The sequence below is a fragment of the Saccharopolyspora sp. NPDC045839 genome (assembly GCF_056431645.1).
Genome location: NZ_JBWKKH010000013.1, coordinates 11,107 through 67,665, shown reverse-complemented (window position 1 = coordinate 67,665; position 56,559 = coordinate 11,107). Strand labels below are relative to the sequence as shown.

The 56,559-nt window shown below is 71.1% G+C and carries 51 protein-coding genes; 25 read left to right on the top strand and 26 right to left on the bottom strand.

Going from position 1 to position 56,559, the window contains the following annotated elements:
• The first annotated feature begins 92 nt into the window (after positions 1-92).
• The 5 genes from AC07EQ_RS19955 (at position 93) to AC07EQ_RS19935 (ending at position 4,286) form a co-directional block, all read left to right on the top strand.
• The gene (locus AC07EQ_RS19955; protein WP_478389419.1) at positions 93-797 is read left to right on the top strand and encodes an HAD family hydrolase; all 705 of its coding nucleotides are present in this window, start codon (positions 93-95) and stop codon (positions 795-797) included.
• On the top strand, positions 797-1,765 hold the full coding sequence (locus AC07EQ_RS19950; protein ID WP_478389418.1) for a homoserine dehydrogenase: 969 nt from the start codon (positions 797-799) through the stop codon (positions 1,763-1,765). Before AC07EQ_RS19955 ends, AC07EQ_RS19950 begins: the two co-directional genes overlap by 1 nt.
• A 91-nt stretch (positions 1,766-1,856) precedes the next feature.
• Positions 1,857-2,120 carry a phosphoribosyl-ATP diphosphatase gene (locus AC07EQ_RS19945; protein WP_478389417.1) on the top strand — a complete coding sequence of 88 codons (264 nt, stop codon included), beginning with the start codon at positions 1,857-1,859 and terminating at the stop codon, positions 2,118-2,120.
• 260 nt (positions 2,121-2,380) lie between these two features.
• Complete coding sequence (hisG, locus tag AC07EQ_RS19940; protein WP_478389416.1) at positions 2,381-3,229, top strand: ATP phosphoribosyltransferase; 849 nt, start codon at positions 2,381-2,383, stop codon at positions 3,227-3,229.
• A 211-nt stretch (positions 3,230-3,440) separates the two neighbouring features.
• Positions 3,441-4,286 carry a VOC family protein gene (locus tag AC07EQ_RS19935; protein ID WP_478389415.1) on the top strand — a complete coding sequence of 282 codons (846 nt, stop codon included), beginning with the start codon at positions 3,441-3,443 and terminating at the stop codon, positions 4,284-4,286.
• Between the two features lie 167 nt (positions 4,287-4,453).
• On the opposite strand, the gene AC07EQ_RS19930 is transcribed toward AC07EQ_RS19935, so the two are convergent.
• On the bottom strand, positions 4,454-5,341 hold the full coding sequence (locus AC07EQ_RS19930) for a RecB family exonuclease (protein ID WP_478389414.1): 888 nt from the start codon (positions 5,339-5,341) through the stop codon (positions 4,454-4,456).
• 89 nt (positions 5,342-5,430) lie between these two features.
• On the opposite strand from AC07EQ_RS19930, the gene AC07EQ_RS19925 reads away from it, so the two are divergent.
• Together AC07EQ_RS19925 and AC07EQ_RS19920 are read left to right on the top strand one after the other, a co-directional pair.
• The gene (locus AC07EQ_RS19925) at positions 5,431-6,570 is read left to right on the top strand and encodes a site-2 protease family protein (RefSeq protein WP_478389413.1); all 1,140 of its coding nucleotides are present in this window, start codon (positions 5,431-5,433) and stop codon (positions 6,568-6,570) included.
• Positions 6,571-6,834: 264 nt separating this feature from the next.
• Positions 6,835-7,668, top strand: a complete 834-nt coding sequence (locus tag AC07EQ_RS19920; protein ID WP_358571057.1) for a tRNA (adenine-N1)-methyltransferase — start codon at positions 6,835-6,837, stop codon at positions 7,666-7,668.
• A 55-nt stretch (positions 7,669-7,723) separates the two neighbouring features.
• Here the strand turns inward: AC07EQ_RS19920 and AC07EQ_RS19915 are convergent, their stop codons facing one another.
• Both AC07EQ_RS19915 and AC07EQ_RS19910 read right to left on the bottom strand, forming a co-directional pair.
• On the bottom strand, positions 7,724-8,476 hold the full coding sequence (locus tag AC07EQ_RS19915; RefSeq protein WP_478389412.1) for a hypothetical protein: 753 nt from the start codon (positions 8,474-8,476) through the stop codon (positions 7,724-7,726).
• A 37-nt stretch (positions 8,477-8,513) separates the two neighbouring features.
• The gene (locus tag AC07EQ_RS19910) at positions 8,514-9,164 is read right to left on the bottom strand and encodes an Rv0361 family membrane protein (RefSeq protein WP_478389411.1); all 651 of its coding nucleotides are present in this window, start codon (positions 9,162-9,164) and stop codon (positions 8,514-8,516) included.
• Between the two features lie 505 nt (positions 9,165-9,669).
• Between AC07EQ_RS19910 and arc the strand changes: the two genes are divergently transcribed.
• Positions 9,670-11,460: a proteasome ATPase gene (gene arc, locus AC07EQ_RS19905; RefSeq protein ID WP_478389410.1), complete on the top strand. Its 1,791-nt coding sequence runs from the start codon at positions 9,670-9,672 to the stop codon at positions 11,458-11,460.
• An 81-nt stretch (positions 11,461-11,541) separates the two neighbouring features.
• On the top strand, positions 11,542-12,492 hold the full coding sequence (locus AC07EQ_RS19900; protein WP_478389409.1) for an aldo/keto reductase: 951 nt from the start codon (positions 11,542-11,544) through the stop codon (positions 12,490-12,492).
• A gap of 178 nt (positions 12,493-12,670) precedes the next feature.
• Here AC07EQ_RS19900 and AC07EQ_RS19895 read toward each other — a convergent pair whose 3' ends face one another.
• A complete protein-coding gene (locus tag AC07EQ_RS19895; protein ID WP_478389408.1) occupies positions 12,671-13,180 on the bottom strand; it encodes an NUDIX hydrolase in 510 nt (169 codons plus the stop codon).
• A 117-nt stretch (positions 13,181-13,297) separates the two neighbouring features.
• On the opposite strand from AC07EQ_RS19895, the gene dop reads away from it, so the two are divergent.
• From dop to pafA, 5 genes are all read left to right on the top strand, one after another.
• The gene (gene dop, locus AC07EQ_RS19890) at positions 13,298-14,797 is read left to right on the top strand and encodes a depupylase/deamidase Dop (RefSeq protein WP_478389407.1); all 1,500 of its coding nucleotides are present in this window, start codon (positions 13,298-13,300) and stop codon (positions 14,795-14,797) included.
• Between the two features lie 161 nt (positions 14,798-14,958).
• Entirely contained in the window at positions 14,959-15,150 is a 192-nt protein-coding gene (locus AC07EQ_RS19885) for a ubiquitin-like protein Pup (protein WP_010310552.1), read from the top strand.
• A 129-nt stretch (positions 15,151-15,279) separates the two neighbouring features.
• On the top strand, positions 15,280-16,113 hold the full coding sequence (gene prcB / locus AC07EQ_RS19880; protein WP_478389406.1) for a proteasome subunit beta: 834 nt from the start codon (positions 15,280-15,282) through the stop codon (positions 16,111-16,113).
• 74 nt (positions 16,114-16,187) lie between these two features.
• Complete coding sequence (gene prcA / locus AC07EQ_RS19875; protein WP_132480541.1) at positions 16,188-16,943, top strand: proteasome subunit alpha; 756 nt, start codon at positions 16,188-16,190, stop codon at positions 16,941-16,943.
• Between the two features lie 313 nt (positions 16,944-17,256).
• Entirely contained in the window at positions 17,257-18,615 is a 1,359-nt protein-coding gene (gene pafA / locus AC07EQ_RS19870; protein WP_478389405.1) for a Pup--protein ligase, read from the top strand.
• Positions 18,616-18,684: 69 nt separating this feature from the next.
• Here the strand turns inward: pafA and AC07EQ_RS19865 are convergent, their stop codons facing one another.
• A complete protein-coding gene (locus tag AC07EQ_RS19865; protein WP_478389404.1) occupies positions 18,685-19,383 on the bottom strand; it encodes an SDR family oxidoreductase in 699 nt (232 codons plus the stop codon).
• Positions 19,384-19,556: 173 nt separating this feature from the next.
• Between AC07EQ_RS19865 and AC07EQ_RS19860 the strand changes: the two genes are divergently transcribed.
• From AC07EQ_RS19860 to AC07EQ_RS19845, 4 genes are all read left to right on the top strand, one after another.
• Positions 19,557-19,988, top strand: coding sequence for an ester cyclase (locus tag AC07EQ_RS19860; protein WP_478389403.1), 432 nt, complete (start codon positions 19,557-19,559; stop codon positions 19,986-19,988).
• Entirely contained in the window at positions 19,985-21,115 is a 1,131-nt protein-coding gene (locus AC07EQ_RS19855; RefSeq protein ID WP_478389402.1) for an FAD-dependent monooxygenase, read from the top strand. Before AC07EQ_RS19860 ends, AC07EQ_RS19855 begins: the two co-directional genes overlap by 4 nt.
• A 13-nt stretch (positions 21,116-21,128) precedes the next feature.
• Positions 21,129-22,457, top strand: coding sequence for a cytochrome P450 (locus AC07EQ_RS19850; protein WP_478389401.1), 1,329 nt, complete (start codon positions 21,129-21,131; stop codon positions 22,455-22,457).
• A gap of 79 nt (positions 22,458-22,536) precedes the next feature.
• Entirely contained in the window at positions 22,537-23,118 is a 582-nt protein-coding gene (locus tag AC07EQ_RS19845) for a DUF5655 domain-containing protein (protein WP_478389400.1), read from the top strand.
• 8 nt (positions 23,119-23,126) lie between these two features.
• On the opposite strand, the gene AC07EQ_RS19840 is transcribed toward AC07EQ_RS19845, so the two are convergent.
• Positions 23,127-23,927 carry a helix-turn-helix domain-containing protein gene (locus tag AC07EQ_RS19840; RefSeq protein ID WP_478389399.1) on the bottom strand — a complete coding sequence of 267 codons (801 nt, stop codon included), beginning with the start codon at positions 23,925-23,927 and terminating at the stop codon, positions 23,127-23,129.
• 452 nt (positions 23,928-24,379) lie between these two features.
• Between AC07EQ_RS19840 and AC07EQ_RS19835 the strand changes: the two genes are divergently transcribed.
• Positions 24,380-24,763 carry a VOC family protein gene (locus AC07EQ_RS19835; RefSeq protein WP_478389398.1) on the top strand — a complete coding sequence of 128 codons (384 nt, stop codon included), beginning with the start codon at positions 24,380-24,382 and terminating at the stop codon, positions 24,761-24,763.
• Positions 24,764-24,851: 88 nt separating this feature from the next.
• Here the strand turns inward: AC07EQ_RS19835 and AC07EQ_RS19830 are convergent, their stop codons facing one another.
• The 9 genes from AC07EQ_RS19830 to AC07EQ_RS19790 all read right to left on the bottom strand — a co-directional run bounded on the left by AC07EQ_RS19830 (position 24,852) and on the right by AC07EQ_RS19790 (position 31,600).
• Complete coding sequence (locus AC07EQ_RS19830; RefSeq protein WP_478389397.1) at positions 24,852-26,129, bottom strand: cytochrome P450; 1,278 nt, start codon at positions 26,127-26,129, stop codon at positions 24,852-24,854.
• A gap of 131 nt (positions 26,130-26,260) precedes the next feature.
• The gene (locus AC07EQ_RS19825) at positions 26,261-27,061 is read right to left on the bottom strand and encodes an ABC transporter permease (RefSeq protein WP_478389396.1); all 801 of its coding nucleotides are present in this window, start codon (positions 27,059-27,061) and stop codon (positions 26,261-26,263) included.
• Complete coding sequence (locus AC07EQ_RS19820) at positions 27,058-28,032, bottom strand: ATP-binding cassette domain-containing protein (RefSeq protein ID WP_478389395.1); 975 nt, start codon at positions 28,030-28,032, stop codon at positions 27,058-27,060. Before AC07EQ_RS19820 ends, AC07EQ_RS19825 begins: the two co-directional genes overlap by 4 nt.
• Positions 28,025-28,624 (bottom strand): flavoprotein, encoded by a 600-nt coding sequence (locus AC07EQ_RS19815; RefSeq protein WP_478389394.1) that lies wholly within the window; start codon positions 28,622-28,624, stop codon positions 28,025-28,027. The genes AC07EQ_RS19820 and AC07EQ_RS19815 overlap by 8 nt, the downstream gene beginning before the upstream one ends.
• Before the next feature lie 103 nt (positions 28,625-28,727).
• Positions 28,728-29,195: an ester cyclase gene (locus AC07EQ_RS19810; RefSeq protein WP_478389393.1), complete on the bottom strand. Its 468-nt coding sequence runs from the start codon at positions 29,193-29,195 to the stop codon at positions 28,728-28,730.
• Between the two features lie 35 nt (positions 29,196-29,230).
• A complete protein-coding gene (locus AC07EQ_RS19805; protein WP_478389392.1) occupies positions 29,231-29,662 on the bottom strand; it encodes an ester cyclase in 432 nt (143 codons plus the stop codon).
• 93 nt (positions 29,663-29,755) lie between these two features.
• The gene (locus tag AC07EQ_RS19800) at positions 29,756-30,598 is read right to left on the bottom strand and encodes an SAM-dependent methyltransferase (RefSeq protein ID WP_478389391.1); all 843 of its coding nucleotides are present in this window, start codon (positions 30,596-30,598) and stop codon (positions 29,756-29,758) included.
• Positions 30,599-30,617: 19 nt separating this feature from the next.
• Positions 30,618-31,064, bottom strand: a complete 447-nt coding sequence (locus tag AC07EQ_RS19795) for an ester cyclase (protein ID WP_358571118.1) — start codon at positions 31,062-31,064, stop codon at positions 30,618-30,620.
• A 158-nt stretch (positions 31,065-31,222) separates the two neighbouring features.
• Positions 31,223-31,600, bottom strand: coding sequence for a VOC family protein (locus AC07EQ_RS19790; RefSeq protein WP_358596742.1), 378 nt, complete (start codon positions 31,598-31,600; stop codon positions 31,223-31,225).
• A 266-nt stretch (positions 31,601-31,866) separates the two neighbouring features.
• On the opposite strand from AC07EQ_RS19790, the gene AC07EQ_RS19785 reads away from it, so the two are divergent.
• On the top strand, positions 31,867-32,718 hold the full coding sequence (locus tag AC07EQ_RS19785) for an NAD(P)H-binding protein (RefSeq protein ID WP_132480592.1): 852 nt from the start codon (positions 31,867-31,869) through the stop codon (positions 32,716-32,718).
• A 64-nt stretch (positions 32,719-32,782) separates the two neighbouring features.
• Here the strand turns inward: AC07EQ_RS19785 and AC07EQ_RS19780 are convergent, their stop codons facing one another.
• Complete coding sequence (locus AC07EQ_RS19780; protein WP_478389390.1) at positions 32,783-34,093, bottom strand: ABC1 kinase family protein; 1,311 nt, start codon at positions 34,091-34,093, stop codon at positions 32,783-32,785.
• A 169-nt stretch (positions 34,094-34,262) separates the two neighbouring features.
• Here AC07EQ_RS19780 and AC07EQ_RS19775 point away from each other — a divergent pair, with 169 nt between their 5' ends.
• Positions 34,263-35,069 (top strand): helix-turn-helix domain-containing protein, encoded by an 807-nt coding sequence (locus AC07EQ_RS19775; RefSeq protein WP_478389389.1) that lies wholly within the window; start codon positions 34,263-34,265, stop codon positions 35,067-35,069.
• Between the two features lie 281 nt (positions 35,070-35,350).
• Here AC07EQ_RS19775 and AC07EQ_RS19770 read toward each other — a convergent pair whose 3' ends face one another.
• Positions 35,351-35,809 (bottom strand): YdeI/OmpD-associated family protein, encoded by a 459-nt coding sequence (locus AC07EQ_RS19770; protein WP_478389388.1) that lies wholly within the window; start codon positions 35,807-35,809, stop codon positions 35,351-35,353.
• A gap of 196 nt (positions 35,810-36,005) precedes the next feature.
• Here AC07EQ_RS19770 and AC07EQ_RS19765 point away from each other — a divergent pair, with 196 nt between their 5' ends.
• Positions 36,006-37,562, top strand: a complete 1,557-nt coding sequence (locus AC07EQ_RS19765; RefSeq protein ID WP_478389387.1) for a nuclear transport factor 2 family protein — start codon at positions 36,006-36,008, stop codon at positions 37,560-37,562.
• Entirely contained in the window at positions 37,556-39,448 is a 1,893-nt protein-coding gene (locus AC07EQ_RS19760) for a Dyp-type peroxidase (RefSeq protein WP_478389386.1), read from the top strand. The genes AC07EQ_RS19765 and AC07EQ_RS19760 overlap by 7 nt, the downstream gene beginning before the upstream one ends.
• 7 nt (positions 39,449-39,455) lie before the next feature.
• On the opposite strand, the gene AC07EQ_RS19755 is transcribed toward AC07EQ_RS19760, so the two are convergent.
• From AC07EQ_RS19755 to AC07EQ_RS19715, 9 genes are all read right to left on the bottom strand, one after another.
• Entirely contained in the window at positions 39,456-40,124 is a 669-nt protein-coding gene (locus tag AC07EQ_RS19755) for a winged helix-turn-helix transcriptional regulator (RefSeq protein ID WP_478389385.1), read from the bottom strand.
• A gap of 104 nt (positions 40,125-40,228) precedes the next feature.
• Complete coding sequence (locus tag AC07EQ_RS19750; RefSeq protein ID WP_478389384.1) at positions 40,229-41,701, bottom strand: MFS transporter; 1,473 nt, start codon at positions 41,699-41,701, stop codon at positions 40,229-40,231.
• A gap of 133 nt (positions 41,702-41,834) precedes the next feature.
• Positions 41,835-42,245 (bottom strand): acyl-CoA thioesterase, encoded by a 411-nt coding sequence (locus AC07EQ_RS19745; protein WP_478389383.1) that lies wholly within the window; start codon positions 42,243-42,245, stop codon positions 41,835-41,837.
• A 3-nt stretch (positions 42,246-42,248) separates the two neighbouring features.
• Positions 42,249-47,828: an SDR family NAD(P)-dependent oxidoreductase gene (locus AC07EQ_RS19740; protein WP_478389382.1), complete on the bottom strand. Its 5,580-nt coding sequence runs from the start codon at positions 47,826-47,828 to the stop codon at positions 42,249-42,251.
• 24 nt (positions 47,829-47,852) lie between these two features.
• The gene (locus tag AC07EQ_RS19735) at positions 47,853-49,037 is read right to left on the bottom strand and encodes a nuclease/transposase family protein (RefSeq protein WP_478389381.1); all 1,185 of its coding nucleotides are present in this window, start codon (positions 49,035-49,037) and stop codon (positions 47,853-47,855) included.
• Positions 49,038-49,125: 88 nt separating this feature from the next.
• Positions 49,126-49,386, bottom strand: coding sequence for a hypothetical protein (locus AC07EQ_RS19730; protein WP_478389380.1), 261 nt, complete (start codon positions 49,384-49,386; stop codon positions 49,126-49,128).
• Between the two features lie 73 nt (positions 49,387-49,459).
• A complete protein-coding gene (locus AC07EQ_RS19725; protein ID WP_478389379.1) occupies positions 49,460-50,419 on the bottom strand; it encodes an enediyne biosynthesis protein UnbU in 960 nt (319 codons plus the stop codon).
• The gene (locus AC07EQ_RS19720) at positions 50,416-52,302 is read right to left on the bottom strand and encodes a CRTAC1 family protein (protein ID WP_478389378.1); all 1,887 of its coding nucleotides are present in this window, start codon (positions 52,300-52,302) and stop codon (positions 50,416-50,418) included. Before AC07EQ_RS19720 ends, AC07EQ_RS19725 begins: the two co-directional genes overlap by 4 nt.
• Before the next feature lie 32 nt (positions 52,303-52,334).
• Positions 52,335-53,318, bottom strand: coding sequence for a DUF1702 family protein (locus AC07EQ_RS19715; protein ID WP_478389377.1), 984 nt, complete (start codon positions 53,316-53,318; stop codon positions 52,335-52,337).
• Positions 53,319-53,968: 650 nt separating this feature from the next.
• Between AC07EQ_RS19715 and AC07EQ_RS19710 the strand changes: the two genes are divergently transcribed.
• Positions 53,969-55,252 carry an ABC1 kinase family protein gene (locus AC07EQ_RS19710; protein ID WP_478389376.1) on the top strand — a complete coding sequence of 428 codons (1,284 nt, stop codon included), beginning with the start codon at positions 53,969-53,971 and terminating at the stop codon, positions 55,250-55,252.
• Between the two features lie 29 nt (positions 55,253-55,281).
• A complete protein-coding gene (locus tag AC07EQ_RS19705; protein ID WP_478389375.1) occupies positions 55,282-56,556 on the top strand; it encodes a KR domain-containing protein in 1,275 nt (424 codons plus the stop codon).
• Positions 56,557-56,559 lie beyond the last annotated feature (3 nt).

Genomic DNA, 56,559 nt, shown 5'->3' with positions numbered 1-56,559 from the left:
GATTGAACACTTTCGCTGGGGCAGGCCGGACCTCGGGTGCTGTACTGGTATTGGTCATGGTTCACACCTCTTCCCGGAACGGAGATCCCCGAGTGACCCGCGACGCCGGTCAGAACTCGCCCGCCGCAGTGCTGTTCGACATGGACGGCACGCTCGTCGACTCCGAGAAGCTGTGGACCATCGCGCTGGACGACTACGCAAGGCATCGCGGGGGAGCGCTCACCGACGCGACCCGGGAGGCGATGGTCGGCTCCAACATGACCCGCAGCATGCGAATGCTGCTGGCGGATGTCGGGATCGCGAGTGTCCCGGAAGAAGTCGGCACTGCGGAGGTCGACGCGGCGGCGAAGTGGGTCGCGGCCCGCATGGAGGAGCTGTTCGAGCTGGGCCTGCCGTGGCGGCCGGGCGCGCCGGAGGCGTTGCGGGAGGCCCGCGAGCTGGGCATCCCCACCGCGCTGGTGACCTCCACGATCCGCTCCCTGACGGAGCTGGCGCTGGAAACCCTCGGCCGGGACTCGTTCGACGTGACGGTCTGCGGCGACGAGGTGGACGGCAAGAACAAGCCCGAGCCGGAGCCGTACCTGAAGGCCGCGCGGCTGCTCGGCGTCGATCCGGCGCGGTGCGTCGCGATCGAGGATTCCCCGACCGGGGTGGCCGCGGCCGAGGCCGCCGGCTGCCTGGTGATCGCCATTCCCTGCGAGGTGCCGCTGCAGCCCGGCCCGCACCGGGTCCTGCGCGACTCGCTGGCGGACGTGGACTTCGCCGCCCTCGGTGAGCTGTTCGCCCGGGCGGCGTGATGATCGACGTGCCGATCGTCCTGGCCGGGTACGGGCCGGTGGGGCGGGAGTACGTCGAGCTGGTCCGGCGGCACCGCGCGCGCTGGCGCGACACCTACGGCGCCGACCTGCACGTCGTCGCCGTCCGCGGCCGGCAGTCGCAGGTCCGGGTCGATGGCGCCGTGCCGTCCCGCGGGCAGTGGGATCCCGCCGGTGAGATCGCCGAACTGCTCGCCGGCGCCCGGGTGCTGGCGCAGGCCGTGCCCTCGGACGGCAGCGACCAGCCCGCGCTGGACGCCCTGCAGGCGTTGCAGCAGGGCGCGCACGTCGTGACCGCGACGAAGTCGCACCTGCTCACGCATTGGCGGAAGCTCGACGAGGCCGCGCGCCGGGCCGGGCGGTCGGTGCGGATCTCCGGGGCGACCGGCGCCGCGATGCCGGCCGGTGACCTGGCCCGCTCGGTGCTGCGCGGCTTCGACGTCCGCGCCGTGCAGGGCTGCCCGAACGGCACCGCGACCTTCGTCCTCGACCGGATCGCCGCAGGTCACGGCCTGGCCGGCGCGGTCGTCGAGGCCCAGCGGCGCGGCATCGCCGAGGCCGACCCCACCGCCGATCTCTCCGGCAAGGACGCCGCGACCAAGCTCCGGCTGATCACCGGCCTGCTGTGGGGCTGGGATCCGGCGGACGTCGCGGTCGAGGCGGAGCCGATCCGCGAACCGCTGCCGCCAGTGCCGGAGGGCCACCGGCTCCGGCAGGTCGCCGGCGCGCAGCGCGAGGAGCCGGGGCTGGTGCGCGTCGAGCTGCGCGCCGAACCGGCGGAGAGCACCTTCGGCGCGCTGCTGGGGCCGGAGAAGGCGATCAGCTACGACTGCGGCGAAGCCGGGACGGTCGCCGTCTCCGGCGGCCGGTCGAGCCCGCGGGGCGCCGCGCTGGCCATGGTCAAGGACACGCTCGGGGCGGTGCTGGAGGCGACCACCGGGTTCCACTGAGGTGTCCGGCGGGTGACGCGCCGTGATGAAACGCGCAAACGAGCGGGTCCGCCTTCTGGTTCGGCGGCCCGGGATGCAAGGATCGTGGACTGTGAAGACCTTCGACGAGTTGTTCGCCGAACTGCAGGAACGAGCCCGGACCCGTCCGGAGGGCTCGGCGACGGTGGCCGCGCTCGACGCCGGGGCGCATGCCCAGGGCAAGAAGGTCCTCGAAGAGGCCGGCGAGGTGTGGATCGCCGCCGAGCACGAATCGGACGAACAGCTCGCCGAGGAGATCTCGCAGCTGCTGTACCGGCTGCAGGTCATCATGCTGGGGCGCGGACTGTCCCTTGAGGACGTCTACCGCTACCTGTGAACTGGTCATGCTGATCGGGGTGGAGGTGCGCGTGGGTGCACGTGCCGTCAGGCAAGCGGCGTCAGCCGCTTTCTCTTTCGCCACGCGCGCAACTCGCACCGCCGCGGGTTCTCAGAGGGCCTCTCGGGAGGACAGCCCCAGCGTGGCGTATTGGTCATACATGAGTCGGGGATCCCGGACCGAGAGGTCCTCCGAGGTTCCGCTACCGGCACCGCTGCTTAAATCGGCTGCTGCAATTTAGAAGAAGGAGATCGAGTTCCATGCTGCGTGTGGCTGTGCCCAACAAGGGCACCCTCGCCGGTCCCGCATCCGAGATGCTCGCGGAAGCCGGGTACCGGCAGCGCCATGAGCAGCGGGACCTCACCGTCCTGGACACCACCAACGACGTCGAGTTCTTCTTCCTGCGCCCCAAGGACATCGCGATCTACGTCGGCTCCGGCGAGCTCGACCTCGGGCTCACCGGCCGCGACCTGGCCCGCGATTCCGGCGCCCCGGTCGAGGAGCGGCTCGCGCTCGGCTTCGGCGGCTCCACGTTCCGCTACGCCGCCCCGGCGGGCCAGCACGCCTGGACCGTCGCGGACCTGCAGGACAAGCGGATCGCCACGTCCTACCCGAGGCTGGTCACCGACGACCTCGCGCAGCACGGCGTGACGGCCGACGTCATCCGGCTCGACGGCGCGGTGGAGATCTCCATCCAGCTCGGCGTCGCCGACGCCATCGCCGACGTGGTCGGCTCCGGCCGCACGCTGCGCCAGCACGGCCTGGTCGCCTTCGGCGAGCCGATCTGCAACTCCGAGGCGGTGGTGATCGAGCGCCGCGGTTCGGACGACGAGCAGGCCAAGAACCAGCTCATCGCCCGCCTGCAGGGCGTGGTGTTCGCCCAGCAGTACGTGATGCTGGACTACAACTGCCCGCGCGACCTGCTCGACGACGCCACCAAGGTGACGCCGGGCCTGGAGTCGCCGACCATGTCGCCGCTGGCCGACGACCGCTGGGTGGCGGTGCGCGCGATGGTCTCCCGCAAGGACGCCCCGGCGATCATGGACCGCCTCGCCGCGGTCGGCGCCAAGGCCATCCTGTCCTCCGACATCAGGGCCTGCCGCCTGTAGAAGCCTGGTCCGAACGCCACGCCCACCCGGTCCGCGCCGGGTGGGCGTGGCGTTTTCGGCTGGTGCCCCGGCGAACGCCGCGTTCTTCGCGAGTTCGTCCTGTATGCCCGGTTGCTCCACCGGATTGTGATCCGAGTGCCCCGAGCCGGCCGTGCCGATTGCGGATAATGGCATCCGGGACGATCTTGGACGAGCCGGTGGGGGTGAGGAAATGGCCGTCGTGGTACCGGGAACTACCCCGCCGCGGTGGGAGCTCTACGAGGGGATGCCCTGCTGGATAGAGCTGATCACCACGGATCTCGAGCGGGCCCAGGAGTTCTACTCCGGGCTGTTCGACTGGACGTACGAAACCCATCGCGATCCGGTCTCCGGCGAACACGTGATCGCCATGCGCGAGGGTTTCCCGGTGGCCAGCCTGCGGGCCGCCTCCGGTGACCAGTCGAGCTGGCGGCTCTACCTGGCCACCGCGGACTGCGAGGCCTTCGCGGAGCGGGCCGTGGCGCTGGGCGCGACGGTGACCGTGCCGCGCAACGAGGTGCCCGGGCTGGGCGCCAAGACGGTGCTGGTCGGGCCGGCCGGCGCCGAGTTCGGGCTGCTGGAACCCGAGGAGTCCTGGCAGTTCGACGTCGGCCTGCCGGGCACCCTGATGTGGGCCGAGCTGGTCACCATCAAGGCGCAGACCGCGGACACCTTCTTCCAGGAGCTCTTCGGCTACAGCGCCGAGCAGTTCGGCACCGAGCACCGCTCGGACTACTCCGTCTGGTACCTCGGGGACGAGTCGGTGTGCGCCCGGGTCAGCATGATCCGCGACTTCATCACCGAGTCCACCAAGCCGCACTGGCTGCTCTACCTCGGTGTCGATGCGGAGGTCGGCACCGAGGAGCTGGTCCGCCGCGCGATCGGCCTCGGCGGCCGCGTGCGGGTGGATCCGTACGACTCCAGCATCGGCCGGGTCGCGGTCCTCCGGGACCCCAGCGGCGCCCGCTTCGCGGTCATCGACCCGACCCAGGCCGGCGACTTCGGCACCGCCGCCAACTACGACCCCTACGAGGACTGACCGCCGGAGGGCCCGGCTGCCGTCAGGGGTGCCGCAATTTCAATGGAAATCGAAGGTCCGATTTCCATTGAAATTGCGTGAGTTATCCACAACCCACGGCGTGTCGGACTCCGACACGCCGTGGGTCCGCAGTTTCAATTGAAACTGCGGACCCTTGCGGGCGGGGGTCAGCCGGTGCGGTCGAGGACCGATTCCGGGCCCGGGTCGGGTTCCGGCCAGCCCGGGTAGGGCGGCGGGGTGCCGCCGAAGGCCGGGCACAGCGGCTTGTGGTCGCAGTAGTCGCACAGTCGGCTGGGGTTCGGCCGGAAGTCGCCCGTCTTGCCCGCCCGCAGGATCGCCTGCCAGATGGCCTCCAGGGTGCGCTCGAAGCGGCGCAGCTCCGTCTCGTCCGGCGTGTAGGCCAGCCGCTGCTTGCTGGCCAGGTACATCAGCAGCAGCTGGCGGGGGATCTCGCCGCGGGTGCGCCACAGCACCAGGGCGTAGAACTTCATCTGGAACATCGCCTTGGCCTCGCCGATCTCCCGCGGCGCGGCACCGGTCTTGTAGTCGACCAGCCGGATCTCGCCGGTCGGGGCCACGTCGACGCGGTCGACGAACCCGCGCAGCAGCACTCCGGAGTCGAGCTCGGTCTCCACCCGCAGCTCGCAGGCCTCCGGCTCCAGCCGGCGCGGGTCCTCCAGCTCGAAGTAGGCGTCCAGCAGCGCGTTCGCCGACTCCAGCCAGCCCGCCAGCTCGGGATCGTCGGGCCCGTCGAACAGCTCGCCGAGCTCCGGCTGCTGCGCGAGCAGCTCCTCCCAGGCCGGTTGCAGCAGCGCCCGCGCCTGCGCCTGGTCGCGCTCGGCCATCGGCAGTCCGAACAGCCGCTCCAGCACCGAATGCACCACGGTGCCGCGCACCTGCGCCTTGCTGGGCGTTTCCGGCAGCCGGTCCACGGCGCGGAACCGGTAGAGCAGCGGGCACTGCTTGAAATCGCTCGCGCGGGACGGGGACAGCGCCGGCCGCCTCGGCCTGCCGTCCTGGAGTGTCCCGCCTGTCGCCTGCGCAGGTTCCGCCATGGCCCGTGACCCTAATCGAGCCGACCGACACGCGATCACCCCCTGCACGGATCACGACTGCCTCACGGGTGGGGCACTACCCTGCGTGCATGCCGTCGACCGCGTCCCCGCCCGCCCGGCCCAAGTTGAACGACGGCGGCCTGCTGCTGTGCCGCATCGCCGGGGTGCCAGTGCTGCTGTCGCCGTCGTGGTGGCTCGGGGCGGCGCTGATCGTGCTGCTCTACACGCCGCTGGTGGGCCGGATACTGCCGGGAGCGGGGATCTGGGAGAGCGCGCTGCTGGCGGCGGTGTTCACCGTGCTGCTGGCGGTTTCGGTGCTGCTGCACGAGCTCGGGCACTGCATCGTCGCGCTGCGCCTGGGGCTGCCGGTGCGGCGCGTTCGCCTGTTCCTGCTCGGCGGCCTGTCGGAGATCTCCCGGACGCCGCCGAAACCCACCCAGGAGGGCCTGATCGCGGCGGCCGGGCCCGCGGTGTCGCTGGCGCTGGCGCTGGCGACCGGAATCGGCTGGTTCGCGCTGGTGCCCGGCGGCGCGATCTGGCTGCTGGTCGCGCAGACCTGCGTGGCGAACCTCGCGGTGGCGGTGTTCAACTTGCTGCCGGGCCTGCCGCTGGACGGCGGCCGGATGCTGCGGGCGCTGACCTGGCGGCTCACCGGCAAGCGCGCCACGGGCACCACGGCGGGCGTGATCGGCGCGGGAGCGGTGGCGGCGGTCCTGATCGGCTGGGCGCTGGTCGGCCTGCTCAACAACGCCCAGGACCAGTGGCTGCGGCTGGGGGTGTGCGTGCTGATGGCGTGGTTCGTGGTGGCCGGTGCGAGCGCGGAGCACGCGGCCGAGCAGCGCAAGCGCTGGCCCACGGGCCTGGCGCTGGGGGACCTGGTGCGCCCGGTCCTGCAGCTCCCGGCGGAGAGCCCGGTGGGCGATGCGCTGCTGGCGGCGGCGGGCCGGGGCGTGGTGCTGGTGCGGGCCGACGGCATCGCGGTCGGCCTGCTCGACCAGACCGCGGCGGAGCGCCTGGCCACCCACGCGCCGAACGAACCGGCCGAGCGCGCGGCCGAACCGGTCGACCCGGACACGATCCTGCTCGACAGCGAGACCCCGGACGCGATCCTGGAGCGGGTGCAGTCGGTGCTGGCCTGGCAGTTCCTCGTGGTCGACGGCGAGGGCAGGCCCAGCGGCGTGCTGCGCCGCGAGGACCTCCGCAACGCGCTGCGCTCCCGCCGCGGGTGATCTCTATGCATCGCGGAAGCCGCAGCTGAGCGTCGGACGAGCGGCGAAGCCGCTTTCTCCTTCGCCACGCACGCAGCTGGCACCGCCGCGGGTTCTCAGACGGCGTCTGGCGAGGACAGCTGGTCATACGCAAGTCGGGGCTCCCACAGTCCAGACGGCGTCTGAGGCTCCGCTACCTGCACCGCTGCGGAAGCCAGCCCGAACCCCTTGTTGGCCTTCTGCGACGATGGTGCGCTGTACCAGCGTGGAGAAGGTAGGCAGCAGTTGAGCAGCACCGTCAGCGGTGAGTTCCAGCCCGGCGACCGGGTTCAGTTGACCGACCCGAAGGGCCGGAAGTACACGGTCGTCCTGGAGCAGGGAGGGGAGTACCACACGCACCGCGGTGCCCTCGCGCACGACGACCTGATCGGCAAGCCGGAGGGCTCGGTGGTGACCTCGGCGGGCGGCACGTCGTTCCTGGCGCTGCGGCCGCTGCTGGCCGACTACGTGCTGTCGATGCCGCGCGGCGCCCAGGTCATCTACCCGAAGGACGCGGCGCAGATCCTCATGTGGGGCGACATCCGCCCGGGCGCGCGGGTGCTGGAGGCCGGCGCCGGATCGGGCGCGCTGAGCTGCTCGCTGCTGCGCGCGGTCGGCCCCGAGGGCAGCGTGACGTCGTTCGAGGTGCGCGAGGACCACGCGGAGCACGCGGAGCGCAACGTGCGGCGCTTCTTCGGCGACAAGCCGGACAACTGGACGCTGCAGCTGGGCGACGTCCAGGAGTACGACGGCGACCCGGTCGACCGGGTGGTGCTCGACATGCTCGCGCCCTGGGACGTCCTGGACAAGGTCCACGAGAAGCTGCTGCCCGGCGGCGTCCTGGTCGTCTACGTGGCCACGACGACCCAGCTGTCCCGGATCACGGAGGCGATCCGCGAGCAGCAGAACTGGACGGAACCCCAGTCCTGGGAAACGCTGCTGCGCCCGTGGCACGTGGTGGGCATGGCGGTCCGCCCGGACCACCGGATGGTGGCGCACACGGCGTTCCTCCTGACCACCCGCCGCCTGGCGGACGGCGTGACCCCGCCCCGGGTCCAGCGCCGCCCCAGCAAGGGCTGAACGCGAAAGGCCCGCCCCGGACCGGGGCGGGCCTTCTCACGTGATCGGGGTTCGATCAGCAGAACTTCCAGGAACCGTCCTCGACGATCATCTTCATGTCCTCGTCGATCTGCTGGTCGGGCATCAGGTCGGCCACGTTCTGACCCATGATCTCGACGTCGGCGGTGATGCTGATGTTGCCGGAGACCTGGGCCGTGGCGGTGTTGTCGCCGTTGTCCTTGACCTCGCCCAGCTTCATCTCGATCTTCATGCCGTCGATCAGCTTCTGGATGTCGGCGTCGGTGAGGCCGAACTCCTTGAGGTCCTGGAAATCGGCGCTCTTGCCCTCGAAGGTGTCCATCATCTCCTGGAACTTCTCCTGCTCCTTCTTGCAGGAGAGCGGCTGCAGGCTGGCGAAGTCCTTCTGGTTGATCGCGTCGATGCCCTGCTGGGCGACCTTGCGGGGGTCGCCGGGGCCGCCGGTGAAGACGATCACCAGGGTGATCACCAGGCCGATCACGAGGAGGCCGCCGATGCCGCCCAGGATCCACGGCAGCGGGGACTTCTTCTTCGGCGCGTCGAAGCCCGGCTGGCCGAAGCCGCCGCCCTGCGGCGGGTACGGGGGCTGCTGGCCGAAGCCCTGCTGCGGCTGCGGGCCGCTTTGCGGGTACGCGCCGCCCTGCTGGGGCTGGCCGCCGCTGGGCGGGTAGGCGCCGCCCGGCTGGCCGCCGAAGCCCTGCTGCGGCTGGCCACCGCTGGGCGGGTACTGGCCGCCGGGCTGCTGCCCCCAGCCGTCCTGCCCGGGCGGCTGCTGCGGTGGGTACGTCATGGGTCCTCCCCCTTGCTCACATGCTCTTGCTGCGGGCTCACTGGTCGAGCTGGCAGACCTTCCAGGTGCCGTCCTCCACGACCAGGCCCATCGTCTGGTCCACCGGTGTGGACGATCCGTCGGCCTCGTAGGTTCCGGTCAACTTCGCGGTGGCCTGGTCGCCACGCTCGGTCACCTCGCCGAGCTTGACGTTGAACTTCCACTGGCGGAGCTGGCTCATCGCCGTGTTCAGCTCGGCCTTGTTGGAGCTGCAGAACAGGCTGCTCACGCCGTTGAAGTCGCCCGCGTTGACCTTCTGGACGACCTCCTGCGCGACCGGCCGGGCCTCGCCGGGCCCGCTGTTCAGCCAGAAGAACACCCCGACGCCGGCCCCTGCGAGGACGACGAGCGCCCCGACCAGGCCGAGGATCAGCGGCAGCTTCGACTTCTTGCGCTGCGGTGGCTCGATGTCGGCGAAGCCGTTGGGCTCCTGGATCCAGGAGCCGGGGCCGAACTCGCTGCCCCACTGGGGGGCCATGGGCGCCTGCTGCTGCTGGTCCGGGCCCTGCTGGCCCCAGCCGGTGTGCTGGTTGCCGTACCAGGCGGGCTGCTGCTGCGGGGTTTCCGGCGGACCCTGCTGAGGGAACCCGTTGCCCGCGGGTTGCTGGCCCCACCCGCCCTGTCCAGGCTGCTGCGGCGGATAGGTCATGGCTCCTCCCCGGAGTGGTGCGTTGCTGCTTTCGGCGGCCGTAAGTAGATCAGAGCCCGCGACGCGTGGTGCACGGAGTGGACTTTTCGGCACTCAATCGTCATGGGGAATTCGCCGGGCTGGAGTGGCGTCCAGGGGCAGTTGTTCCAAATGATGGGAGAAGTGCCGGATGCGCTCGCGGCCCGGCGGCCGCAACGCCACCCGGTTGCCGGATCGGTTAACCCGGATGCCCGCCGACCGTCCCGATCCGCGTGGCGCAACGGAAAACCGGTGCTCGTGGGGCCGCGTCGTCCGATCGGGAACGTATCGAACGGACCATGATCGTCAACGCAACGTGTCCGCCCCGCCCGGCCGAAACGCGACCCGCTGGCGCCAACCTGGCCCGCCTCATGGGTATTCGCGGATTTTTGTGGCACGCTGGGCGATCCGGCGGGCATCAACGACGCCGCCGTCGTCGGTGATCGCCGGTACCGTGGTGGTACGAGCACGGGAGGAGGGTGCCGACATGCAGCACGACCGTCCCGGCAGCCGGCCTGAGGAGGGCGGCGAGCAGTACAGCGGTGGCTCCGCAGAACTCCGCAGCCAGATTCGTCTCCTGGAAGACGAGGTTGCACTGCTGCGCCGCAGGCTCAACGAGTCTCCCCAACAGGCCCGGTTGCTGGAAAAGCGGCTGGCCGAGGCATCCGAGAGAGTGAGCCAGCTCACCGAACGGAACGCCAAACTCACCGAGACCCTGAAGGAAGCGCGGGGCCAGCTGATGGCGCTGCGCGAAGAAGTCGACCGCCTCGCGCAGCCCCCCAGCGGTTACGGGGTCTTCCTGCACGGCTACGAGGACAGCACGGTCGACGTGTTCACGTCTGGTCGCAAGATGCGGGTGGCGGTGTCACCCAACGTCGAGACGGAGGAACTGAGACTGGGCCAGTCGGTGCGCCTCAACGAGGCCCTGACTGTGGTGGAGGCTGGTGCGTTCGAGCGAACCGGTGAGGTCTGCACCTTCCGGGAGCTGCTGTCCAGCGGTGCCGGGGAGAGCCCCCGGGCGCTGGTGCTGGGCCACACCGACGAGGAACGCGTCGTGTGGGTCACCGAACCGCTGGCCGCGTCCGGGCTGAAGGCCGGCGACTCGGTGCTGATCGACAGCAAGGCGGGCTACGCCTACGACGTGGTGCCGAAGGCCGAGGTCGAAGACCTCGTGCTGGAGGAGGTGCCCGACGTCGGGTACCAGGACATCGGTGGGCTGGCCGGCCAGATCGAGCAGATCCGGGACGCGGTGGAGCTGCCGTTCCTGCACTCCGACCTCTACATCGAGTACCAGCTGCGGCCGCCGAAGGGCGTGTTGCTGTACGGCCCGCCGGGCTGCGGCAAGACGCTGATCGCCAAGGCCGTCGCCAACTCGCTGGCGAAGCAGGTCGCCGCCGCGCGCGGCGACGACGACGGCCACGCCAAGTCCTTCTTCCTGAACATCAAGGGCCCCGAACTCCTCAACAAGTTCGTCGGCGAAACCGAGCGGCACATCCGGCTGATCTTCCAGCGGGCGCGGGAGAAGGCCTCCGAGGGCACCCCGGTGATCGTGTTCTTCGACGAGATGGACTCGATCTTCCGGACCCGGGGCAGCGGCGTCTCCTCCGACGTGGAGACGACCATCGTGCCGCAGCTGCTCAGCGAGATCGACGGTGTCGAAGGGCTGGAGAACGTCATCGTCATCGGCGCCTCCAACCGAGAGGACATGATCGACCCGGCGATCCTGCGGCCGGGGCGGCTGGACGTGAAGATCAAGATCGAGCGTCCGGACGCGGAGTCGGCGAAGGACATCTTCTCCAAGTACCTGACCAAGGAACTGCCGATCCACGAGGAAGACCTCAAGGAGTTCGACGGCGACAAGGGCGCGTGCGTGGAGGCGATGATCCAGACCACGGTCGAGCGGATGTACGCCGAGACCGAGGAGAACCGGTTCCTGGAGGTCACCTACGCCAACGGCGACAAGGAAGTCCTGTACTTCAAGGACTTCAACTCGGGCGCGATGATCCAGAACATCGTGGACCGGGCGAAGAAGGCGGCCATCAAGTCGGTGCTGGAGACCCGCCAGCCGGGCCTGCGCGTGCAGCACCTGCAGGACGCCATCGTCGACGAGTTCGCCGAGAACGAGGACCTGCCCAACACCACCAACCCGGACGACTGGGCCCGCATCTCCGGCAAGAAGGGCGAGCGGATCGTCTACATCCGCACCCTGGTCAGCGGGAAGAGCCAGGAATCCGGCCGAGCGATCGACACGGCCACGAACACGGGCCAGTACCTGTAAAGGCCGAGCTCGGGGCCGCCATCTCCGCGGGGGTGGCGGTCCCGAGCTGTGCCGCAGGCCGACAGAGGTTAGGTTCCAGGCATGCTCCCAGCGCAACGATCGGTGCAGCGCCTAGGACTCGGTCTCGCCGCGCTCGGCAGGCCCGCGTACATCAACGTCGGTCGCGCCGCCGTGCTGCCCGTGCAGCGCACCGCGCAGGCGATGCGGGAACGCACCCGGACGGTGCTGGACGCCGCGTACGCCAACGGGATCCGCTGGGTGGACACGGCCCGCTCCTACGGCAGCGCCGAGCAGTTCCTCGCGGACTGGCTGCGGGAGCGCGGCCACCAGGACGTCGCGGTGTCCAGCAAGTGGGGGTACGCCTACGTCGCGCAGTGGCGCATCGAGACCGAGGTGCACGAGGTCAAGGAGCACTCGGTGGAGCGCCTGCGCACCCAGTGGGCCGAGACCCGGACGCTGCTCGGCGACCGCATCGACCTCTACCAGGTGCACTCGCTGACCACCAGCAGCCCGCTGTTCGACGACCTGGCGCTGCAGCACGAGCTGGCGCGGATCCGCGACGCCGGGGTGCAGCTGGGCTTCTCCACCAGCGGCGCGGCGCAGGGCGAAACCATCGAGCGCGCCTGGGAGATCGAGGTGGGCGGGCGGCAGCTGTTCAGCGCCGTGCAGTCCACTTGGAACACCCTGGAGCCGTCCGCGAGCCGCTTCCTGGCGGAGGCGCACACCGGCGGCTGGCGGGTGCTGGTGAAGGAAACCCTGGCGAACGGGCGGCTCGCGGTGGATCCGCCCGCGGAGCTCACCAGGGTCGCCGACCGGCACGGGGTGGGCACCGATGCCATCGCGCTCGCGCACGTCCTGCGCCAGTCCTGGGCCGACGTGGTGCTCGTCGGCGCGGCCAGCGCCGAGCAGCTGGAGTCGAACCTGGCGGCGTGCCGGGTGGAGCTCACGGACCAGGACCTCGACGCGCTGAGCCGGCTGGCCCGCGACGCCGCGACCTACTGGGGCGAACGCGCCGAACTCCCCTGGCACTGAGCGGCGTCCGCGCAGCCGCGGCCGGGGACGGGATGGGATGAAGTCAACGGCCTGTTCGCCCCTTCTATCGATGCGAACGGTCCGTTCGCTCCAATCCCGCTTGACGGGGTGTTTTGAAGCGAACGGACCGTTGGTGCCGTCTATTGAGGTGAACAGGCCGTTCGCTTCACACCTCCGTTCACGATCGGGCGAACCACTCTTCGGCGAACTGGCGGCCGTCGGGCACGAACGGCCATCCGGGGTCGTTCAGGCGCTCGCGGAGCTCGCCCAGGGGCATCCACCAGCCCTCGGCGACTTCTTCCGGCTGGTGGACGATCGGGCCGTCCCACAGCGCCTCGTAGAGGAATCCGTGGTAGCGCACGGTGCCTTGCTCGTAGGTGGAGCGGAACAGGTAGCGCACCGGCGCGTCGCGCACCCCGAGTTCCTCGGCGAGTTCGCGCACCGCGGTGACATCGGGATCCTCGCCGGCCGCGACCACGCCGCCCGCCGCGCAGTCGTGCATGCCCGGGTAGACGTCCTTGGTGTCGGTGCGGCGGTGCACGTAGATCCTGTTGCGGTCCGGGGAGAGCAGGAGCACCGCCGAGGCCGCGTGCCAGAGGCCCTCCGCGCGCATCCGCCGCCGAGTCGCGCTGCCCACGACACGCCCGGTCGCGTCGTACACCGCCACCGATTCCTCGCCCGCGCTCATGGCCCAATCGTCGCACCCTTCCTTCGAGGCACACGCGTTGCGCCGAATCGGTTCGACTCGGATCCCTGTGGCGTGCGGCACTCCGCTTGGTCGGTGAGACCCCGTACGCTGCGAGGTATGCGGCGGATCATGGGAACCGAGGTGGAGTACGGCATCGTCGTGCCGGGCGATTCCGGCGCCAACCCGGTGCTGACCTCCACGCACATCGTGCTGGCCTACGCGGCGGCGGCCGACATCCCGCGGGCGCGGCGCGCGCGCTGGGACTACGAGGTCGAGTCGCCGTTGCGCGACGCCCGCGGTTTCGACCTCAGCACAGCGGCGCAGCAGACCAACGGATCGGACGGCGACGACCTCGGGGCGGCCAACGTCATCCTCACCAACGGCGCGCGGCTGTACGTCGACCACGCGCACCCCGAGTACTCGGCGCCCGAGGTGACCAACCCGCGCGACGCGGTCATCTGGGACAAGGCCGGTGAGCGCGTCATGGAGGAGGCGGCGATCCGGGCCGCCAGCGTGCCGGGCAGCGCGCCGATCCAGCTGTACAAGAACAACGTCGACGGCAAGGGCGCCAGCTACGGCACCCACGAGAACTACCTGATGTCCCGCAGCACCCCGTTCACCTCGGTGATCGGCGGCCTGACCCCGTTCTTCGCGTCCCGCCAGGTGATCTGCGGTTCGGGGCGCGTCGGTCTCGGCCAGGCGGGGGAGAAGGCCGGCTTCCAGCTCTCCCAGCGCTCCGACTACATCGAGGTCGAGGTCGGCCTCGAGACGACGCTCAAGCGCGGCATCATCAACACCCGCGACGAGCCGCACGCCGACGCCGACAAGTACCGGCGGCTGCACGTCATCATCGGCGACGCCAACCTCGCGGAGACCTCCACTTACCTCAAGCTCGGCGCCACCGCGCTGGTGCTGGACATGATCGAGTCCGGGCAGCGCTTCGACGACCTGAAGCTGGCCGACCCGGTGCAGGCGGTGCACCTGATCAGCCACGACCCGACCCTCAAGCAGACCGTCGAGCTCACCGACGGGCGCCGGTTCACCGGCCTGGACCTGCAGCGCGCCTACCACGAGCGCGCCGCCCGGTACCTCGACGAGCACGGCGCCGAGCGCCCCGCCCGCGACGTGCTGGACACCTGGGGCGAGGTGCTGGACCTGCTCGGCGGCGACCCGATGGACTGCGCCGACCGGCTGGACTGGCCCGCCAAGCTCCGGCTCATGGAGAGCTACCGGGCGCGCGACGGCCTGGGCTGGGCGTCGCCGCGGCTGCACATGGTCGACCTGCAGTACTCCGACGTCCGCCTGGACAAGGGCCTGTACAACCGGCTGGTCGCGCGCGGCTCGATGAAGCGCCTGGTCAGCGAGGAGGAGGTGCGGGATGCGGTGACCACGCCGCCGGAGGACACCCGCGCCTACTTCCGCGGCCGGTGCCTGGAGCGCTACCCGTCGGAGGTGGCCGCGGCGTCCTGGGATTCCGTCATCTTCGACCTGGGCCGGGAATCCCTGGTGCGCATCCCGACGTTGGAACCGCTGCGCGGCACCAAGGCCCACGTGGGCGCCCTGCTGGAGGCGGCGGCCAGCGCCGAAGAGCTGGTCGACTCGCTGACGAAGGGCTGATCCACCGGCCGGTGAACACGTTTCGTGCACGTCAGCCCGGTGTGGATGATCGAAATGACGCCCGGCTGGACGTGGGCGAACGGGTGTCGGATGGGTAGTGTTCACAGCAGGGTGTCCCCACTGCCGGGAGAACATCCGAAAGGCGAGCACCGGGAGGCAAGATGTCCCAGGAAAAGGTTCAGCGGCACGGCGGCGGCGAAGGCGACGAAGAGCAGGGTCCGGAGGCCGCCGGTCAGGAACGTCGCGAAAAGCTCGGCGAGGACGTCGACGCCATCCTGGACGAGATCGACGACGTCCTGGAGGAGAACGCCGAGGACTTCGTCCGCGCCTACGTGCAGAAGGGCGGCCAGTAGCCCGGCGGGCCCGGTCGTGACGTCGACGCCGGGCCGGAAACTCCGGCCCGGCGTTGTCGGCTGTGCGCCGGATCATGACTAAAGTGCTGTTGAAGTCGAAAGCCCTTCGATCGGGAGACGATGTCGCTGATGGATCCGAGCTCGGGCCAGGCCCTGCCCGCCGCCTACCTCACGCCGGGGTCTTACTCGTTCACCGACTTCCTCCGCGCGACCGCGCCCGAACTGCTGCCCGGCGGCCGCAAGGTGCCGGAAGGCACCGTGCAGGCCCCGCACGGCACCACGATCGTCGCGGTGACCTTCCGCGGCGGCGTCCTGCTGGCCGGTGACCGCCGAGCCACCATGGGCAACCTGATCGCCCAGCGGGACATGGAGAAGCTGTTCGTCACCGACGCCTACTCGGCCGTCGGCATCGCGGGCACCGCCGGGGTCGCGCAGGAGCTCGTCAAGCTGTACGCGGTGGAGCTGGAGCACTACGAAAAGCTCGAAGGCGTTCCGCTCTCGTTGGACGGCAAGGCGAACCGGCTGGCCAACATGCTGCGCGGCAACCTCCAGGCCGCGATGCAGGGCCTCGCGGTGGTGCCGCTGTTCGCCGGGTACGACCTCGACGCCGACGACCCCGAGCGGGCCGGCCGGATCGTCTCCTACGACGTCGTCGGCGGCCGGTACGACGAGGTCGGCGGTTACCACGCGGTCGGTTCGGGTTCGCTGTTCGCGAAGTCGGCGCTGAAGAAGCGCTACGACCCGGACGCCGATGCCGACGCCGCGGTGCGCACGGCCGTCGAGGCCCTCTACGACGCGGCGGACGACGACTCCGCCACCGGCGGTCCCGACGTGTCCCGGCGCATCTTCCCGTCGGTCATCACCATCACCGCCGCAGACGGCGCCGTGCGGGTGCCCGAGGAGCGGACGGCCGAGGTCGCCACCGAGGTGATCAACGGCCGGTTGGAGAACCCCGGCGGCTGACGCCGCGGCCCGGTGCCGCCGGGCCCCGATCACGCCTGCCCGAGCGAGCAGATTCGAACCAGGAGTGCACAGCCGTGACGATGCCGTTCTACACCTCTCCCGAGCAGTTGATGCGGGAGCGTTCCGAGCTGGCCCGCAAGGGCATCGCGCGGGGCCGCAGCGTGGTGGTGCTGAAGTACGCCGGTGGCGTGCTGTTCGTCGCCGAGAACCCGTCTCCGACGCTGCACAAGGTCTCCGAGATCTACGACCGCATCGGATTCGCGGCGGTGGGCCGCTACAGCGAGTTCGAGGCCCTGCGGGTGGCCGGCGTGCGCATCGCCGACGTCCGCGGGTATTCCTACGACCGCCGCGACGTCACGGGCCGGTCGCTGGCCAACACCTACGCCCAGCACCTCGGCGCGATCTTCACCGAGCAGATCAAGCCGTTCGAGGTGGAGATCTGCGTGGCGGAGGTCGGTTTCACCGCCGAGACGGACCAGCTGTACCGGTTGACCTACGACGGGTCCATCGTGGACGAACCGCAGTACGTCGTGATGGGCGGCCAGGCCGAGGCGATCGCGAGCACGCTGAAGGATTCGTTCAGCGACGGCCTGGAACTCGCCGACGCGACGAAGCTCGCGGTCGAGGCCCTGTCCTCTAGCGGGGACAGCACCCGGGAGCTGGGCATGGGCCAGCTCGAGGTGGCGGTGCTCGACCGCGCCCGGCCGCACCGCACCTTCCGCCGCATCCAGGGCGCGGCGCTGACGGCGCTGCTCCCGGCGAAGGAGCCGGAGTCCGAAGCGGAATCCGCCGACGGCGATTCCGAGGACGAGACCAAGAAGGACAAGTAGTCCTCTCGGCCACGGGTGGAGGGCATCTTCCGGCGAGGAGGTGCCCTCCACCGCTGTCCGGGCTCCCCGGACGGCCGCCCGCCGCTCGTGCCTGGGCCGGATCCGGTTGGGGGCCACAAGATGCTGTGGTTCCTGGTGCCGTTGAGCACTTCTGGTGCGATGCGGGTCGGCTTGGCGGCGGCCGCGCACCGAGTCGTGCCGGGCCGGCCCGTGGGCGTGATGACGCGGTGCAACCGGTCCCGCGTGAGAAACGCACTACCGGTGCCCGAACGGCGGACCGCCGAGAAGCCGTGTTTGCGCCTAGTGTGGAAGCATGCAGCGGCGGATCTTCGGCATCGAAACCGAGTTCGGGGTCACCTGCACGTTCCACGGGCAGCGGCGGCTGTCCCCGGACGAGGTGGCCAGGTACCTGTTCCGGCGGGTCGTGTCGTGGGGAAGGTCGTCGAACGTCTTCCTCCGCAACGGGGCCCGGCTCTACCTCGACGTGGGCTCGCATCCGGAGTACGCCACGGCGGAATGCGACGACCTCGTCCAGCTCGTCACCCACGACAAGGCGGGCGAGCGGATCCTGGAGGACCTGCTCATCGACGCCGAACGCCGGTTGTCCGACGAGGGCATCGGCGGGGACATCTTCCTGTTCAAGAACAACACCGACTCGGCGGGCAACTCCTACGGCTGCCACGAGAACTACCTGGTCGGCCGGTCCGGGGAGTTCTCCCGGATCGCCGACGTGCTGCTGCCGTTCCTGGTGACCCGCCAGCTCATCTGCGGCGCCGGGAAGGTGCTGCAGACCCCGCGCGGCGCGGTGTACTGCCTGTCGCAGCGCGCCGAGCACATCTGGGAGGGCGTCTCCAGCGCGACGACCCGCTCGCGGCCGATCATCAACACCCGCGACGAGCCGCACGCCGACGCCGAGCGGTACCGGCGGCTGCACGTCATCGTCGGCGACTCCAACATGTCCGAGGTGACCACGCTCCTCAAGGTCGGCTCGGCGAACCTGGTGCTGGAGATGGTCGAGCAGGGCGTGCAGTTCCGGGACTTCAGCCTGGACAACCCGATCCGCGCGATCCGGGAGATCAGCCATGACCTCACCGGGCGGCGCACGGTGCGGCTGGCCGGCGGCCGGGAGGCGTCCGCGCTGGACATCCAGCGGGAGTACTACGGCCGGGCGGTCGACCACGTGGCGCGGCGCGGTTCGGACCCGATGACCGAGCGGATCCTGGAGCTGTGGGGCCGGACGCTGGACGCGATCGAGCAGCAGGACTTCTCGCTGATCGACCGGGAGATCGACTGGGCGATCAAGCACCGGCTGCTGGAGCGGTACCGCAACAAGCACGGTCTGGAGCTGTCCAGCCCGCGCATCGCCCAGCTCGACCTCGCCTACCACGACATCCGCCAGGGCCGCGGAGTGTTCGACATGCTGCAGCGCAAGGACCTGGTGGACCGGGCGACCGAGGACGGCGAGATCGAGGCCGCCAAGGACACGCCACCGCAGAGCACGCGGGCGAAGCTGCGCGGTGACTTCATCGCCGCCGCGCAGGCCGCGGGCCGGGATTTCACGGTGGACTGGGTGCACCTGAAGCTCAACGACCAGGCGCAGCGGACCGTCCTGTGCAAGGACCCGTTCCGGGCGGTCGACGAGCGGGTGGAGCGCCTGATCAGTTCGCTGTGACCGGCGCTTCCGGACGAAGGCGCCCCGCACCGAGCAGCTCGGTGCGGGGCGCCTCTTCTGCGGCGGGGCTCAGCGGTTCGGGTCTTGGCCGACCGGGCGGATGACCACTTCGTTGACGTCGACGCCAGGGGGCTGGCGGAGTGCGTAGAGGACGGCGTTGGCGATGTCCTCCGCGCGGAGCTTCGGGGCGTCCTGGGTGGAGGCCGTCATCTCGGTCGCGACCATGCCCGGCTGGACGAGGGTGACCCGGACGCCGGTGCCCACGCATTCGGCGCGGATGTTCTGCGCCAGGCCCGTGACCGCCCATTTGGTCGCGGAGTAGAGGTTCCCGGGGCGGATGCCGCGGCCGGCGTTCGAGCCGGTCAGCAGCAGGTGGCCGCTCGTGCGGGTGAGCGCCGGTAGCGCCGCGCGGGCGGTGATGGCGGCGCCGTAGACGTTCGTCAGGACCATGTCGCGCCACTGCTCGGGGTCGGTGCCGCCGTTGCCCAGGAACGACGTCTCCATGCTCAGCCCGGCGTTGGCGAACGCCGCGTCCAGGCGCCCGAAGTGGTCCTCGACGCGTTGCACGGCGGCGGAGAGCGCGGGCCAGTCGGTGATGTCGCAGGGCAGGGCGAGCGCGTCGTCGCCCAGCTCGTCGACCAGCGGGGCCAGGGAGTCCGCGGAGCGGGCGAGCAGGGCGAGGCGGTAACCGGCCGCTGCGGCGGCGCGGGCGGTGGCCGCGCCGATGCCGCGCGACGCGCCGGTGATCAACATGACGGGTTCGGCCATGCCGCCACCCTACGCTCGGTGAATATCTTTCATATCTACGAAGGTTTCAGTGTCGATCGAAATCAATCTTCGGGTCGATCGGGCAAGGCGCGAGAAGAACGCCGCCACCGCGTCGCCATATCGTCGAGCACGAGTTCTCCCACGTCGCCGGTTCCACCGCACGGAGGTGCCCGATGGTCGAAGAGGACAACGAGCGCATGTTCCGCCGGTTCGTCGCCGCGATGAACCGGGGCGACCAGGAGGAGGTGCTCCGGGTCTGGTCGCCCGGGATGGTCCACCACGGCCGCTTCGGCACCTACGGCCGCGACGAGGTCGCCGAGCTGATGGGCGGGTTCCGCGCCGCGTTCCCGGACCTCGCCTTCGAGATCGAGGAGCTCGCCGCCGACGGCGACCGGCTGTTCGTGCGGATGACCGCGACCTGCACGCACCAGCACGACTTCCAGGGCGTCCGGGCCACCGGCCGGCGGGTCCGGGTGCAGGTGATGGGCCAGGTCCGGATCGTCGACGGCAAGATCGTCGAGCACTACAACGTGATGGACGAGCTGCACTTCCTCAACCAGCTCGGACTGGTGCCGGACGACCTGCTCACCACGATCCTGGCATGACCGGCCGACCGCGGGTCGCCGTCATCGGCGCCGGGCCCGCCGGGCTGGCGACCACGATCGCGCTGCGCCGGGCGGGACTGGAGGCCGTCGCGTACGAGCGGGTCGAAGCGCTCCGCCGCCACGGCAACGGCCTGACGCTGTGGCCGAACGGATTCGCCGCCCTGGACGCCTTCGGCGCCGGTGACGCGGTGCGCGGGCGGGCCCATCCGGCGGCCGGGATGGCGATGCGGGCGGCGGACGGCCGGACGCTCTACGAGGTCTCCGAGCAAGTGATGAAATCCGTCGGCGGCAACGGGATGGCGGTGCACCGCGCGGAGCTGCTGGCCGCGCTCCGCGGGCTGCTCGATCCCGAAGCGGTGCGGTTCGGGGCGCGCTGCGTCGGGGTGCGCGATGCCGGTGCGCACGCCGTGGCGGAGTTCGCCGATGGCAGCGAGGTGCGGGCGGACCTGGTGGTGGGAGCCGACGGCATTCGGTCTGCCGTGCGGGAATCCGCGGAGCTGGGGCGGCGGCTGCGGCACTGCGGGGTCGTCGTCTGGCGCGCCACCATCCCGTTCGGGCTCCCGGATGCGCCCGGCCTGCTCTCGATGGGCGGGGCGGACGCGTTCGGCATCTGGAAGCTCACCGGAGACCGGGTGTACTGGTTCGCCTCCGCGCCCTCCGCCGAAGCCCGGCAGGGCGGTGCGGATTGGCTGCTGCGGCGGTTCGGGGACTGGCACGAGCCGATCCCGGAGCTGCTGCGGTCCACCGATCCGGCGCAGGTGGTGGCCACCGACATCTTCGACTGCCGTCCGTTGCGCGCCTGGAGCCGCGGCCGGGTCGCGCTGGTCGGCGACGCCGCGCACCCGAGCATGCCGAACATGGGCCAGGGCACCTCGCAGGCGTTCGAGGACGCCGCGGTGCTCGCGGCCCACCTGGCCGCGACGCCGAGCGTGCCCGAAGCGCTGCGGGCGTACGAGCGGCAGCGGCAGGGGCGCGCGAACGCGGCGACGTCGCAAGCCCGGATGCTGGCGCGGATAGGTGGCTGGCCCGGGCCGGTGGCCGGGCGGCTGCGGGAATGGATGCTCAGCCACGCGCCGCAGCGCGCCCAGCTCCGGCAACTGCGGCAGATGTTCGAGTTCCGGATCTGATCAGGAGGCCGTCGTGTCCACTGCCGCCGTCGAACCGGCGCTCCCGCCCGAAGTGCGCGGACTGCCGCTGCTCGGCAGTTTCCTCGAGTGGCGCAAGGACCAGCACGCGACGTTCATGCGGGCCTACCGGGAGCACGGGCCGATCTTCACGATCCGGCTCGGGCCGATGAAGGGGGTCATGCTGATCGGGCCCGAGCACCACGAGTTCTTCTTCCGGGAGGTGGACCGGAAGCTCTCGGTGCCGGAGATCTACCGGTTCACCGTCCCGATGTTCGGCGATCTGCTGATGGCGGCGACCGACACCGAGCGGCGGCGCCGGCACGTGTCGATGCTGCAGTCGGCGTTCCAGGGCGGCCGGCTCACCGCGTACACCGAGGTGATGGCCGAGGAGACCGAGCGGTGGCTGGCCGGTTTGGGGCGGTCGGGCGAGTTCGAGCTGTGGGACACCTTCGAGCCGCTGGTGATGCGCATCGCCGCCGGCGCGCTGCTCGGACCGGAGATCCGGGCGCGGATCGACGAGTTCCGGCCGCTGCTGGTGGATCTGGCCCGGGGCATGGAGTTCATCCTGCCGCCGAACCTGCCGCTGCCCCGCTTCCGCCGCAGGGACCGGGCGCGGCGGCGGCTCGGTGAGATGCTGCGGCCGGTCCTCGCCGAGCGGGCCCGCTCGGGCGGCTACGACGACTTCCTGCAGTCGCTGGTGGACGACGCGGCACTGCGGGCCGAAGGGCCGGACGTGCAGGTCGGGATGGCGATGGCGACGTTGTTCACCGGCTACCTCACCACCGCCGCGCAGGCCTGCTGGACGCTGGTGCAGTTGCTGCAGCACCCGGCGCAGCTGGACGCGGTGGTCGAAGAGATCGATGCGGACCGCGGTGGTGCCGCCGCGGGGTGCCCGCATGCGGGAGCGCGGCTGCCCCGGTTGGAGCGCGCGTTCAAGGAGTCGCTGCGGATGCGGCCGGTGATGAGCCACTACGCGCGCACGACAGCGGTGGAGTACGAGATCGGCGGCTACCGGGTGCCCGAGGGGTGGCTGACCATGCTGTGCCCGAGCGTCGCGCACCGGTTGCCGGAGGTGTTCGCCGATCCCGAGCGCTACGACCCGGACCGGTTCGGCCCGGAACGCGCCGAGGACAAGCGGAATCCGCACGCGCTGATCGGTTTCAGCGGCGGGTTCTACCGGTGCCCGGGGCAGGCGTTCGGCACGAACGAGACCAAGGTGCTGCTGGGCGGGCTGCTGGCGCGCTACCGGCTGGACATGTCGGTGCCGGATCCGCGGCCGGACGTCGACCTGGGTGTCACCCGTCCGGGTTCGCCGTGCCGGATCCGCTACGAGCGCCGCTAGGCTCCGCAATCTGGGCGAACTCCGGCTCGCGCGGATCTGGCACCGTGGGGAGTCCGCGTCGAGGAAGGGTGAGCACGGCATGGCGCAACGCGACGGGATGAACCTGGTCGGCTGGCAGTCGATGATGGATCACGCGGCCGGCTTGCTGGAGCAGCGCACCGGTGCGGGGCTGGCGGAGTGGAAGGAGCGGGTCGCGGCGTCCGGGACGACGTCGGAACCGCGGTTGCGGGCGTGGCTGGGCGAGCAGGGCGTCGGGGGCTATTCGCAGGACCTGCTGGTGTACGAGACCTACGGCTACCCCGAGTTCATGCGGACCGATCCGGCGGAGCTCATCGACGAGCAGTTCGCCGACCGGCAGGCGCTGCGGCCGGTGTTCGACGAGCTGCTGGAAGCCGTGGTGGACCTCGGCGTGGTCACGATCCAGGCCCGCAAGACCTACGTGTCGCTGGTGTCGCCGAAGCGGACGTTCGCGATCGTCAAGCCCAGCACCAAATCCAGGCTCGACGTCGGGTTGCACCTGCCGGGCAGGCAGCCCGCCGGGCGGTTGTTGCCGGCGAAGAGCCTGCCGAAGGGCAACGTGCGCATCGCGCTGACCGCCGAGTCGGGAGTGGACGACGAGGTGGTCGCCCTGCTGCGGGAGTGCTACGAGGCCAATTCCTGACGCGCGCGTCAGCCCAGCAGCGGCAGGGCCAGCACGACCGGTGGGTCCGTGGGGCGCGGGCGGCGCAGCCGCAGGTGGCAGGCCCGCCCGCCGGGCACCGTCATGGAGCTCGCCGCGACCACCCGGCAGTCGTGCCGGTGGTCCAGCGATTCCGCGATGCGGACGTCCGGGTCGAAGCAGACCGCGAGGACGTGGTACTCGCCGTCGCGGGGGCGGCGCAGCCGCACCGGCCCCGGGGTGGGCCGGACCGCGCAGCTGACCGGAGCGCCCTGCGGGATCCCGTGGTGGAACAGGCCGACGAACAAGATGCCGTCGTCGGCGCCGTCGACGACGACGGGCACCTCGTCGTGGCCGGACGGCGCGGCCGGGGCCCGGGCCGCGAGCGCGGCCAGCGGCCGGTCGCCGAACTCGATGGCCATGGCGCGGAACTGGCGCGGTGACAGGCCCACCAGGCGGGCGAACTGGGTGGTGAAGGTGCTCAGGCTCGAATAGCCGACCCGGGCGGCGATGTCGGTGACCCGCAACGGGGAGCGGATCAGCAGGCGCTGCGCCTCGGCGATCCGCAGCGCGGCCAGGAACCGGCCCGGCGTGGCGGCCGTGACGTTGCGGAACACCCGGTGGAAGTGGAACGGGCTGAACAGCCCGGCGCGCGCGTGATCGGCCAGGTACTGGGGATCGGCGAGGTTCTCGCGCATCTGCTGCACGGCCCGCTCCACCGCGGTGTGCCAGCTGGTGGCGGCCGACGTCGGCTCGGTCTGGGCGAGTTCGGCCCGGCCCGTCCCGATGACGTCGTCGATCCTCCTGGTCACCCCACGTCCTTCCCGGGTCCGCGCTACCGCGCCGCCCAGGATACGCCGGGCGCGGGGGACTCCGGCGCCTCGGCCGCGATTCGCGGTGGGCATTGATTCTTTTTCATTCTGGCTGCGACCGCAGCCGCCACACCTGGGCGCCCGGCCGGTGCGAGCCGCCGCAAGCGCGTAGCGCTTGGCTCACCTTCGCAGCGTGCGCCGCCGCGGGTTCACTCCGCCCGTGCCCCGGGGCACTCCTGAGCGAGGACGGCCTCTCCGCCGTGTATTGGTCATACATCAGGAGAGGCACCCACAGACCAGGGAAGCTCTGAGGTTCCGCCACCCGCACCGCCACGCTGAACGAGGCTGGAAAGACCTCATTGGCAACTTGGGAGAAGGGCGCGTTCGGGCGGCTCGAATAGGTTGGAAATGCCGATGAATGGTCGTTGTTCGCCGTCAGGTGGGAGGAAACCGTGCTCGCAGGGCTGGCCAGCGTGACGATTTTCGTAACCGATCAGGACAGAGCCGTCGACTTCTACACGAACAAGCTCGGTCTGGAACTCCGGCGCGACGACGCGTTCGGGCCCATCCGCTGGGTCGAGGTCGGAGTGGCGGGCGGAGGCACGTCCATCGTGCTGTTCCCGCAGGACAATCCGCTGTACCAGGAAGATCTGATGCGCGAGTTCACCGGTCTGCAGTTCGTCACCCGCGACATCAAGGCGACGTACGAGGAATTGAGCGCGCGGGGTGTTCCGTTCACCCAGCCGCCGATGCAGTTGCCGTTCGGGTGGACCGCGGTGTTCACCGATGAGGACAAGAACCAGTTCTCGCTGTTGCAGGTGGACGCTCCGGAGTGAGCCCATTTCCGCCGGCGGGGGGCACGGATCGCGATCCGTGCCCCCCGCATTCTGCCGTGTGCGGAACTAGTTCCCAAGCAGCTCTTCTTCACTTCCGTGGCGACCACACCGCCGGTAGCGTCTGCACGCAGCGGATCATCGGCGCGGGCAGGTGGTACTCGGCCTGGAAGCCGTCCTGCAGTCGCAGATCCGGGATGCGTTGCAGCAGCGCTTCGAGCCCGATGCGGATCGCGGTCCGCGACCAGCCGGCACCGACGCAGTAGTGGATGCCGCGGCCGTGCGCGACGTGCCGGGCGCCCGTGGTGCTCACGCCGCGGCGCTGGATGCGGAACTCATCGGGTTCCGGGAAGTCCTTCGGGTCCCGGTTGGCCGCCACGTAGGAGACCAGCACCGTGGAGCCCTTCGGGATCTTCGTGCCGCCCAGCTCGACGTCCGCGGCGGCTTCCCGGGACAGCCACTGCACCGGGCCGTCCAGCCGCAGCCCTTCTTCGACGGCGTGCTCCACCGCGCTCGGGTCGGCGAGCAGGTCCTCCCAGAGTTCGCGCCGTTCGAGCAGCAGGTTGAGGATGTTCGCCAGGCCCTCGGTGGTGTTGCCGTAGCCGGCGCCGTAGAGCTCCATCAGGCCCCACACCAGCTCCGGCATGGTCAGCGCTTCGCCGTCCTCGGTCCTGGCGTGCACCAGGGCGGAGGCGAGATCGTCCCGGGGGTTGCTGCGGCGATCCTCGAACAGGTCCTCCAGATACCGTTGGTAGGTCACGATTTCGGCTGCCGCGGACCGCTGGTCCTCCAGCGGGTGACCGGGGATGAAGACCTTCACCCAGAGCTTGTCCCAGTGCTTGATGCGTTCGTGGTCCTCGCGCGGGACGCCCATGAAGTCCAGGATCGCCGTGTTCATCAGCCGGTCCGAGTAGTCCTCGACCAGTTCGGCGGAACCGCGCGGCGCGAGTTCTTCGACGAGTTCCCGGGCGGCTTCCCGGATCCGGGGTTCCCAGCGGGCGATGCGGCCGGGTGTCCACGCGGACTGGATGAGCGAGCGCAGCCGGGTGTGCCCGGGCTGGTCGGACTCGTAGAGCGTGGTGGCCTTCGGCAGGCCGCGGGCGAGTTCGGCCTGGACCTCGGGCGGGTCCTCGGGGCCGGTCTTGTTGCCGGAGGGGAACAGCTCCGGGTGCTCCAGCACGAAGGCCAGGTCTTCGTAGGTGGTCACCACGAAGACCTGGCTCGCGTCGTCGCTGACCATCCACATGTCCGACGACATGGAGCTGAGGAAAACGGGGCAGCTGCGCCGCATCCGGTGGTAGAAGGAATGCGGGTCGGTGACCATTTCGGCGGCGAACGGATCGAATTCGACGGCATCGTGGGCGGTCATGGCGCTCCCTGCGTTCGGCGGATGCGGAACTGCCGTCGTTCGGCACGACGGTCATCGGGGGAAAGGGACCAGTGACCGCGACATTACCGAGCGGGTGCGGGTGTTTTCTTCTCACGAATTGCGGTGCGTCCTCATTCCGGGGGACGGGCGGTGGTGCGCCGGAAGCGGCGCGCGGTGAGCCAGCCCAGGACGGCGATGATGCCGACCAGCCAAGCCGCGCTGTACCACGGCGAAGCGCCGGCGGGCTGTCCGGCCAGCCAGGCGCGCAGGGCGTCGCCGGTGTGCGAAGCCGGGTTGTGCTCGGCGAAGATCCGCAGCCAGGACGGCATGGATTCCGGTGTGGCGTAAAGGGAACTGACGAACCCGAGCGGCCCGGACACGGCGGTGCCGATCATCTGCGCGGCCTCGCCGCCGCGCGTCACGACCGCGAGGAACGCGGCGATCCAGGCCATCGCGAACCCGTAGAGCAGGAGCAGGGCGAGTGAGGCGACGGCCCGCCCGAAGCCCAGTGCGGTGAGGTCGATGCCGGTGATCGCGCCGAGCAGCACCAGCACCGCGATCCCGATGATGTTGCGCGCGCCGTCCGCTGCGGTGCGCCCGGTGAGCACGGCCGACGGGCTGGTCGGCAGGGCCCGGAACCGATCGGTGATCCCGCTGCGCAGGTCCGCCGAGACGGCCGCGATCACCGCGGGCATCGTGCTGAAGGTGATCGTGGCGACCAGCAGGCCCGGGAACAGGTAGGTCGGGTAGTCCTGGCCGGGTGGCCGCATCATGCCGCCGAGCACGTAGCCGAAGAAGACGAAGAAGATGACCGGCATCGCGGTCATCGTGAAGATGGTGTCCGGTGCGCGGAAGGTGCGGCGCACGCTGCGGCTGGTCAGCAGCCAGGCGTCCAGCCACCACCAGGTGAGCTCGCGGACGGCCGGGGTCACGGGGTGCGTCCTTTCGTCGGTGCGGCGGTGGTTCCGGCGCCGGTGACGGCGAGGAAGACGTCGTCGAGGGTGGGCTGGCGGAACACCAGCTCGGCGACCGCGATGCCGTTCTCCTGCAGCGCGGCCAGCAAGGCCGGGATCACCGCGTCGTCGTCGGCGCGGACGGGCACCACGAGGGTGCCGGTCCGCTCATCGGGCTGCGGGCTGCCTTGCACGGCCTGCGCGGGCAGCGCGTGCACGGCGGCCGGCAGCGCGGTGGGATCGGTCAGCCGCAGTTCGACGCGCGGTCCTCCGAGTTCGGCCTTCAGCTCGCCGGGGGTGCCGGAGGTGATGGCGCGGCCTCGGTCGAGCACCACGATCCGGTCGCTGATCCGGTCGGCTTCCTCCAGGTACTGGGTGGTCAGCAGGATGGTCGTGCCGTCGGCGACGAGTTCGTCGATGACCGTCCACAGTGCACGGCGGGACGGCAGGTCCAGGCCGGTGGTCGGCTCGTCCAGGAACAGCACGCGGGGCCGGCCGATGATGCTGGCGGCCAGGTCGAGGCGGCGTTGCATGCCGCCGGAGTAGGTCCGCACCTGCCGGTCGGCGACGTCGGCGAGGCCGAGCCGGTCGAGCAGTTCCCGGGCCCGGCGGCGGGTTTCGCGGCGGCCGAGCCGTCCGAGCCGTCCGATCAGCTCCAGGTTCTCGAGCCCGGTCAGCATGCCGTCCACGGCGGCGAACTGGCCGGTCAGGCCGATCAGCCCGCGGACCTGCCGGGCCTGGCCGACCACGTCCAGCCCGCAGATGCCGGCGCGCCCGGAATCCGGTTCGAGCAGCGTGGCCAGCACCCGCACCGCGGTGGTCTTGCCCGCCCCGTTGGGCCCGAGCAGGCCCAGCACCGACCCCTCGGCGGCCGCCAGGTCCAGGCCGTCCAGCGATTTCACGTCGCCGAAGCTCTTGTGCAGGTCTTCGGCGCGAAGCGCATCAGGCACCGGTCGCGATTCCTCCTCGTTGCTTCGCCGCGGTGACGACATCGATGAGCTGGTCGAGGATGTGCTCCAGCGGCGGCATCACGCCCAGCGCCGGTCGGCGGTCGGCGAGCTGGACGCCGATGGTGGGGTCGATCACCGAGTAGCCGAGTTCCCCGGCCTGCGCCACGTTGCGCTGCACCGCGCGGCTTCGCCACATCGCCTCGTTCATCGCCGGCACCAGGACCACCGGCGCGGTGCTGGCGACCATCGCGGTGGACACCAGGTCGTCGCAGATGCCGTGCGCGGCCTTCGCGATCGCGTTCGCGGTGGCCGGCATGACCAGCATCAGGTCGATGCCGTCGGTCAGGTCCAGGTGCGGGATGGGCGCGTCATCGCGGGCCCGGTGCGTCTCGGTGTGCACCCAGCCGCCCGCGAACAGCCGCATCGTGTACGGCGGCAGGAACCGGCACGCCGATCGGGACATCATCACGTGCAGTTCCCGAACCAGCGACTGCCGCATCAGCAGCACCGTCTGCGGCATCGTCAGCAGCGCCGGTGAACCGGTCACCGCCAGCAGCATCCGGTCGCACAGCAGCGCGGTGTTCGTGGCCATCCTCGACTCCTACCCCGGTCGCGGCACGGGTTCGCGCGGGCGCGGCGTTGCCGCCACCGCCCGCGCGAACCACCCTCGGACTTCGAACAACCCGCCCTCCCCGTCAGCACATGACCGCGGGGATGAAGCCGATCTCCTCCCAGGTCCGGGCGTCCGCGTAGACGTCCCAGAACCGCTCGAGGATCACCATCGCGCCGTGCTGGTCGCGGCCCACCGTGGCGATGTCGACGCTCTCCCAGGCGATCGGGCGGTTGGTCGGCGGCTTGTTCAGGTAGGAGCCGGTGTGCGTGCCGGTGCCGACGATGCGCGACACCACCCGGTCGCCGTCGACGCGCATGTCGCGGATCTCGAACCGCAGGTCCGGGAGAACCCCGCGCAGCAGCCGGAACAGCACCCGCACGCCCTCCGGGCGGTAGTTCGAAATCCGCCCGTGGTGCACCGAATCCGCGGCCAGGCGGTCCATCGCGGCCGGGAGGTCATCGGCGTTGACCGCGGCGATGAACTCGCGGACCGGGGCGGTCAGCTCCTCGACGGCCGGTTCCTCGTTGCTCGCTAACAGGATTTGTGACATCTCGTGACTCCCGTCCGATGTTGTTCACCCGGTTCTCAGGACATCTGCGCCAGGAACGGTTCCGGCAGCGCGCCGATCTGGGCGAGCAGGTGGAGTTCGTCCAGGACGCCGCGGTGTTCGATGAACCGGCCGTCGCGCACCCGGGCGATGTTGATGGAGTAGAAGCTCACCTGCTTGCCCGTGTCGACCAGGCCGAGGTAGTCGCCGCGGTGGGTGCCCTCGTAGTGGATGAGCGTGCAGACCCGGTCGTCCTCGGCGACCATCTCCACGATGTTCCAGCGTAGGTCGGGAAAGGCCTTCAGGGTCAGGTCGTAGACGAACGCGACGCCGTCCTTCGGGTAGTCCGAAAGCCGCGCGTGGTGCACCAGGTCCTGGTGGAAGAAGTCCATGATCCGGTCCAGGTCGTGGCTGTTGCAGGTGTCGAAGAAAGCGCGCGCGACGCGCTTGGTCTGCTCGGTCGTGTCCACGTCGGCTCACCTCGGTCGCTGGCGGGCGGGTGGTGGTTCCATCGTGCGCGGCGGCGGGACCGGTGGGCTTCTCCGACCTTGCCGCATGCGGTCTCAGGTGGCCGCCGGTCGCAGCGCGGTCATCACCAGGTAGTTCGGTTCGCCGGTGGCGATGCAGTTCCGGCACACCGCTTCCAGCGCCGCGATGGCCTCGGCACCGTAGTCGCCGGCCAGCTCCGCTTCCTTCTCCCGCAGCAGCTTCACCATCTCCGGGTAGTGCCGGGAGACCTGCTCGCTGAGGTCGGCGATCTCGACCGGGTACAGGCCCGCGTCGCGCACCATGTCCGCGAGGCCCGCGATCGTGGGGAACGGGCTGTTGAGCGTCATCCGGCGGAACATCTCGTTCATCTCCAGCCGATCACCGGTGAAGGGGAACCGCTCGTAGAAGTCGGTCAGAACGAGGCGGCCCCCGGGCTTGAGCACGCGTGCGATCTGCTGGACGGCCGCCTGCCGGTCGGCCATGTGCACGAACGACTCGACGACCCAGGCGGCGTCGAAAGTGCCTGGGGGGAAGGGGAGTTCGGCCATCGCGTCGGCCTGGGTGAAGCGGACCCGGTCGGCCAGGCCGGCTTCGCCGGCGCGCCGGCGGGACTCCGCGATCATCGCCGAGCTGGCGTCGATGCCGTCGACCGCGGCGCCGGTCGCCCCGGCCAGCCGCAGCGCCGGGCCGCCGAGGCCGCTGCCGACGTCGAGCACGCGGTCGGCCGGACCGACCGGCAGGCGTTCGATCAGCGCGTCGGTCAGGGCGTCGGAGGCCTGCCGCAGGTCGCTGGCGTCCTGCGCGGAACTCCAGTAGCCGCTGTGCGAGTTGTGCCCGGCCGTTCGGCTGATCAGCGGGATCGACTGGTCGTAGAAAGCGGTCACGTCCTCTTGCGTCGGCACGAACCGAGCGGTCATCTGCGTCGCCTCCCAGCGGTTACCACTGCGCGGTCGGAACCTCGATGCCCAGCTGGCGCGGGATGGTGTCCATTTCGTACAGTCCCCAGTGCTCGGAGATCAGGCCGTCGCGGATCTTGAACGCGGCCAGGCCGGGAACGGAGATCCGCTTGCCGGTGGCCGGAATCCCCTGGTACTCGCCGGTGTGCTCGAAGTGCAGCTCGATGAGCTGGAACACGGTGTCGTCGTCGGCGAGCATCATCTTGACCTCGATGCCGATGCTGGTGAACCAGGTGGTGCACTCCAGGAACCAGGAGAACGCGTTCTCCCGGCCCTGCTGGACGGCGCCGCTGGGCAGGTGGATCACGAGGTCGGGGGCCAGGTACCGGTCCATCAGGTCCACGCGCTGGGCGTGCATGCAGTCGCGCTGGAAGTGGCGGACCAGTTCCATGTTCCGTTCCGGGGTGCTCTTCGCTGCGGTGGTCATGCACCGGCCTCCTCGTGAGCTGGAGTTGACTCACGGCGCCGACCCGGCGGTGACGCCGAGGAGTCGGCTCCTGCCGCCAAGGTAGGCACCGGCGGCCCCCGGGTTCTTCTTCCGCATTGCCCGCTTGGGCGCGATCGACCGACCGCGGAGCCCGCCTTTCAGGCCGGCTGGAATACGAAGAACTCGTTGTCATCCTGGTCGACGAATGCCGCGAACCACTTGCCGTAGGGCTGCAGCTCCGGTTCGACGGTGAAGCGCACGCCGCGCCCGCTCAGCGTTTCGTGCAGGGCTTTGATGTCCGCGGTTTCGAAGGCGATATCCGTGAAGCCGCCGATTTTGGATTCGGTGCCGACCGGGAAGTCCTTGGTGGCCAGCGAGATGGTGGTCGGCGAGCCTGGCGGGGCGACCTCGATCCACTTGAAATCGCCGCCGTCCTGCAGCTCCCGCACCTCGAAGCCGAGTTTCTCGGTGTAGAAGCTCAGTGCCGCGTCCTGGTCGGTGACGTAAACACCGATCTGGGAAATGTGGGAGATCACGTGTCCTCCGGGCAATTGACGCAGATGAATTCCGGGCGTTCGTCGCCGACCGCTCCACCGCGCAGCTTTCCACATCGCGCAGATGTCCCGCCAGTTCGCCGATTAGCTGAGCAATCTGGAATAAACCGCGTCATCGCCATCCGAGCGCCCGGCCTTTAAAATGGATGAAACGTTCACCCGACCGAACCAACTGCGCGCCGCCGATCGCGGCACCGCGTCCGGGCGGCGTTCTTCGCGGATTCGTCGGCATTCCCAGGAGGACTTTCATGATCTTGGTAATCGGAGCGACCGGACCGGTGGGCAGCCAGGTCGTCGGCCAGCTCGTCGAGCGCGGCGCCGGCGTGCGGGCGCTGACCCGCGATCCGAAGGGCGCGCGGTTCTCGTCGGCGGTCGAGGTGGTCGGCGGCGATCTCGGCAAACCGGAGACGCTGGCGGACGCCTTCGCCGGTGTGGACCGCGTCTTCATGCTGATGCCGACCTTCGGCGCGCCCGAGACCCGCACCTACGACGGGCACGTCGCGGAAGCGGCGAGCCGGAGCGGGGTCTCGCACCTGGTGCGGCTTTCGGTGATCGCCGCGGCGGACGATGCCGCCGACGACCCGCACACCGACTACCACCGGCACGGCGAGCAGGTGGTCCGCGACAGCGGTGTCGGCTGGACCTTCCTGCGGCCGGGGCAGTTCATGACCAACGCACTGTCCTGGGCGGAGACGATCAAGGAAGGCTACGTGCGGGAACCCTACGCGCACGTCAAGCAGACTCCGATCGACCCGCGCGACATCGCGGCCTCGGCGGTCGCGGTGCTCACCTCCGATGGCCACGAGGGCAAGGCGTACTCGCTGTCCGGGCCGGACGCCATCAGCATCGAGGAGCAGGTCGCGATCATCGCCGAGGTCACCGGACGGACCATCCGCACCATCAACGTGCCGCCGGGCGTGGCCCGCGCGGAGTGGCTCAACGAGGGATACCCGGCGGGCATGGTGGACGGGATCATGAAGCACATGGCCGACGAGACCGGCATCCACTCGCAGCTGTTCGACACCGTCGCGGAGCTGACCGGCCGCCCGGCGCACACCTTCGCCGAGTGGGCGAAGGACAACATCGAAGCCTTCCGCTGACCGCACGAAGGTGGGGCGGCGCCGAGCGCCGCCCCACCTTGGTGCGTCACCGGTAGGTGAATTCCTACGCGTTGTGCAGATCGGTCGGTCGGCCCGCCGCGCCGACCTGCTGGAAGTCCAGGTCCGGGCTGATGCCGCGGGCGGTTCCTTCCAGGACCAGCAGCGACATCAGCGGGAAGGCGAAGTCCGAGGCGGCGTAGATGCCGAAGCGCTGCTGCAGTTCGAACACCGCGTTGCCGAATTCGGCCATGTCGAACCGGTTTCCGGGCCCGGCTGCGGTGGCCACCAGCTCGGTCATCGCCGCCGTGAAGCCGTCGGTGTCCACCTGCGGGCCGACGTCGACCGCGCTTTCGAGGACGATCTCGCCGCAGCGCCGCCCGTTGCCCGCGACCAGCTGCGCGAAGAATTCCGCCAGCAGCGCCCGCACCCGGTCCGGCAGCTGCACGCAGTAACCCGCGTCGAGGATCACCACCTGCGGTTCCGGTGTCACGTAGAGGTTTCCCGGGTGCAGGTCGCAGTGCACGAAGCCGTCCACGAACATCATCCGGTAGGCCGCGGCCAGCACCGTCCCGGCCAGGTCGCGCCGCGTCTGCGCGGGCAGCGAATCCGGGGTCGTCGCGTCCAGGTCCGGGATGTAGTCGAAGACCAGGCATTGCGGGCCGGACGGCTCCGGGTGCAGGGCCGGCACCCGCACCGCCGGGATGCCCGCCAGGCAGCGGGCGAGGTGCCGCACGTTGGCCGCCTCGCGCTCGAAGTCGAGCTGCCCGAGGATGGCGCGGCTGACGTAGCCGACCAGGTCGGCCATCGGCATGCCGCGCATCTTCGGCACGCGTTGCGCGACCTTCACCAGCAGCCGCAGCAGCTCCAGGTCCGCGCGCATCCGGTCGTCGATGCCCGGGCGTTTGAGCTTCAGCGCGACGACCTGCCCGCCTTCGAGCACCGCGCGGTAGACGCAGGCGATGCTGCCGCTGGCCGCGGCATCCGGCTCGACCTCGGCGATCGCCAGCGTGGGACGGGCCAGTCGCGCTTCGCGCAGCGCCGCTTCGGCGTGCTTGCGGCGCATCGGGCGGACCGAGTCGTGCAGGTCGGCCATCGCGTCGCACAGCTCGGCGGGCATGGTGTCGCGCCGGGTGCTGGAGATCTGGCCGAACTTGACGAAGGTCGGCCCCAGGTTCTGCAGTGCGCGGACAAGACCGCGATAGCCGTGCCGGCGCGCGTCGGACCGGCCGCGCGCGATCCGCCTGAACAGCGTCGCGGGCCCCGTTCGCGCGGATTCCCAGCCGACGATCGAGAGGATGACGACCAGGCGGGTCAGCAGTCGCCAACCGGGCACCGGTCGGGCGGTGGACGTGTCGTCCTGGCGCTCAGCTTCCATGGTCCGACGGTGCGCCCGCCGGTGGCCGCCGGACTTCTCGCATCTTGTCGAATTTCGGGGTGGTGGCAGCGCCGGGCGTCCCCCGTTTCGCGGCTCCCGTCACGTGCCGGCACCGGCTAGATTGCTTAACTATCGCATAGTCGGATTCTCTCCGGTGAAGGGGGACGACGTGACCGCTGAAACGACCGCCGATCACCGGACCGCCGCGGTGCTGCGCTCGATCCGGTGCATTCGGCAGAACGTCGGCGACGCGCACCTGCTGCCGGACCTGGCGCACACCGCGCTGCTGAGCCCGTTCCACTTCCACCGGGTGTTCCGGCGCGTCACCTCCGCGACGCCGGCCCGGTTCCTGGCCGCGGCGCGGATGGCCGAGGCCAAGCGCCTGCTGGCGCGCACTCCGATGAGCGTCACCGACATCTGCATGCGGGTCGGCTATTCCAGCCTCGGCACCTTCACCACCCAGTTCACCAGGCTGGTCGGGGTGCCGCCGCGCCGGTTCCGCAAGCTCCTCGAGCCCTACGCCGACCAGCCCGTCGGTGAGATCCTCGGGCGGCTGCGCGCGGTGCTGCCGGAACCGGCGCGGGCGCAGGTGACCGGCTGGGTTTCCGGTGCGCCGGACGGTGCGCTGGCCGCGGTGGGGCTGTTCCGCTCCGGCATTCCGCAGGAGGTGCCGGCGGCCTGCGCGATCGTGCGACCGCCGGGCATCGCCGCCCTCGGCGGGTTGCCCGACGGTGATTTCCATGCGCTGGCAATGAGTTTCGACCTGCGGGCGAGTGTGGCGGATGCGCTGGTCGGGGAGGACGAGGAGCTCTGCCACGTGGGCGCGGCCCCGCAGGTGGTGCAGATCCGGGACGGCCGCGCCGCTTCCACGACCCCGCTGCGCATCCAGCTGCGCCCCCAGGCCCCGGTCGACCCGCCGCTGGTGCTGGCCACCCCGATCCTCCTGGCAGCGGACCTGCTCGCCCCGGCGGGCTGAAGCACCGCTCTAGCAGCTGTTTTGGAAGTGGTGCAGTCGGGTGTGGTAGCGCGGGCTTTGTTTGTTGAAGCGGCGCAGCCGCTTAGCCCACCCTCGCAGCTGGCACCGCCGCGGGTTCTCAGGCTGTGCCCGCCCTTCTGGGCTACTGGGCGAGGCCAGTCCCCGATGCCGCGTATTGGGCATACGTAAGTCGGGGCTCCCACAGTCCAGGCGGCGGCTGTAATTCCCGCAGGGGGCCGCCACCCGCACCGCCACGCAGAACGAGCCTGGAAACAGGCTGTCTAGCGCTGTTTGCGGCCCTGCTTGAGCAGCGCGACGACCTCGGCGGCACGGGACGCTCGCGTGTCAGGCGATTTCGCACCGGCTACCCAGCCGGTGTACTGGCGCCGGTAGAAGCCGGAGAGGCCGTCGAAGAACGCCGCCGCGTCCGGTTCTCCTCGCAGTGCAGCGGCGAGTTCGGCCGGCGGCCGGACCGGTTCCGGGTCGGCCGGTTCGAATGCGACCGCCACCTCGTCGCCGGGCTCGACGCCCGCGGCCTCGCGAAGCTTCTTGCTGACGGGGAAGAAGAACTCCCCGCCACTGCTGCCGAGGGAGCCTTCGAACTCGGTGCCGTTGATCGTGCCGCGGACGTAATGCCGTGGGCGCTTTCCCCACTCCGCGGTCGGATCGAAGGGCATGCGGACCCGGACGTGGCCGCGCTCGCCGGTCTCCAGTCGGGCGCTGAACTCCTTGCGTTGCACGATCTTCTCCTGCCTTTGCCGGTGGGTCGCCAGCGTACGACGGGTACCGGCGGTGGTGCGGCGGATCGCCCGGTCGCCGGTGAAGAGGGCAAGTTGGAAGAAGTCCGGGCCCCACCCGGCCGAGAGACTTGACCGCGTTCGCCCGCGGCGGGTGACCGCGGGCCGGGGGATCTCACGGTCTGGGGGATTGATCGGGATGGCCCTGTCCGACCAGCAGCGTCAGGTGATCGCGCGGCAATGGCTCGACGCCGCCTACAGCGGCGACCTGCAGGCCCTCGAAAAGCTCATGTCGGGTGCGGTGATCGACCACTCCGGTCTGATCGACGCCTACGGCGGCGGCGCGCGCGGCTGCATGGGGCTGATCGGCGAGCTGCGCAACAGCCTGCCGAACTACAACGGCGCGGTTCAGTCGGTGGAGGTCGACGGTGAGCGCGTGACGATCCGGCACCGCGGTGCGGCCGACGCGCCCAACCGGGCCGGCGCGCTCGCGCCCGCCAGCGGGTGGGGTGATGGCACCCCGCAGCGGGTGGACTTCCAGATGACCTCGGTGGTGCGCATCGACGACACCGGCCGCATCGTCGAGCACTGGGCCCCGGAAGGCCCGTTCGGGCAGATCGGTCCGCCGCCGACGCCGGAGCCGGGCGAGCCGCAGACCGGCACGCCGGAGCAGAACAAGCGCTACATGCAGAAGTTCGTGCGCAACGTCATCGACGCGGAATCCCCGGAGAACGCCCGGTACTACTTCGTGGAGAACTTCCGCAACCACGACCCGGCGCCCGGCGAGAAGCCCGGGCTGGCCGGTGCCACCGACTTCCTGCGCAGCATCTACGCCGCCTTCTCCGGATTCCAGACCACATTGGACCAGCAGGTCGCCGAGGACGACCTGGTCGCGGGCCAGTGGTCGCAGACGTTCGTCAACACCGGGCCGTACCTGAACTTCCCCGCCTCCGGGAACCGGATCGACATCGGCGGGATCACCATCACCCGGGTGCGCGACAACCGCATCCTGGAGCAGTGGGAGGCGCGTGACGCCGTGAGCCTGGTGTCCCAGATGGGGGTGCCCTCGCCGCTCGGGCCGCTGGAGGACGACGAGCCGGCCACCGACCGCGACGAGGCGAACAAGGCGCTGGCCCGCCGGTTCTTCTACGACGTGTGGAGCAACGGCAAGCTGGAGCTGATCGACGAGCTGTTCGCGCCGGAGTTCACCAACGGCCTGCCGCTGCCCGGGCAGCGGCCCGGCGTGGCCGGTGTCCGGCAGCTGGTCCGCCGCATGCGCTCGGCCTTCCCCGACGGATCGGTCAGCGTCGACCTGCAACTGGCCACCGAGGACCGGGTGGTCAGCCGCTACACGTTCCGCGGAACGCACCAGGGCACCTTCCGCGGCGTGCCCGCCACCGGGAAGACCGTCGAGGTCACCGGGATCGGCATCCACGCCGTCGGCCCCGGCGACCGGATCACCGCGCACTGGGGCTACTTCGACGACATGACGCTGATCATGCAGCTCGGGCTGCTCACCCTGCCGACCGAGCCACCGCCGGTCGGGACGCCGCCGCCGGGCGGGAAGCCGCCGGGCGGCGGCCCGCCGCCGGGCACGGGCTATCCCCAGGGGCAGCAGGCCCAGCAACGCCCGGACGTCACGCAGCGGATCACCGTGCAGCAGCCGCCCGGACAGCAGCCGCCGGGGCAGCAGCAAGGGCCGCCCCAGCAGCAGCCGGGTCAGCAGCCGCCGGGCGGCCAGCAGTCGTCGTGGTAGCCGGTTCCCGTCGGTGGCCGGCCACCCCGGCCGCCGACGTCGTGCGCTCGCTGATCCACCGGGTGTACCGCGGCCGGGACCGCGCCGCCCTGGACCTGCTCGTCGCCGACGACGCCGCCGAAGTCCGCGCGGAGTGCCTGCGGATCCTCGACCTGCTCGCCGGATTCCCCGATGCCCGGCCGGTGCTGGAGGACCTGATCGACGACGGTGGCTGGATCGTCGCCCGGTTGACCGTCCACGGCACGCACCTCGCCGCCGGGCCCGGGCCGGACGCGGCGGAACCCACCGGGCGGCGGGTCGCCGCGCCGCTGTTCGGCATGTTCCGGGTCGACGGCGGCCGGATCGCGCAGTCCTGGCAGCGACTGGACGAGCAAGTGGTGGCGGCCGGGCTCGCCGATCCGGCGAATGCGGTCGAACCGGCACTGGAGCTCGACGAGATCCAGGGCAACGTGCTGCCCGGGTTCCGCAAGGACCACGTCGCCTTGGCATACCTGGAGATCCGGGACTTGGCGCGGGCCCGCGCCTGGGTCGCCCGGCAGGCGGACGTCGTCGCCACCGCCGCCGAGGTGCTCGACTTCATGCGTTTGTTCGGCGCCGCGACCCGCCGCCGCGGTCACCGGCCCGGGCTGACGGCCACCTGGCGCAACCTGGCCTTCTCCTACGATGCCCTGCGCCGCTTCGCTCCCGACGCCGATCAGATCGACGCCCCGGCCTTCCGGGCGGGAATGCACTCCCGCGCTGCCACGCCGGCGGCGGACTGGGTGATCGGATCGCCGGGGTCCGTGCCCGATGTCGTCGTGCTGCTCGCCGCCGACGACGAGGCGGGCCTGTCGGCCGAATGCGCGGCGCTGCAGGCGGAACTGGGCGGCGGGTTCGACCTGCGCGGCATCCAGCGCGGGGCCGCGCTGCCCGGCGAGCGCGAGCACTTCGGCTTCCGCGACGGGGTTTCGCAGCCCGGCATCCGCGGGCACCGGGCGGCCCCGCCGTTCGACCCGATCACGCCGCGCCGGGATCCGCGGGACGTGCAGCGCGGCCACCCGGGCCAGCGCCTGGTGTGGCCGGGGGAGTTCGTGCTCGGGTACCCGGCGCAGGACGCCGCCGATCCGGCCCTGCCGGGCCCGGTGGCCGACGCCGGTCCACGATGGACCAGGAACGGCACGTTCCTGGTGTACGCCCGGTACCGGCAGGACACCGAGGGGTTCGCGGACTTCCTCGACAGGGCCGCGGCATCGATCGCGGAGCGGGAGCCGGAGCTGGCCGACCTCACCCCGGACCGCCTGGGCGCGCTGCTGGTCGGGAGGTGGCGCAGCGGTGCGCCGGTGATGCGCGCGCCCTGCGCCGACGTACCGGAACTGGGCGAGAACGGCCGACTCGACAACGACTTCGCCTACCGGCAGGCGACCCCGCCGCTGCCCGCGTCGGCGGCCTGCCCGGTCGCGCACCCGCCCGCGCCGGCGGATCCGGCGGGCCTGCGCTGCCCGCTCGGCGCGCACATCCGCAAGGCGTACCTGCGCGACGACACCCCGCCCGGTGCGATCGCGGGCGACGTGCAGCGGCACCGGATGCTGCGCAGGGGAGTCCCGTACACCGACGAGACGCCGACCGGCGTCGATCGCGGTCTGCTGTTCCTCTCCTACCAGGTTTCGATCGAGCGGCAGTTCGAGTTCGTCCTGCGGCAGTGGCTGCGCAACCCGTCCCTGCGGGTGCCGGGGGAGGGCGTCGATCCGTTGCTGGGCGTCGTGCCGGGTGGCCCCACGACCGTGCGCATCCCGGTTCCCGACGGGGCCGTCGAGGTGGATCTGGAGCGCTCCTGGACCGAACTCACCGGGGGCGGCTACTTCTTCGTGCCGTCGGTCTCCGCGCTGCGCCACCTCGCCGGGTGCTGAGCCCGGGTCAGCCGTCGGTGGTGGTGGACAACCGGAGCATCCGGACGCAGCGCTGGATCGCGTCCGGGTCGCCGTCGATCGTCAGGCCGCCGGTGATGATGGCGTCGAAGGGGCTGAGCATGCGGGCGCCGATGCGGATGAAGGTCTCCGGGTCCGCGCCGACCACGATGGCCGGCGGCAGCTCTCCGGAGCCGCGGCGCACGTGCACCTGGCCCTCGGCGACCTCGACGGTGAAAACCCTGTCGCCGACCCGGAATTCGTAGTTCTCGTCGCGATCCGGCAGGTCCGAGACGGAGATCATGGCCTGCACGGCGAGGAAACCCCACTCGGCCCGGCTGATGCCCGCGCTGTCCTCCTCGCTGAGGAACTGCATGCCCCAGTGCGCCAGCGCCAGGATGGGCTCGCGCAGCTGCTCACCCCGCTCGGTCAGCCGGTACTGCTTGCCGCGGCCGTCGCCGGGCACCGCGTGCTGCTCGATCACGCCGTGCTCGGTGAGGGTGCGCAGCCGCTCGGCGAGCAGGTTCGGGCCGATGCCGGGCAGGTTCGGGGGCAGCTCGTTGAACCGCGCGGGACCGATCAGCAGCTCGCGCAGGATCAGCATGGTCCAGCGTTCGCCGATGACGGTGAGCCCGGCGGCGAGCCCGCAGAACTGGCCGTAGTCGCGTTTGCCCGCCATCGCTCCGCCGCCCGTCCTTCTGGCTCGTCACTGCGAGATGACAATCGCAAATGATAGTAACATCATGGCCCGGGCGAGCCGTTCGCGACCGCGTGGCGTTCGCCTCACAAGGGCGCCTTCTGGGGCAGGGTAGCGGTTTTCCCGGCCGTTGCGGTGCGGTGGCGGCGGCCGATGTACCAGGAGAGCAGGCCGCTGCAGAGGGCCAGCACGGCCACTGCCACTAACACGTCCGATACCGATGCCACCAGGGCGGCCAGGACCAGCGGTCCGGCCAGCCCGCCGAGCCGGTTGCAGAACGAGATGTTGCCGGCGACCCCGGCCCGGCGTCCCGACTCGGCGAGGTCGGCGGCGACCGGGAGGAAGACCGCGGCCATGGTGTTGACCGCGAACAACGCCGCCACCAGCGCGCCCGCCGAGACCCACGCGGCGCCGTCGGCCACGCCGGAGAAGGTCAGCGCGAACAGCATCGTCGCGGTGAGCACGGCCAGGCCGAGGCAGATCGGCACCGGGCCGAACCGGCGGTAGCACCACGCCAGCAGTACAGCGCAGGGCACCATCGCCAGCGCCGCGGCGGTCAGCAGCGCGTTGGCGGTGCCCGCCGGCAGCCCGTCCGCCCTCGACAGGGTGGGCACCCACGTGGTGAGCCCGAAGGTCAGGATGCCGGTCAGCGCGGCGTAGACCCGCTGCAGCCCGGTGCTCAGCGTCGAGCGCGCGACGGCGGTCCGCGCGGCGGGCGCGACCGGTGCCGCGCTCGGGGCGCGCTCCGGCACCAGGAAGGTCACCGCCACCAGGACCAGCCCGGTCGGCGCGCCGATGAGCCACAGGATCCGCCAGCCGAAGACCGGTTCCAGCCACAGCGCCGATCCGGCGGCCACCAGGTAGCCGATCGCGGTCGCCACCACCGACAGCGCCACCACCGCCGGCCCGCGCACCCGGGTGCCGAACACATCGGCCAGCAGCGTGACCAGCAGCGGCGCCAGCCCGCCGACGGCGACGCCCATCAGCAGGCACATCACCACGTTGCCCGCGAAGGTCGGCATGCACCCGCACATGCTGGTGGCGGTGAAGCCCAGGGTCGCGATCAGGTAGCAGCGGCGGCGGCCGTACCGGTCGGCGAGCCGGCCGAACAACAGCGCGCCCGCGGCAGTGCCGGTGAGGCCTGCGACGGCCAGCAGCGAGGCGGTGCCGGGCGAGATTCCGTACTCCTCCCGCATGCCGGGGATGACGAAGCCGAGCGTGGACGTCTTGCTGATGTCGATGGTCAGCGCGGCGGTGGCGACGACGGCGACCAGGCCCGTCCGCCGCCGGGAGAGCGCGTCCGCTGTGACCGGCCGGCGCGCGGGGTGCCAGGGCGCGGCGGAGAGCACGAGGAGGATGCCGACGGCTGCGACGAACATCTCGGGCATCTCCGACAGGGGCATCCCGTGCAGCCGGGACATCGGGGGCTCGCCGGTCATGCCCGGCATCGATGCGGGCATGGTCATCGCCCGCGCGAAGCCGATGGCGGAGGCGATCAGGGTGATGGCGGTGCCGACCGCCACCACGGCGGTGCCGCGGGTGGGCGCCACGACGGACATGGGGATCTCCTTCTCCGAGTCTGTGAGCGAAGGCCCGTTCTGGTCATACGCGAGTCGGGGATCCCGGAGTCCAGGCGGCGTCTGAGGTTTCGCTAAGCGACCACTTGCGAAAACCGAGTTCTCAAAAGGATTCTCAGCTGAAGGTCCGCAGGGCGTGCGCTAGTTCGTCGGGGATCGGGGTGGGGTGGACCGCGTCGCCGGTGCGGCGCATGCAGGCGACCGTCTGGCCGCCGCGGGCGACCGGGGCGGCGTCGCGGCGGAAGTCGAAGTCCATCGCGATCCGGTTGCCGGACGCCGCCCGCAGCGTCATCGCGATGTCCACGGTCTCCAGCGCGAAGCACTCCGCGTGGTACTGCATCGAGCAGGACAGCGTGACCAGCGCCAGTGCGCCGGTGCTCAGCGCGGTGAGCACTCCTGGCGCGTGATCGGCCAGGAACCGCTCCCGGCAGTGGCCCTGCCAGTGCAGGTAGTGCGCGAAGTAGACGTTGCCGACGAGGTTGGTCTCGTCGAGCGTGACCGTGTGCCGGTGGTGGTAGGCGCGCACGGCTCACCCCGCCGGCACGGCGACGGCAAGGGCCGCGTCGCCGAGCTCGTCGATCGATGCGCGGGCGATGACCACCCGCACCCGCCCGGCGCGGACCACGACCAGGCCGTCCTCGGTGACGTGGTCGATGCGCAGCGGATGTCCCTGCTCGTGCCCGAGCTTGACCACTGCCTCCCGCGCCGTCCACACCCGCGCAGCGGCCGCCGCCGGGTCCTCGCCGAGCTTGTCCGCCACCTCGTCGACCAGTCCGCGGTCGACGCGTTCCAGCGCGGTCGGCCGGATCGGTTCGGTCGGCGAAATCCGTTGCCAGTCCAGGCCGATCGGCGTTCCCGCGACACCGAGCAGCAGGCAGCCACCGGTGTAGGCGGCGCTCGCGTGCCCGCCGGGCACGTGCAGGGCGCCGCGCGGATCGTGCCCGGCCGGTGCGCCGAGCACGCGGGTGAGGAGTCCGGCGGCGTCGCCGCGGGCGCCGACGGCGGTGATCAGCTCGATCCCGTCGGCCAGTCCGGTTTCCACGAGCCGGCGCGACAACCACGGGCCCACCAGGCGCAGCGGGAGCTCGCCGGACCGGTGCTCGCCGGTGGCGCGCAGCCGCAGCCCTTCCCAGCGGGCGACCGCCGCGCCGCCGGGATCGACCACGTCGACGTCGAAGCAGTACGTGTCGGCGGTGTGCCCCCGTTCGTCGGCGATCACCCGCAGCGGGCCGCGCGGTGCTCGCCACACCGTCATCCGGTCGGCGCCGGTCGGCAACGCGAGCCGGTGGGGCGCGCAGGCCAGCAGCACGTGCAGCGCCGCGTCGTGCGCGCCCGGGTCGCCGAGGAGCAGGTCGCCGCTGTGGAACTCGGAGAACCAGTCCTGATCGGCGGCCTGGACCCATGCCCGCACGCGGAAGGCCGACAGCACGTCGTAGCGCAGTAACCGCCGAAAACGTCCACTATGGAATAATAATTTTCCGTAATAAGGATGGGAATTCGCGGTCTCCTCGGGTGGTTCGGCGGGATCGATCGCGGCCGGTGCCGGCGGTGCCGCCGCGATCCGGGCGGTGAACTTGTCGGCGCGGAATCCGTCCCGCGCCTCGCGGATCACCGCCTCCGCGCCCTCGCCGCCGGCGAGCGCGGCGATGCGGATGGTCGCCTCGCCGTCCACCGCGATCGGTTCGCGCAGCGCCACGTCGGCGAACGAGCGCACCTCGTCGACCCCGGCCACGCTCGCCACCTGCGCCATCGCCTCCAGGCCCAGCACCGCGGGCAGGACCGGAGTGCCGGCGATCCGGTGGTCGTCGAGGTAGCGGTCGGCGCCCGGGCTCAGGTGCGCGTCGCTGACGGCCTCGACGCCCGGCGTGCGCGTCAGCCGGTCCTCGTCGAAGCGCAGCAGCGGCTCCGGTCCGGTGTCGAACGACGCCGTCGGCATCGCGGGGAACCGGGAGGTGACCAGCAGCGACACCGGGGCGTCCGGGGTGGAGAGCGCGTCCAGCAGCGCGGAATTGCCCTGCTCCGGGCCGATCGGCACCACGCCCTGCGCGCGCAGCGATTCCAGCACGCCGAGGTCCACCCCCATGCCGATGCCCGACCACAGCGACCACTCCAGCAGGTGGACCCGGCGGCCCGGCGCGGCCCACGCCTCCAGGCGGTGCCGCAGCACGTCGTTGGCCAGGCAGTACTCGGCCTGGCCGGGAAGGCCGAACCGGCCGATGATCGAGCCGTAGCCGACCACCAGCCGCAGGTCCTCGCACGCCGACAGCAGGGCTTCCAGCCCGTCCACCTTGGGCCGCATCGTCGCCGCCAGCGAATCACCGGTCACGTCGGCCAACCGACGCGGCTCGTTGACACCGGCGCCGTGCAGGAGGCCCCGGACCGGCCCGTGCGCGCTCGCTTCGGCGACCATCGCGGCAACCGCCGCCCGGTCGGCGACATCGCAGCCGATGTAGTGTGCGTCCACCCTGGTGCGCATGTCCCGGACCGCAGCCGAGATCGCCGGATCGCCGGTGGCGGTGCGGCCGAGCAGGACCAGCGTGCAACCGGTGCGTTCGGCCAGCGCGAGGGCGGTATGCGCCGTGATGCCGCGAACCCCGCCGGTCACCAGGCACACGTCCCCCTGTTGCAGCGGAAGTGGTTGCCCGCCACCGAGTTCCCGGTGCCGCAGCGCGGTGCGCGTGATGCCGCCCGCGGCGTCGATGTGCAGTTCGGCGTAGCCGTCGCGGATCGGGAGTCGATCCGGATCGAAGCGCGTTCCGGGTTCGTCGAGCCCGACCACTCCCACCCCGGCCGGGTGCAGCTCGGCCGCGACGCTGCGGCCGATTGCCTCCGCCGCTTCATGGCCACTGTGGACGATCAGCAGCCGGTCGGGCCCGGTTTCCGCGATGTTCCGCAGCAGGGCGGCGATCCCGGAGCGGGAGAGCGTCTCGTCGAGCACGACCGCCAGGTTCCCGGCCCCGTCGTCGTGGTGGTCGAGCAGCCAGTGCCCGGCCGGTGCCCGCACCGACCAGCGCAGCCCGCCGCCTTCGGCCGGTGCTACCGGGAGCCGGTCGGCGGCGAAGGCGCGCACCCAGCCCCGGACCCCGGCCGGCGCCTCGGCGTCGCTGCCGGCGGCGTCCGCATCGAGCTCGGCGAGCACTGCGGCCGCTTCGCCGACCGTGGCATCCGCCAGCGACAGCGGGGAGCTCGGCGGCCGCTTGCCGAGCGCACCGGCCACCCTGCCGACGATCTGCACCACCTGCAGGGAGTTCAGGTGCAGGTCGCCGAGCAGCGAACTGCCCGCGCCGATCGACTCGGCGGGCAGCTCCAGCTGCGCCGCGAGGTGCTCGATGAGCGCGGGCAGCGGCTCGGCGGGTGTCCGCGCCTGTGCCGCGGGCCGAGCGCCGCTGGGAATGGCAGTTTCAATTGAAACTGCCGCCAGCCCGGCGCCGTCGACGCGGTCGGCGGGTTGCTCGCAGGGGTTGGCCAGCAGCCGGGGCATCGCATCCGCCCGGACCGTCCGGAACCGCCGGCCGGCGAACCACGGGCCGAGATCGGCCGCGCCACCGGCGGCGAGCACGGCGGTGGCGAACGCATGCCGCCGGGCCGGGCCGCCGCAGTCCAGGCTGATCGCAGGGGTCGCGGTGGCGGACCGGGCCAGGCCGGACAGGATGGTGCCGGGACCGGTCTCGACCAGCAGGTCGCAGCGGGCCGCAAGGCGTTCGAGCGCGGCGGCGAACCGCACCGGCCGGGTCAGCTGCTCGACCAGCAGCGCGGGCAGCGCCGCGCCGGCGGGGAGTTCGGTGCCCGTGATGGTGGACAGCACGGTTCCCGCGAGTGCGTCGAACTCGAAGTCCCGCAGGGCCCGCCGCAGCGGCTCGACCGCGCCCAGCATCGCGGGGCTGTGGAACCCGTGCGAGACGGGCAATTTCGTCGCGGTGATGCCACGCTCGGCGGCCCGCCGGACGACGGCCAGCACATCGGCGGTGGGGCCGGAGATCACGACCTGTTCCGGGCCGTTGTAGCCGGCGATCACCGCCGCGGTGCCGTCGAGCAGCCGTTCGGCCTGCTCGGCCGTGGCCGTCAGCCCGGCCATGCCGCTCTCCGGCGCGCCATGCTCGGACATGATGCGCCCGCGCTCGGCCGCGAGCCGAAGCCCCGCACCGGCGGTGCACGCGCCGGCCCAGACGAGCGCGCTGATCTCGCCGAGGCTGTGCCCGGCCGCGGCGGTGGCGCGGCAGCCCAGCCGGTTGAGCCAGGCCAGCCCGGCCAGCGACTGCCGGACGATGGCGGGTTGCGCCAGCCGGGTGTCCACTTCGGACTCATCCACCGCGGGCAGGTCCGGGACCAGCATCCGGGCCGCCCAGCCGGGCAGCTCGGTGCGGACCGGCGCCGCCTGCCCCGGGAACAGCAGGCCCACCCGGATCGCGCCGGCCCCGAGCGCGTAGCCGGCCTGCTCGTCGAAGCCGAGTCGCCGGTCCCAGCCCCGCAGCCCGCGGCGGGCGGCGCGCGCCGCATCGGCCAGCGCCGCCGGATGGTCGGCGACCAGCGCCGCGCGCACCGCACCCACCTCCTGCCGCTGGGTGGCCGCGAGGTCGTGCAGCTCGGCATCGCTGAGCCGCTCGGCGATCGGGGCGAGGACGTCCAGCCGGTGCGCGAGCTCGGTTTCGTCGCGGCCCGCCACCAGCACGATCTCGTGCTCCGGGAGCGGCGCGGACCACTGCAGCACCTCCGGTGGCATCCGGCGCCGCCCGCGCTCACCACCGGCTTCGAGCACGACGTGCGCGTTGATGCCGCCGAACCCCATCGACGACACCGCCGCCAGCCGCCTCGGCGAATCCCACGGCTGCGCCCCGGTGAGCACCCGCAGCGGCGTGGTCGTGCGATCCAGCAGTTCGTGCGGACTCTCGCAGCCGGTGGTCGGCGGCAGCACGCCGTGGTGCGCGGCGAGCGCGGCCTTGATCAGCCCTGCGACCCCGGCGGCGGCCTTGGTGTGGCCGATGTTGGCCTTCACGCTGCCCAGCGCCGCCTTGGCCGCACCGGGCCCGCGCACCTCGGTCAACGCGGCCAGCTCCACCGCGTCGCCGACCGCGGTGCCGGTACCGTGCCCCTCCACCATCTCGACCGAATCGGGCCGGACCCCGGCCATCCGGTAGGCGCGGCGCAACGCCAGCGCCTGCCCGTTCTCGGCGGGCCGGGTGAGTCCGCCCGCGCCGTCCGAGGAACTGCCCCAGCCGGCGATGCGCGCGTACACGCGCATGCCCAGCCGTTCGGCGTCGGCGGCGCGCGCCAGCGCCACGATGCCGCAGCCTTCGCCGGGCAGGAAACCCGTCGGCGCGCGGTCGTAGATGCGCATCCGGTCGGTGGCCAGCGCGCCCAGCCGGGCGAAGCCCACCAGCTCGAACGGATCGAGGCTCAGGTCCACGCCGCCGGCCAGGGCGAAGTCCAGCTCTCCGGTGCTCAGCGCCCGGCTGGCCGCCATGACGGCCAGCAGGCTCGACGAGCACGCGCCGTCCACTGTGTACCCGGTGCCGTGGAAGTCGAAGTGGTTGCAGATCCGTCCGGCGATGGTGTTGCTCAGCGCCCCGGCCAGCGATTCGTCGCCGGGCACCGGGAACGGCGACTTCACCAGCTCCGCCAGCCGGCTCACCACTTCGGCGGCCACGTCGTCGGCGACGCCGCTGCGGTGCAGCGCCGTCGCCGCGGCGTCCCGCACGAACGGCCACCGCGTGCGCAACGTGCCTGCCCTGGTGAACTCGCCGGTCAGCGAATTGCCGATGATCACGCCGGCCGTGGCGCGGTCCAGCCCGTCGCCGTCCGGGCGGCCGGCGTCGGCCAGCGCCGCCGCGGCGGTCTCCAGCGCCAGCCAGTGGGTGTGGTCCGCCGCCCGGTGCAGCGCGCCCGGCACCCCGAACCGGCTTCGGTCGAACTCCCAGTCGCGCAGCAGGGCCGCCCGGTCGACGTAGGTGAGATCGGGTTCGGCCGGGTCGCCGCGATAGCCGGCCGCCAGCCGTTCCCCGGGCAGCGCGCGGAACGCCCTGCGGCGGCCGAGCACGTTCTGCCACAGCTCTTGCGGACCGGTGGCGTCCGGGTACCGGCAGCCGATGCCGACCACGGCGATCCCTTCCATGCCAACCTGCTTCCTTCTTGTTAATCAAAGGTGATCAATAGTTGGATGTTTCGCTCTCCGCCGGGTGGCTGGAGTCCGGGATCGGCAGTCTGATCCGGGTGGCGATCGGTCCGTTGCTCTGCGCTCCGACACGCTGGTGAGCGCCTCAGCGGTGACCCCTTTGGTCCACGCCGCCAAGCGCCGGTTGACATTCCGGCCACGCCGAGCGCGGCTGGTGAAACTCTTGGTGAGGTCTTCCGCCGCGATCAACGCGGCCTTGTCAACAACAGCATGCACAGCACGGAACGTGGTGGTGCGCACAGTTTGTTGCCAGCGGGACGAACGCCGGTCCCGCTTGATGGTTCCGAGATCGTTGCTGACGATCCGGTTTGCCTTGGCGTGATCACCGGCTTCGCGGGCTTTTTCCGCGAGCGACCGGATCTTGGCCCGGCGCGCGTTCTTCGCCTTCCGGTAGTCCGACTCGGAGGTCAGAAGCGCACCGAGTTCGGTGCCGTGGTGCTGCCCGTCGGAGTCGGTGAGGACTTCGGTGTAGCCCTTGTCCACCCCGATCTCACGATCACCAGCAGGCCGTGCCGAGGACTTCATCTCAGAGGCGTCGATTTGGTAGTGAACCTCGACACGGCCGCCGCGCAGGATCAGCCGCAGCGTCCCGGACGGTGTCACCGTGGTGTTCAGCGGGATCCGCACCAACTGACGACGCTGCAAACCCGGCACAGCAAGCCAAACGTCACCGTCTTCGGTCAGCCTGAACGTGCGGTACTTGTCGCTGCGCACCACGATCTGGTTGTGGGTGCGGTTGCGGCCACGCTTCCAATGTTTCCGCATCTGCCGTGACAGGAACGGATCCTCGGCCCACGTGTCGCGTTTGAGCGCGGTGTACATCCGCTTCTGTTCTGCCTGGTCCGAGGTTCGCCGACGGATCGCTTTGCGGACGGCTGCTTTCGCGGCAGCCCGGTTCGCGGTGATGTCGGCGACCGCGTCCCGAACCGTTTCCTTCCACGCATTCGCCAACACACCGAACAACTCGGCCGTACCGTCAACCATCCACTGGTCACGGATCTTGCGGTCAGACAATCCTGCGCCGTTGACCGAACCGTAGCGCTGCCACACCTCACTGCGAATCCGCCCCAACCGGCCAGCCTGCTCCAAAAGCTGCGCATACTTGCCGGTGTTGAGGCTCTGTGAGTACGCGATCCTGGTGACCTTCACAAGACCATCTCGTTGGGGCCCTTCTCGTAGCGTCGCGCCCCGTGCAAGCGGCCCGATAGGGCGTGCGCAATCGCAAGTAGATCCTCGATCATCTTCTGCTGCGAAGACAGCACTCCTGATTTACAACCTGGGCCTCGCAACCGTTGTTCTCCGTGACGTGGCTGAAGTAGTCGAACCCGAACCACGCAAGCCGGTCCTCGTACCCGATCACCAAGGTTGCGACTTCGCTGATTTCGATCACGCTCATGACGTTCAGGGACTCGCGGACCGTGATGCGTTCTTCTAGCGCCCGCCTGCGCACAGTGCTGGCTGAACCCACCTCCTGCGCAAATCCGCCGACACGGCACATGCCGATCATTATGGCCAAAAGGGGCCATGAGCGAACAAGCAACACGCACTGGATTGCACCTCCCGTTCGGTGCTCACCGGATCGGATCGAGCTGCTGCCGCTCGCGCTCCCGGGATCCGGTGGCTCGTGCCAGCAGCAGGACCGCGCCGCGCAGGACGCAGGTGATCACCAGCGCGAAGAAGAGCCCGAACACCACGCCGGAGACGACCAGCACGCCGTAGACGAGCGCGGTGCAGGCGCCGAAAAGGGCCTGGTTGCGGGATTTCATCGGAGTGGTGCCCGGATCGGTGATCATGTAGTTGGTGTAGAGGACGAACGCCACGCCGGTCATCGGCAGCAGCGCCGCCACCAGCGAGTGGTCCAGCAGCAGCCAGCGCAGCACGGCCTGCGCGGCGAACCCGCCGACCCAGCCGAGGATCAGCGGGACCTTGCCGGTGAGCTTGGCGTTGATCATGGTGCCGAGCATCAGGATGCCCAGCGGGATCAACCAGTCGACGGTGCCGGTGGGGAAGTTGGTGAAGTGGTACGGCGGCGCGATCCCCACCCACGGGAACAGCAGCAGCGTCACCACGATGCCGAAGTTGGACGGGTTGAGCACGTGCCGCAGCCGGCCCGCCACCTGGATGCGCACGACGTACTTGCTCGTGTTGGCCACGACCACGGCGAACAGGTACGGCCACAACGAGCTGTTGCCGTACAACAGCATCGCGCAGGCCAGGGCGGTGATGTGGGCCGGCAGCAGGAAGTTCACGGCGGCCTGCGCGCCGCCCCGGTAGGCGGGCCGGACGTCGCGCGCCCGGCTGTCCAGGAACTCCAGCAGGAACGCGACGGCGTAGCTGGTCAGCACCGCGGCGACCGGGGTGATCGGGGACTGCTCGAACCCGAGCACGGTGTGCCCGGCGATGTTGAACACGGTGATCGAGACGGCGAACCGGCGCAGGGCCTTGATCCGCTTGTCCACCGGTGGTGCCGGGGCCGGATCGGGCTCGTCGCGGGAGGGCTGGCGGGTGGTGGTCGGTGCGGTGCTCGTCATCGGATGACCGCCGTTCCATCGGGGTTCAGCAACACGGTGTGCGTGCCCGGGCCGATGTCGATCCGGGCGGTGTGCACGGCGGTGCCGTCGCGCCAGGTGATCTCGGCCGGCACGGCGCGGCCGTCCGGCAGCCCGAAGTGCAGCGTCGAGTCGGACACCCCGGCGTGCCCGTTGGCGGGGTAGAGCTGGGCGCGCTGTTCGCCGTCGGGGAAGGAGAGCACCGCCTCGGCGCCGATCGCCGGGGTCCGGCCGCCGGCCGCGGCGGGCCGCAGCAGCCGCAGGTCGGCTGCCGGTGGGGCGCCGCGCGCGGTGTTGAGCAGCAGGCGCGAATCCTCCCACTGGTTGGCGACCAGCGCGTCGAGCAGGCCGTCGCCGTTGACGTCGCCGAGCGCGAAACCGCGCGTGACGTCCGGCGCGCCGATGCCCGCCGCGACGGCGAGGTCGTGGAAGCGGCCGTCGCCGGCGCGGACCCAGAACGGGTTGTGCTCGTGGCCGGAGAGGTCGTCGCCGGCCTGGAACTTCGGCCACGCCGCCGGGTACCGCAGCAGCTCGTCGTTGCCCATCGCGAGTTCCTGCAGCTCGGGCCACCGGTCGCGCTCGCCCTTGAGGAACCCGGTGGCCTGCAGCAGCTCGTCGGTGCCGGAGTTGTCGAAGTCCCCGGCCTTGATGTCCCACGACCAGCCGCCGCGGGCCAGCCCGAGCTCCTCGGCGCGCTCGTCGAAGGGCAGCTCGCCGCGCCGCAGATCCGCCGCCTCGCCGGTCGGGACGAACGCGAAGTTGCTCTCCTGCAACGCGAACGGGGTGGTGATGTTGCTGACCACCATCATCGGCAACCGCTGCCCGCGCGAGTAGCTGTAGTTGACCCCCATGCCCTTGAAGGAGTCGTGGCCGAGGACCTCGGAGCGCGGCGTGGTGACGTCGCGCCGCCCGTCGACCTGGGTGAGCCGGACCTGGCCCGGCGTCGAGGAGTTGACCAGCAGCTGGTCGGGCCCGAAGTCGTTGGCGAAGTACAGGTCCGGCAGCATCCCGTCGGCGAGGTTCTGCAGCCCGATCGACAGCGTCCACGACCGCGCCGAGGCGTCCGGCAGCGCGTTGCTGGCGTCGACCAGCCGCGGCTTGTCGTCGGGCCGGCCGGTCGGGGTGGCGAGCAGCAGCTTGTTGGTCCCGGCGTTGCGCGCCCCGCCCATCGAGTCCTGCATCCGCATCCGCGGATCGTCGGCCGCCGCCGGGTCCAGCACCTTGGCGCCGTCGGGGAAGTAGTTGCCCACCAGGACGTCGAGGTGGCCGTCGCCGTCGACATCGCCGACGTTGACCGCGGTGGAGTTCCAGACCTCCATCGGTTCCACCAGTTCCACCGGACGAAAGCCGGTCGGGTCCAGCCGGCCGGAGTTCAGGAACAGCACCGGTGAGCGTCCCCAGTAGTAGACCAGCACGTCCTGGTCGCCGTCGGAGTCCAGGTCCGCGGGCACGCAACCCATCGGCGCCATCGTGGCGTCCTGGCGGAGCCCGTCCGGCCGGAGCCGGAACGGCTCGTACCGCGGGCCGCCGCTGCGGGGCACCGGGAGGATGGTCACCGAGTCATCGCGCGGATCGACCAGGCAGGCGTCTCCGGAGCGGCCCAGTCCGCGCAGATCCGCCAGGCCCACCGAGGCGCCGACCGCGGAGATCCAGCCGCGGATGTGCTCCAGGCCGGGAGCCACGGTCCGGTCGGTGCGCGCGTTCGGCGGTGGCGCGTTGATCGGCACCGATTCGAAGCCGAAACCCCCTGCCAGATCGCGGGTTTCGGCGTCGCTGAGGGCCGGGCGGACGGTGAGCAGTCCCAGTGCGAGGCACAGCAGCAGGCCGACGGCGGCCGGGAGGGCGCGGCGCAGCGAGCTCGGCATGGGCGTTAAACCTCCAAGATCGGGTGCCGGGTTCAGGAGTTGTCGAGCACGGCGCGCCGCAACCGCGACTTCCACTCGGTGTAGGCCGCGATTCCGGTGCTGCCGCCGAGACCTTCGGCGGCCAGGTCGGTCCACCCGGCGGCGCATTCCGCGTCGGTGGCGAACAGGGTCCTGGCGCCGAGCGCGGTGTGCTCGGGAACGATGCCCGATCGCGCCCGGGCGGCGATTCCGAACAGGCAGCCCTGTCCGAGGTGCGCCCAGTGCGGGCCGCTGGCCTCCCGCAGCGCGCGGAACCCGGCTGCGTCGAGGCCGCCCGCGTAGCAGGAGGCCAGGCCGACGCCGGACCACAGGTGCGGTCGGGCTCGTTCGTCCACAGTGGATATGCGGTGCCGGATTCCGCCCGGATCGGCGCTTTCGATGAACCACAGCGCCCGGCCGCAACCGGCGATGCGGGCCTGGCGGCGTTCGTCGCCCGGGTTCGCGCAGGCCTTGCGCAGCCTGGCCGGACCGGCGAAGAAGCACTCCGCGAAGCCCGCGCCGTCCAGCGCCAGCCAGCGCAGCAGCGGCGTCGCGGGAACCGGCACCGGCAGCGGGATCCGCAGCGGTGCCAGCGCCCAGCCCACTCCGACGTGGATCAGGTGGACGTAGCCGGAGCCGGGGCCGGCCAGCAGCCGGTGCAGCGCGCGCGCCCGGCCGAAGGTGGTGAGATCCCGGATCCCGGCGTGCATCGCCGCGCCCTCGTAGGCGAATCCCCTTTCCTCGTCGGGCAAATCGGCCAATGCCGGATGCGGGTGCCGCCAGTTCGACACGGCCAGGTTGAAGCCGCGCAGGAAGGATCGCGCGTGTTCTTCCAGCAGCGCGCGGTTTTCCGGGCGGTCCACCCGGAAGCCGCGGTGGGCGAAATCGGCCATGCCCATCGGCAGCCGCAAGATCCTGGGCGCCCGGCGGTGGCCCGGCGCGGATCGATCGGTGTCCTCGGATGGGTGCGAACGGGTGCGGTCGGGCGGAGAAATCACGTATTCCCCCAGCGCGGCAATGAAGGAGTGCGTCCCGGTTTGCGGAGCTCGCGGCCGCGGCCGCTGGCCCGGGGTTCGGCTTCGCCGATGTCGCGTGCCTCCCGGGCGCGGCGGGCCCTGCGGGCCGTGCGCCCGTTCTCCCCGGATCCGGAGCAGAAATCAGCTGCTCCCAGTCACTACTATTTCCTACATCGGTATTCGCGGAGGTGTCAAGGGGTGATCGGCCCTGCTGGGGAAGGCCGTTGCCGGCCTCGTCGATGCGTTTCCCGCCGGCGGCGCCGATGTCGCGCAGAGCATCCGCCGCAGTTCTCCGCGACATGGCGCAAGTCGCTCCGGGTGTCCCGGATATCTGCGAATTGCCAGCAAATGCGAATGATTTCAGTCGGATGGAGGTACTGGATCGGTTGCGTCCGAACGGCGCTCGACGCGAGCTGCGGCGGTGCGCTACGTTACCGCGAGTGTCCGGATCGCATCTGCTCTGGGGTGTGCCGAAGGCGTGACGGGACGGGGGAGGTCGCGTGGGGGACCGCGCTCGGTAGCCGATGCTGTCTGAGAATAGTAATTAAAAGTAAAGCTATTTCTGCCATTGCTCGACATTGACGACATCCGTCGCGCGTTGCGCGGCCGATTCCGGGAGTCGGGAGGTAGCGGTGTCAGACGATCGGGACGACCTCGCCGCACCGGGAGTGCGAAGGCGGCACCTCGCGTTGCGGTCCGCCGTGATCGCCGGAACGGCTTTGCGGCACGGCGGCCGGGCGCTCGCGCGCCGCGCCCTGGCGCGGCAGGCGCCGAACGGCTCCGGCGGGCTGGCCGAGCTGGTCGCCGACCTCGGCCCGGCGTTCGTGAAGGGCGCCCAGCTGCTCAGCACCCGCCGGGACCTGCTCGACCCGAAGTGGTGCGACGCGATGGGCGGCCTGCACGACCAGGTGCGCCCGATGTCCCGCCCGCAGGCGGTGCAGGCGCTGCACCGCGCATACCCCGCCCAGCGGGAATGGCCGTTCCGCCGGTTCGACGCCACGGCGGTGGCAAGCGGCAGCATCGCCTGCGTCTACCGGGCGGAACTGCTCGACGGTACCGAGGCGGCGGTCAAACTGCGCCGACCGGGCCTGCACCGGCTCATCGGTGCCGATCTGCGGCTGGTCGCCGCCGGTGCCGGGCTGGTGCAGCGGCTGCCCGCGATGCGGCGGGTGCCCGCGGCCCGCATCGTCGACCAGGTGTCCCAGGCGATCCGGCGGCAGCTCGACCTGGAGCTGGAGGCGCGGGCACTGCAGACGCTGCGCGCGAACCTGGGTGACTTCGCGCGAGTGCGGATTCCCGCGCCGATCCCCGCCGCCTGCGGAGACGGCGCGCTGGTCATGGAGTTCGTGCCCGGCCTGCGGCGCTTCGGCCCGGACAGCTTCACCCGCGAGCAGCGGCGCGAACTGGTGCGCCAGGTGCTGCACGCCGTCTACCGGATGCTGTTCGTCGACGGCCTGGTGCACTGCGACATGCACCCCGGCAACCTCTACCTCAATCCGGACGGCAACGTCGTGCTGCTCGACGCGGGTTTCGTCGTGCCGCTGCAACCGCACGTGAAGCGGCTGTTCGCGGAGTTCTTCCTGAACATGTCGCTGGGGCGCGGGCCGGAATGCGCCGAGGTCGTGCTGCGCAGCGCCGAACACGTGCCACCGGAAGCCGATCTGCCGGGATTCCGCGCCGGCATCGTCGAACTGGTGGCGACCACCGCCGGGCGCCGGGCCGGTGACTTCCGGCTCGCCCCGTTCGCCACCCGGCTGTTCGACCTGCAACGCCGCTCCGGGGTGGCGGCGGCACCGGAGTTCGTGTTCCCGCTGCTGTCGATGCTGGTGCTGGAAGGGATGATCAACGAGTTCGACGTGGACGTCGACTTCCAGGCCGAAGCCATCCCGACGCTGCTGCCCGCGCTGAACCGGTGAACCGGATAGCGGTGTGGCGGGCGCACCGGGTGCCGGTCGCACCTGTGCGGTCGGAGGCGCGGCAGTGGTTCGTGATCGGAACCGGCCCGGCACCGCTGCGCGCCGTCCTGGACGCATCGGCCGCTCGCCCCGGCCCGGCCATCCCGGTCGTCCTGCTGGGCGACCGATTCGGCCCTGATGACAACGAATTCCTGCTCCGCGGACTCGCGGTCGCCCGCGCCGGAGCCGGGCGGCTCGTGCTGGTCCACACCGGCTCCGGCGGCGGGAGCCTGCTGAACTGCGCGGTGGCCGAGGACGGCCGGCTGTCGGCGATCGAGATCGAGCTGTCCGGCGGTGCGACGCCGCCGGCCGTCGAAGCGGCGATCGCCTTCGCCGGGAGCCACGCCGACGGCTACCGCCATGTGGAGATCGACGGAAACGGCAACGCCTGGCGCACCGGATGGTCCGATGTGGACGTCCCGCGCATCGATCCGGCGCGGCTGCACGGCGAGGTGCTGATCACCGGCGGGCTCGGCGGGCTGGGCGTCCGGGCGGCCGGGATGTTGCGGGCCCGCACCGGAATCCGGCCGGTGCTGCTCGACGACCTCGGTCGCGGCGAGATCTCCGGCGACGTTCGTGCGGCGCTGGCGCGGCTGAAATCCGCGGGCGGGACAACGGTGATCGACGCGGACGTCACCGACCGGGCACAAGTGGCGGAGGCGCTGGTGGCCCGCAAGGTGACCGGGATCGTGCATTGCGCGGGCGATGTGCGCGGCGGTTTCACAGCGGAGGCGACGGCGTCCCGGCTCGCCGCGCTGCAAGCCCCGAAGGTGGCCGGATTGCGGAACGTGCTCGCGGCGGTCGATCGCGGCGCGCTGCGGCGGCTGATCACCTTCGGCTCGATCACCGCCCGGTCGCCGCACCCGAACATGGGGGCCTACGCGCTGGCGAACGAACTCCTCCGCCGCAGCACCGCCGCCGCTGCCGGCGATCTACCGGGCTGCGGCTGCATGGCGGTGGAATGGTCGCTGTTCAGCGGGGCCGGCCAAGCCCACCGGATGGGCGCGGTCCGCCAGGCCAGGAGCATGGGCATGCCACCGGTCCCGCTCCGAGCGGGCATGGACTTCCTGCTGCGCCTGTTCACCAACCCGCGCACCGATTCGCTGGCGGTGACCGGACTGGGCGACCGCACCTTCCCACCGGGGCCGTGGGGGTTTTTTGTTTTTCCCCCCCCCCCCAAAAACCCCAGCCCGCGGAAACCACGCCCCCCCAAGACCCCAAAACCACACCCAGGTTCCTCGGGCTGGGACTCGGGGCCCCTCTAAACC

What these genes read in the sequence shown, in the direction of transcription:
- AC07EQ_RS19900 (WP_478389409.1), top strand. Translation starts at nt 11,542, where the DNA reads ATGCTCCCAGCGCAACGATCGGTGCAGCGCCTAGGACTCGGTCTCGCC.
- AC07EQ_RS19930 (WP_478389414.1), bottom strand. Translation starts at nt 5,341, where the DNA reads ATGGCGGAACCTGCGCAGGCGACAGGCGGGACACTCCAGGACGGCAGG.
- AC07EQ_RS19925 (WP_478389413.1), top strand. Translation starts at nt 5,431, where the DNA reads ATGCCGTCGACCGCGTCCCCGCCCGCCCGGCCCAAGTTGAACGACGGC.
- AC07EQ_RS19950 (WP_478389418.1), top strand. Translation starts at nt 797, where the DNA reads ATGATCGACGTGCCGATCGTCCTGGCCGGGTACGGGCCGGTGGGGCGG.
- AC07EQ_RS19935 (WP_478389415.1), top strand. Translation starts at nt 3,441, where the DNA reads ATGGCCGTCGTGGTACCGGGAACTACCCCGCCGCGGTGGGAGCTCTAC.
- AC07EQ_RS19785 (WP_132480592.1), top strand. Translation starts at nt 31,867, where the DNA reads ATGATCTTGGTAATCGGAGCGACCGGACCGGTGGGCAGCCAGGTCGTC.
- AC07EQ_RS19740 (WP_478389382.1), bottom strand. Translation starts at nt 47,828, where the DNA reads ATGGAAGGGATCGCCGTGGTCGGCATCGGCTGCCGGTACCCGGACGCC.
- AC07EQ_RS19885 (WP_010310552.1), top strand. Translation starts at nt 14,959, where the DNA reads ATGTCCCAGGAAAAGGTTCAGCGGCACGGCGGCGGCGAAGGCGACGAA.
- AC07EQ_RS19725 (WP_478389379.1), bottom strand. Translation starts at nt 50,419, where the DNA reads ATGACGAGCACCGCACCGACCACCACCCGCCAGCCCTCCCGCGACGAG.
- AC07EQ_RS19800 (WP_478389391.1), bottom strand. Translation starts at nt 30,598, where the DNA reads ATGACCGCTCGGTTCGTGCCGACGCAAGAGGACGTGACCGCTTTCTAC.
- AC07EQ_RS19780 (WP_478389390.1), bottom strand. Translation starts at nt 34,093, where the DNA reads ATGGAAGCTGAGCGCCAGGACGACACGTCCACCGCCCGACCGGTGCCC.
- AC07EQ_RS19915 (WP_478389412.1), bottom strand. Translation starts at nt 8,476, where the DNA reads ATGACGTACCCACCGCAGCAGCCGCCCGGGCAGGACGGCTGGGGGCAG.
- AC07EQ_RS19845 (WP_478389400.1), top strand. Translation starts at nt 22,537, where the DNA reads ATGGCGCAACGCGACGGGATGAACCTGGTCGGCTGGCAGTCGATGATG.
- AC07EQ_RS19755 (WP_478389385.1), bottom strand. Translation starts at nt 40,124, where the DNA reads ATGGCGGGCAAACGCGACTACGGCCAGTTCTGCGGGCTCGCCGCCGGG.
- prcB (WP_478389406.1), top strand. Translation starts at nt 15,280, where the DNA reads ATGGATCCGAGCTCGGGCCAGGCCCTGCCCGCCGCCTACCTCACGCCG.
- AC07EQ_RS19855 (WP_478389402.1), top strand. Translation starts at nt 19,985, where the DNA reads ATGACCGGCCGACCGCGGGTCGCCGTCATCGGCGCCGGGCCCGCCGGG.
- dop (WP_478389407.1), top strand. Translation starts at nt 13,298, where the DNA reads ATGCGGCGGATCATGGGAACCGAGGTGGAGTACGGCATCGTCGTGCCG.
- AC07EQ_RS19860 (WP_478389403.1), top strand. Translation starts at nt 19,557, where the DNA reads ATGGTCGAAGAGGACAACGAGCGCATGTTCCGCCGGTTCGTCGCCGCG.
- AC07EQ_RS19730 (WP_478389380.1), bottom strand. Translation starts at nt 49,386, where the DNA reads ATGTGCCGTGTCGGCGGATTTGCGCAGGAGGTGGGTTCAGCCAGCACT.
- AC07EQ_RS19815 (WP_478389394.1), bottom strand. Translation starts at nt 28,624, where the DNA reads ATGGCCACGAACACCGCGCTGCTGTGCGACCGGATGCTGCTGGCGGTG.
- AC07EQ_RS19910 (WP_478389411.1), bottom strand. Translation starts at nt 9,164, where the DNA reads ATGACCTATCCGCCGCAGCAGCCTGGACAGGGCGGGTGGGGCCAGCAA.
- arc (WP_478389410.1), top strand. Translation starts at nt 9,670, where the DNA reads ATGCAGCACGACCGTCCCGGCAGCCGGCCTGAGGAGGGCGGCGAGCAG.
- AC07EQ_RS19795 (WP_358571118.1), bottom strand. Translation starts at nt 31,064, where the DNA reads ATGACCACCGCAGCGAAGAGCACCCCGGAACGGAACATGGAACTGGTC.
- AC07EQ_RS19810 (WP_478389393.1), bottom strand. Translation starts at nt 29,195, where the DNA reads ATGTCACAAATCCTGTTAGCGAGCAACGAGGAACCGGCCGTCGAGGAG.
- hisG (WP_478389416.1), top strand. Translation starts at nt 2,381, where the DNA reads ATGCTGCGTGTGGCTGTGCCCAACAAGGGCACCCTCGCCGGTCCCGCA.
- AC07EQ_RS19765 (WP_478389387.1), top strand. Translation starts at nt 36,006, where the DNA reads ATGGCCCTGTCCGACCAGCAGCGTCAGGTGATCGCGCGGCAATGGCTC.
- AC07EQ_RS19830 (WP_478389397.1), bottom strand. Translation starts at nt 26,129, where the DNA reads ATGACCGCCCACGATGCCGTCGAATTCGATCCGTTCGCCGCCGAAATG.
- AC07EQ_RS19750 (WP_478389384.1), bottom strand. Translation starts at nt 41,701, where the DNA reads ATGTCCGTCGTGGCGCCCACCCGCGGCACCGCCGTGGTGGCGGTCGGC.
- AC07EQ_RS19720 (WP_478389378.1), bottom strand. Translation starts at nt 52,302, where the DNA reads ATGCCGAGCTCGCTGCGCCGCGCCCTCCCGGCCGCCGTCGGCCTGCTG.
- AC07EQ_RS19865 (WP_478389404.1), bottom strand. Translation starts at nt 19,383, where the DNA reads ATGGCCGAACCCGTCATGTTGATCACCGGCGCGTCGCGCGGCATCGGC.
- pafA (WP_478389405.1), top strand. Translation starts at nt 17,257, where the DNA reads ATGCAGCGGCGGATCTTCGGCATCGAAACCGAGTTCGGGGTCACCTGC.
- AC07EQ_RS19895 (WP_478389408.1), bottom strand. Translation starts at nt 13,180, where the DNA reads ATGAGCGCGGGCGAGGAATCGGTGGCGGTGTACGACGCGACCGGGCGT.